The sequence below is a fragment of the Bacteroides nordii genome, from assembly GCF_019930665.1.
Classification (GTDB): domain Bacteria; phylum Bacteroidota; class Bacteroidia; order Bacteroidales; family Bacteroidaceae; genus Bacteroides; species Bacteroides nordii.
This window is the reverse complement of record NZ_CP082886.1, coordinates 115,343-173,013: the sequence shown is the minus strand read 5'-3', so window position 1 is coordinate 173,013 and position 57,671 is coordinate 115,343. Positions and strand designations below refer to the sequence as shown.

Genomic DNA, 57,671 nt, shown 5'->3' with positions numbered 1-57,671 from the left:
TTAATAAAAGCCAGACATTGGTCATACGTAATATTGTAAACCGGATAGGTATCTCCACGCCCGTAAGTACTACTTATATTCGGATAACCTCCCGTCACTACATACCATAGATATTGGGTAACCGGAGTTTTACTCATATAGAAAGTAGAAACAGTCACTTTATGAACCGGTTTCTCGTCCGCATTGGCATTTACATCATAATTAGTGCTTGAAGAAGAAGTGGATTGAGCACCCATGTCGAAAGTTCCCCCTGTTACTTTTGCCATATCCAACGTGGTTGAACCATAAGAAGTCTCTACCGTCAAAGTGGTATAAGGGTTCACTTCTTGCTTGGTAGTAGTAAACGAATTTTCCGCTCCATACGTAGTCCCCTTTTCATTAATGGCGTAGGCACGGACATAATACTTCGTTTCGGGAATCAGCCCGGTGGCTGTTTTAGTGAGCGAGGTAACATTTCCGCAAGACAGCTTCTTATCAGATACAGTAGGGAAGGAACTGGTAGAATAACAAAAACCGGCATCTGCCAACGTTCCGTTTCCAAGCGATGTCACTGTTGCCGTAAAGGCAGCAGAGGTATTGCTGATAATACCGAAAGTAATCCCGGACACGGCAGGAGCAGTTACCTCCAACGTGGTGAAAGTCATATCACTACTATAGGCCGTTCCGGCTTCATTGGTGGCATAGGCACGAACATGATACAGTGTATTCTCGGACAGTCCGGTTACCGTACGCCCGAATGCGGAGTTTGATGCACCATAACTGACTTTATTATCATTTATGGTGGGATTGTCTGACAGTCCATAACAGAAACCACAATCCGAAACTTTACCATCGCCATTGTCTGTTACGGAGCAAGCGAGTGAAACCTTTGAAACGCCTATTTCCGATGCAGTCACCGTTGATAAAGCGGGTAAAGTGATTTCATGAGTAGTAGTAAATGTCACATTGTTCCCATAATAAACCGTCCCGCCGGATGTATTGGCATACGCGCGTACATAATAAGCCGTTTTGGGAGACAGCCCCTCCATTCTGCATGCAAAAGTATTGCCGTTGTCCGAAGAAACAGCTTTATATCCTGATATCGTCGGATTACTGGAAGTACTCCAACAAACACCGCGTTCCGTAACGGTATTTCCACCCAAAGCTGTAATCGTCCCCCCACTTGTAGCAGCCTGATGGGTGATACTCGTCACCTGAGCAGTGGTCAAACTCAAATCACCTAATTTTGTTACAAACGTAACTTCATCTCCATAGGAAGTACCTATCTCATTCGTAGCATAAGCCCGGACATGATAAGTAGTATTAGCAGAGAGATTCGTTAAAGTAGAATTGAAAGCACCGGTACTCTGGGTTTTACCAAGTTGGGTTTTAGCCGATAAATCGATAGTCGGATTAGCAGAAGTGCTCCACACATGTCCATATTGAATCAGTGAAGGCACATTACCCAGATTAATAATATTTCCGGAGAAACCGGCTTGCTCCGTACGTATATCAGAAGCGCTGCCCGTCTCTACTGTCGGTTTAGAGGGAGTGCCGGAAGTGTTCAATCTCATCTCATTACTATAGGAAACGCCCTCTGCATTTTCGGCATAAGCCCGTACATAATAGGCTGTATTGGCCTCTAAGCCGGTAAGGTTGTATGTAAAATCCTTGGGAACGATGCAATCTCCCAAATTACAGATCCCCGGTAAGTCTACAGTAGGTTCCTGCTCCGTACTCCAGCAGAAGCCATGACGGGTAACTTTGGCACTACCTATAGAAACAACAGCCCCTTTTAACTGTGCACTGTTGAAAGTTGGATTATCGATAGATATAAAAGATACGGTAGGTTTGGTTTTAGAAGGAATATTCATTTTAACCGGCACGGAGACCGACTGATCACCTACCTTAAGAGAAAGTTCTCCTGTATAATCTCCTGTAGACAACACTGAACGATTGACAGCAACTGTCACGACTTCTGAATAAGTAAATATCCCTTTTGTCTTATCAGGTACAATCCACTCATTGGAAGGAGTAAGAGAATAAGAAATAGTACCTGTACCCGTATTTGTCAATGTCAATTGCATGGAAGAGGTAATGGAACCAAAATCTAACTCTTCGGGAGATAAACTAACAGCAATGCCGGCTACGGACATTGTCACTTTGACTACAGCACTTCCTCCATTGGAAGTTATGGCAATTGTCTGGGAATAATTCCCCCGGCTCAATTCTGTCCGATCCACAGATACGACTACAGAAGATTGTTCGGTCACCGTAGTGTTTCCGGAGGTGGGAAGACAAGACAGCCACTGGGCGTCTTCACTTATTTGCCATTTCAGAGTGCTCTGCCCGCTATTTATGATATTAAGCGTAAGCGTTGTGGCAGATGGCCCAAAATCAAGACTTCCGGGACTGACCGTCAATACCGGTGAGAGAGGTTTTAATTGTATATCAGCCTGCGTTGTCTCGGCAGCCATCACAGTCACCTCTTTCGTATTACTTTGATAATCATCTTTATTCACCTGAATCTTATACAGACCCGCTTCGATTGCATTGAATTCAAAACGTCCGTCACTACCTGTAGAAGAAGTCTTTCCCAAAGGAGTGAGAGAAACAGATGCACCGGAAAGCGGTTCCCCTGTCTGGCTATCACTCACAATGCCCACTAAATCACCGGTCGTATCGATCACATCTTTTGTACACGATCCAATAGCAACCAAAAGTATTAATACAACAACAGCTCTAAGAATTGCTTTCATCATAATTATATAGTAGTTTAATGCCCAATCATCATCACGTTCCAAGCCTTTAACGGACTTTTTCCGAATTATAGATTTGTTTCACCTCGTCAGCACTCAGCATACGGGTTTTATAAACTCTCAGATTGTCTATAGTCAGCGAAACCGGTGACAGCGACGGCTCATATTGGTTTCCTATCTTTCCTCCAAAGACAAATTTAAGTCCTCTATTGTAGTGTTTCGCATCAGACATCCCTTCCGATTCGGAGAATGGATTATCAGATTCGGTTATCTGATCGGTATAAATACCATCTACATACAAGCGAGTCGTAATTGTTGCATAAGTCGTATCATTAAAATCCGAAACCAATGTCACCATATGCCAAGCATCCCCTAAAGAATTATGTACAAACGAAGTCATCTTTGAGTACTGGTAACAAAGGTTATAATGGGTTACTACAAATTTCAAAAAGCCGTTTTCCATCGCTAAAACAAACATGTTGTCGTTCAGTTCCTTCCGAACCACATGGAATATATGACCGTCACTCAATCCTTTTACCCAAAACGAGATACTCATCTTTTTCTGGTCTACCAACCCGTCCGGAATAGACAGATAAGCAGACTCTTTTGCCGGAATCTTTAAGGCTTTTGTTCCATTATAACTATCGACAAACGAACTTCCAATTCCTATTCCGGTCAGTTCCGTCTCAGTCTGATCCATTATTGCATCTTCAAAGGTATAATAGGCATATAAGCCGTTCGTCACATCTATAACAGGAGGATCGGGCGTGTCACCCCCGGCTTCTTCCGCATTGATTGTCACACGAAACGATTCTCCATCTCCTTCTACCAGAATCGTTGTACTCATGCTACCTATCACTTTGGTACGATCCAAATCGACTTTTACTGTACTACTGTTGCCCATGCTTGTAGTGCCTGTTTTTGGGGTTACTTTTATCCAATCCACATCAATACCGGTGACTGTCCAGTTCACATTCCCTGCGTTACCTATATTTTTAATGTCAAATGTCAATGAAGAATAATCTTTGCCAAAGTTGAGCGTATTCGTATTCAGGGCTATTTTGGACGATTTATTCTCTGCCTCGGCAGTGATCTTCAAGGCAAGTGATTCTTTATCCGCATTGATCAGAATCGTCGCCTCTTTGCTCCCCGTCAATCGTTCACGAAGCAAGTTCACTTGTATGGCATGGCTTTTACCGGCTTCTACGGTTCCGGTAGATGGATTTATTTCCAACCAATTCACATTTTCCAAACCGGAAATATTCCAGTTGAATTTAGCTGTACCACGATTAATGATATCAAAAGAGAGGGAAGTGTTTTTTACTCCGAAGTTTAGTGTAGAGACACTTAACACCAATTTGGCATCTGCCTTTATCGGAGTAAGTGTAATATCACCGCTTATCGTTTTCCCGGTCTCAACATTTATCAGTTTGGTATTATTCGTATACCCCTCCTTTTGAGCCTGTAATTCATACTGACCGGGTTCCAAGCTCTGAAATTCAAATGTCCCGTCGCTGCCGGTCGTCCGCGACAGGCCTCCCGGAGTCAATCTCACCGTTACATTACTTAGTATTTCACCAGTAGAGGTATCCGTGACTTTTCCATAAACCCTCCCGGTTAAATCTACCTCATCTTTAGCGCAAGCTGCAAATAAAAAAACAAATAAAAAAAAACAGCAATACCTCACATTCAATATTCTCATGTCCAAATTATTTATATTTAATAAAACTTTACGATTTCCACTTCCGAATTTTTAAACTGAGGCATCGCCTCACCAATATCAGCACCGATGTATGTAGGATCGCATACCGTGTACTTTTGCCCGTTCACCATCACATAATCCCCCTCTACATTTGAAGTGAACCGCACGGCTGTAGCCAGGTGTTTAGGATAATGCAACAACACAACATCAAGGTGTAGCAACCTGCGCACCAGATTGGAATATAAGATAGCCCGATCTTCACAATCCGAATAGGGGTAGTAAAAAGTTTCGTCTACGAAGAAAGGTCTCTCATATCCAAACTGCTCCTCATCCGTCATATATTCAAAGGCTGTCTGCACAAAGTTTATCAGCATATTCGCTGATTCTGCTTCTGATTTACCGGCAATACCCTCTTTTAGGGTCGGTAGTATATCATCCGACAGTACATCACTCATAGGCGTGTTGGCATACATATCCCATTTGCAACTGGGATAATGACTGTACAGATCCATCAAGTTCTGATCCACTTGTGTTTCCACGCTCAGTTGCGGATAACGCTTAGAAATCAAGCGACGAACCGGACTTAGCTTCTGATCCATCAGTTCAATCTTCTCGCGTATCATTACAGAACAGCTTTGAGATTGCGGAGAGAATTTTTGTGGAAATGTATAGTATCCTTCTGTCCCTTTCGGATCATCAATGGTATAGTATCTCTTTCCGTCTAATTTCAAATAAGAGATTTCATAAACATCCTCCTCTATGGCAAGTAACAACACCAGATGGCTACCTTTACGGGCACATTTTACATCATAACCACTTTGCGCCAATAAAAAGACCCGCATCAAGACTGCTTCATTCGAATAATTTCCTCCGAAAAAGGCATTACACAATGTACCTAACATCTGTACATAAGCATAATCACTTAGATGCATCGCTTCGCGCCAAGCCAAACAATCATCTACTACTTTATCCATACGGCCGTCAGCCAGTATTTTCCATTTTGCACTAATTACATTCTCGTCTACACTACTGAGGGTAAACTTATCCCGTTCTTCCAACCTCACCTTCAAAAGAGTACCATAAAAACGGGTATTAAACGTAGGTACAGGAGTGACAGATGGGCGTAAAGGCTGATCGGGTAGCGGATTTGACGGTGTTCCCGGAAGAGGTGCGGGAGTATCAGGCATAATATTTAGTGGAACCCGCGGTTGAGGTTTGGGTATGGTCACAATTCCTTTTACCGGTAACTTTACCGGTAGTGTATTGTGACCATCATCAAACTTTATGACCGGTTTTAGCGGATCCGGGCAGGGAGGAGCTTCAACACCTCTATAATGTTGATACTCTATCCAACGCTGTGCCAAATAATTTGCAAATTCCTTATTACGCTGGGCACGGTAGTTTTCAAACTCAGTACGCCTTTTCTGTCTATATTGCTCAAACTCTTGACGCCTCTGTTGGACATAACGATCATAATCCGTTGTCTGCTGAGCAAAAACGGATATAGAAAAGGAGAAGGACACAAGAAAAAGTAGTAGTAGTTTGTTGTTCATTCGCTTTCGTTTGTTAGAATTAAATAAGGGGTCAGAACCGATAAGCGAATACCAGTCCGCACCCACCATTATCCATCACAGTAGGCACCAACGAGAAACGGGGTCTACCCGCAGGTTTCACAATGACCCGTTTGGCTCCTTTAGCGGCAATGGCATCTATCAGGTTATAAACATACAATGCCGCAGCCGCTCCAATACAGAAGTTACGCCCATTCTCCCAATTATCTGCTTTTGAACTATAATCCTTGGCAAATTTGGGCTGTTCTTTCATCTTTTTAACATAAGAAGAGCGCAAATTTTCGCAGACAATGATACCACCGATACATACGACTTCACCTCCGAGAATGCAAAGCCCCTTTGTCGTACTGCCTTTATATATCTGCCCCCAACCAGGGATTAATGAACGGGCAAAGCCTTGCATGCCGTAATGTGTAGAAAATGAGACATCATCAAATACAGGAGTCGAAGCCTGGCGGGAAACAGCAAACAGAGCATAATACTCATATCCATTTGTTCCTTCCGGATAAGATATATATTCCCAGTATTCATCAACCAAGCGGGCATAAAAAACATCCGTACGACTATCATTGACATACGTTAAAGCATAGGATTGACGGCTTTGACGCCCTTGCGTTCCCGATATCTCTTTTATATCAGTTTGAGCCTGCCCACTTATTTGATTATACTGTCCTACAAACAGAGATAAGGCACCTAATTGTTGCTTCTTTAAATCCTCAAGTGTCACACCTGAATTTCGGATAATCTTAAAATAATAAGTGTCATTGGAACGACGTTCATTAAGTCCCGCCTCCCCCTTCCTTACCCATTCCGGAGTTTTCTCCGACCGGCTTATCACTCTTGCACAAACTTGAGACACATTGAACAATGTCAATATACAAACAAAAATTAAGTACTTCATCAATTTTCAGGTTTAACATTCTCTTTTACATATTTCCGGATACCTTCACCTAAAGTCATGCCGTCTCCCGCTTTTTTCAAAGCCTCATCAAAAGCTTTATTACGAGCCTTAGATGCACTATTCTCATCAAGTGTATAGCCTACACGCACAACATAATCGTTTCCACTCTTCTTCACAAACTTCATACTCTTCTGCAATAAAGGCATAACGAAACTTGCAACATCCTGCACATAAGCGCCATGAAAAACATCGTATGCTCCCCCTTCTACTTTACCAAAATCTCTCTCCATACCTCCTGTTATTACACTTCCGGCAGCTGTAGCATATTTTATTGCAGCTGCGTTCTGTGCTTGCATTTCCGCAGAGAAAGAACTTGCTCCCTCACCGTCACTAACAATTTCTACAAGGTTAGGATTAGAAATCAGTTTCTGACGGAATGTTGCTATAGACTCATACATAGTAAAAGCCATTGATTCTGTTTTAAACCCATCTGCTGTATATTCTTTCACCATTTGTTCCACTGGATCTCCACCCTTAGGTTGAGACGGAACTACATTTTGAGGTTGTTGAGAATACGGTGTATACTGCTGCGCTTTCTTTGAACTTCCACAAGAGGTCATCAATCCCATCAACCCCAGAGACAGAACTGCAAATAAAATTTTCTTCATAAGTTTCATTATTAATGTTAATAATTAAGTTGAGTTTGCTTGTTAAAATCTTAGGTCAAAGATAGATAAACCATCCATGGTCTACAACCGGCACTTTTCAACATTATTCAATAACAGATCATTATACATAGTTAACAAGGCAAAAAACGAATCTGACAGGTATTATTTTATTTTAACGGGGATTCGATATAACTTTTCTTCGTATGGTTTCCCCTCCTGTTTTGAGTTAGTTGACGAGGGAATAGGTTGACAAAGAGACGAGACCTTTCAACGTGTTAGCCGAAAGAATAATCTTTGGCCAGCGAACACAGCGTAACCCCTTGTTCCCTTACCAACTCGTCTCCTTGTCAACTGATTTTGTGCCAAATGGTGTTTATCATTACCATCAGTATCTTTCTCCGGTATTGATGAAGTTCCGTCTCATAGAGGAACATATGGAGTCTCGGTACGCAACCTTGTTTTACATGTACATGTAAAGCAGTACGACATGCACATGTGGAACAGTACGACATGTACATGTGGAACAGTAAGACATGTACATGTAAAACAAGAAAGTGCAACAAGAAAAGGAATGCTCCTTTCTGAGAAAACCAAAGTACAACACCGGACAAAGATAACGATACCGTTTAGGGGCACTTCCGGCACCGAAAAGATAGGAATATAATCTTAGTTGCCAATTCTGTTTACAAGGAGTATAGTACACAGACGACATAGTGTAGTTTGATTCAAAATCCAGAACAATCCACATTTTACAGATTTCTTCAATAGAACGACTAGAACAGCAACTGACAGGGCAAAAAACACAAATAACAGGAAAAATACAATACACTATTAACTCATATAAATGAAGTTATAAAGAATTTATTTCTTAAATTCGCACTCAAACAAAAAGTCACACCCAGACAAAAGTATCAATAATGCGATAAAAACGAGTGCTAATGAAAGCTATATATACCCAAATGACCTTAGTCATTCTTGCATTTTCCATATTGGCAGGCGCTTGTCAAAAGAACAAAAACACAAACGAGTTGTCCCCTAAAGAACAAGCAGAAATAAAAATGCTGAAACAGGATATTCATGACTCCATCAAAACCTTTAACACAGATTTCGTAAAAGAGGCTATCTTGAAAGGGAAAAAGATGGCAAAAGATAGTGATGATTATTATGACTTCGTTTTATACGATGTAATATTCTATTTTTATATGTCACAACCGGATTCGATGCTCAATAACCTATCCCGAAGTACGAACTACCTGTCCAAGCAACCTGCTACTCCCAGGAGGGACCAGATGTATATAAAATGCCTGCAAACTAAAGCGGCATACTATGCCCAGTTTTATTTAGATCCGGACTCTTTAGTATATTATAGCAAGGAGGCATGTAAAATAGCAGACCGAGAACCGGACATTGAACAACAAATACTATGTTACAGCAATCTGGCAGACGCATACAAGCAAAAAGGAGAATTGGATCGAAGCGCCTACTATTATAGAAAAACAATTTATCTGGCTGATTCCATACAAACTTCCATCGGAAATTACGTCCCCTTGTATGGAGGGTTGGCAACTACCTATACGGCTCTTCGTGATTTTGAGCAAAGCAAAATATGGTTGGACAAGAGTCTGAAAATATGGGACCACATGATGACACATGAACAATTCAACTATCTGAATAACCGGGGAAACGATTATTATTTTCAGGAAGATTATATCAATTGCCTGAATACATTCCTGCAATTGGACACTTTCTTACAGGCACGGCCTGAACTTGAATGGGAAAGGCATTTCTGTAACAGTAACCTGGCAGATGTGTATCTCAAGCTGAAGCAACCGAAAAAGGCTGATAGCTTGTTACATGACAACATCCGCTTCTTTAAAGAAATGCAAAACGAAACCGTGCTCCCCTACTTATATACCCAATTAATGGAATTAACATTACAAAAAAAGAACTATAAACAAGTAGAAGAACTGATTCGGAAATATCCACTTCCCAAAGGAACAAAACCGGAGCATGCTTTGGCGAGATTAGATTTTCTTCAAAGATTCTACACTGAAAGGAAGGATTGGGAAAAGGCTCATCACTATCAAAAGGCATGCATAGAATTAGACGATTCATTACGAAACGACCGGGTAAAAATGAAAACAGCCGACCTTCAAATGCGTTACGAAAGAGATGCAACAGTGCTGAACCAGAAAATATACATCGGACAAAAAGAGACGGAACTCCTGCAAACTTACATTTGGCTGGCCATATCTATTTTTATTCTATTCCTGCTTTTATTACTGCTATATTATCGACGCAAACAAACCAGGCTCAAAGAAGAACAGATGCTCCATCGAATCGTGGAATTACGTATGGAAAACATACGCAACAGGATAACTCCTCATTTCATTTATAATGCATTGAACCATGAATTGCTTGTACAGCAACATGGAAAACCGACTCAACTGCATACATTAGTAAACTTACTCAGGCAAGGACAGACACTTGCCAATGTGTTCTGCACAACATTAAAAAAAGAAATGGATTTTATTCAACTTTATGTCAGCATAGAAGGGGAAGCATTAGGAGAAAATTTCCGTTATGAACCCATTCTGGAAAAAGATATAGAACCGGAACAAGTAATACTACCTTCCATGATGATACAAATTTTTGTGGAAAATGCTATCAAACACGGATTGAAAGATATGCCTGCCGATACTGAAGGAAAAATTGAAAAGAGATTAAGGCTCCATATTTATAGAAAAGAACACTACATTTATATTGATGTCTGCAACAACGGTAAACCTCTGAACTTACAAAATAGGGACCAAAAGACACAAATCGGCCTGCGGGTAGTATCACAAACCATCCAATTGCTGAATGAACGGAATAAGCAACAAATGAGCTACAGTCTTACAAAATGGCGGGATGAAATGAAAGAAACTGGATGCTGTGCCCAACTTATCATCCCTGAAAACTATAACTTTAACATAAACTAAAAGTTACCTATGAGTACCCCAACCAAAGTTATTATCATTGACGACGACAAACCTTCAGTAACTGTTCTTGCTAACGAATTGAAGGTTTATCAGGATGTAGTTGTCGTAGCTACTGCATTCAATAGCTATGACGGCGAACAAGCCATTTTGAAACATAAACCCCAATTGATATTCCTTGACATCGAACTGCCAAGCAGCAATGGTCTGGAATTTCTGGCTGCATTGCATTCCAAAATAGATTGGGAGATGAATATCATATTTTATACATCCTACGAAAAGTATATGTTACAGGCACTTCGCATGCAAGCATTCGACTTTCTATTAAAACCTGTCAACCAAGACGATCTGCTACTGGCAATGAACCGGTATTATTTACATAGAAAGAATACACAACCGTCACCTATACCTTCGATCCATTATCCTACGGACAAACCGCTTCTGATAACAACAATCACCAATGACAAAATTATATTACGTCCGCAAAACATTGGATATTTTCGATATAATTCCGAACGTAAGTTGTGGGAAATCGTATTGGATGACTTCCGGCACGTTATTCTGAAACATAACACAACGGCAGATGTGATATTAAACTATGGAACAGAGTTTATTCAGATACACAAAACATATATCATTAATATAAACTACCTAAACATGATACAGGAAAGCACCTGTATCATGCTATACCCCTTTAATGCAGTTACTGAATTGAAAATCAGCAAAATATACAAAAAGAAGTTGTTTGAAAAATTCTATAATCTATAAAATAATAAGAACCTATTTAAATTTTCCTCTTAAAAATTTTTATCAGCTTCTTTTGGGTTTATTTTTGATCTATTTTCCCATTTTAATTAGCTTCGCTCAAAACCTCTTTAGATTATTTCGTAAAGGTATAGTCGTCAGATAGCCCGCTATCCTTCTCATTAAAATGAAAAAACATCCTCTAAAATAACCCTCAAAAGACTATACGTCAGATTTAATAATAAGAGATATTTTGAGAGAAGCCAATGCTGAGCAAAATTTAAACAGGAACTAAAACGGAAAAGATCCCTAAACTACTTTAACTGAATAACCATCGTGGTATCTTCCTTCCATTCAAAGCGGCATTTCTTATAAGCTGGTGCTCCCATTACGCCTTCGGCATTGTTGCTGAAACCGAACTTCTCCGTCGGACGGCCAAAAGAACCGGTATCCAGTATGCCATTCCCATTCTCATCCTGAAAAAGAGAAATAGCATACGTTCCGGCAGGTAAACCCCGACAAGGAATACTCAACGTAGTATCTATCACCTCCACTTTAAACCCGAAAGCAGGCTTCTTCATGAATGACTCTTCCGAACTATAAATACCGACTAAAAGGTTTCCCTTTACATGTTCAATGCCCTCCACCTTGAGGGTTAATGTCTGAGCACTACCTATTACACTTGCAAAAACTAAAAATAAGAAAATCAGATTTGTTTTCATAATCACATGTATTTAAAAATTAGAAACATCATAAGCAGCTTTCTTACCTAAGGTGATGAAGACACCGAGATAGAAGAAATGATCACTGGAAGCTCGTAACGGGATACCATCTATTCGTCCGAACTCATTCTTACGGCAAAGTATATTGGTGGCCGAAGCATGTATAATTATCTTCTTAGTAGCCAGAAAAGTAACGCCCAAGTCAAGGCTGTTATATGGTTTTGCTTCATCATTCATCAGACCGGGACGATTGGGATTATGATATGGACGCCCACTCGCAATCCCTTCCGTAAGGCCAATAATAGTACGCAGCCTGGGAATAGTATATTTCAATACCAAAGAAGCATTATGGCGGGTGGCATACTGTGGAATAGTCAGTTCACTGTACTCCAAACATTTGCGTTTAGATAGATTGAAGGAATAAGAAAGATAATACTCAAAGTTTTTTAATAAAGAACGATCTTCAAAATAAAGATCAACTCCTTTACTGTTCCCATATCCGTCCGAAGTGAGACCATCGGGAGTAAAAAGTGTAAGACGATTGTACCTTTTGTAATATACCTCTGCTTTATAGAAACGCCCTGCTGCTTCGTACAAAGCTCCTACATTATACTGTTCACAAGCTTCGGAACGCAAAGAAGTCTGTTGCGCCAGATATTTATTATCCGCCGATTGGGTATAACGACCCAACGTAGCTGAGAATGCAATCTCATTCCAGGTATAACGAAGTGCCAGACGGGGAGAATAACTTATCTTCCGGTTCAGAGATGTATACTCGGTTCTGAAAGAGAGTTCGGCTTTCAAATTCTCAAACGGATAAAGAGTAGCTGTAACAAATCCGGCTTCTACCGTTGGAGCAATATTCTTTTGAGCGGCAAGAAGCCCGAAAGAATAGCGAGTTCTATATTGGCGAAGGAAAGATTCCACTCCCATATCCAGTTGCAAAAAAGGGCGCAAGCGTTTAGTCAGCTTTGCTTTCAGATGTAGTTCGCTCTGACGTTCGTTCCAATTGTCATCGCTTACAGCAGCTCCCCCTACTTTCCGATCAAAAAAAGAGTAAGCTACTCCGGCAAACCAGTTCCAACCGGAAGACGTTTTCGTACGGATGGTGGCATTCAAATAGACATTGTCTTCTTTCAGGCGGAACAGACGACAGTCTTCACCGGTATAGTTAGAAAAATCTGTCCGGTCATAGCCGGCGTATATCTTAAAAATTACATTCTCAGCAGGTAGATAACGAAACTGGGTAGCTCCCGAAAACAGTTCATATGGTTTCTCAAAGTTTACCCTTCCCGGATATACTTTATTATAAAGAGCAAGATTCTGATAATCGAGATTCAAAGCAATAGAGCCTTTTCTAAAAGAGCGATTCCCGCCACCACCTATACCAACAGTAGAAGGGCTCATCCCCACTTTATTAATCGGGCTATCATCTTTCGTTTCCAAAGGAAGTACAGCCGATAAGGCTTCACCATACTCTTGTGAATGTCCGCCTGTAGAGAGATTGATGCCACTGAACATAAAGGGGGAATACCGTCCGCGTGCCGGGGTATTTGTACCGGTAGTGGTATAAGGATTGAGAACGTGCATACCGTCTATATAAGTTTGCGTTTCGTCACTGCTTCCACCACGTACCAGCAAACGTCCGCTTTCTCCCTGTATTTGTGTACCCGGAAGGGGCTTCAATGCCTGATACAGATTACCGCTTGCTCCTCCCACAGTTACCAGTTCCACAGGTTGCATATTACTCCAACGACTGTTCATTTGGGGAGTTTTGCTTCCTTTTACTACCACTTCATCCAGTGAAACACTATCCGAAAAAGAAGTAAGAAATATTGTGTCTTTTACTGCTACCTGCGACTGCACATGAACAGAAAAGAGAAACAAAGCTACGATTGAGATAAAAAACAGATCTTTCATTTTTTTGCTTGCTAACGTTTTCACCGGCAAACATAAAGGAAAGAATAGAGGGAAAAAAATATCCGGGACAGACAGCCCGGATATGTGATAAATGACCTATTCGTTGTGACGAATTGCTTTGTTTTGTGACGAACGGCTATGCGTCATTCATGCTCTCTATCAGTGTTTTGATCTCTTTGCTATAAGCACGTGAAACGGGTATTTCCTCTTCACAGCCATCGAGCGAAAGACGATATCCCTGCGAGTTTCCACTCACCCGGGACACTGCGTGTAAGTTGACCAGGAATGCACGATGACACTTAATAATAAAAGGATAAACAGCCGTTGCCTCTTCAGCCTGCTTCATTGTCATACGTAGCAGCTTTCTTACCGGTTCATGACTCTTTCGATAAGTTATCTTCACATAATTACCATCCGCCTCTACAAAAAACAAATCGGATGTGTTCACTTCCAATACTTCTTTGGCGCCACCGGCAAAAAGAATCACAGTATCCTCCTGCTCCACTCTTTCAACATTTGCAGTAGCAGCCGATCTCTGAAGATGCAAATTCATTTCAGTAGCTTCTTTGAGATGGAAGGCCAATAACCGGTTTCGGTTCAGCAAGATAAAAAGTACAGAGGGAAAAAAGCCTATGATCACTGTACAAAGCAGGAAACTGTAAAAAATATCCAGACGAAATCCCCAATTGAATACAATGGCGGAATAAAGCCAGTTTCCAATGGCTATAAAAAAGAAAATATATACCTGACTAAGAATATGTTTCCCAACCGTCCAGCGATCATCCTCATAATACGCCGGAAATAACGCAGGGAACAAATAGACCGGAATACAGAGAAACACTGCTGTCACTGCCATATATCCCAATAAGATACCCAATTTATGATGTTCGATACTGCTTATACCAAACGGCTGTAACAAAGCTAATATTAAAAACACAATAACAGATGAGATCACTGCAATCTTCCAGCGCTGATAAAATACAGGATAAGGACTATTAAGGTAATTAAGCAGTTTTTTCATGCGAATATCTTTTAGCTACTGCAAAGTAAAGCATTTGTTGCCATAACTAAAAAGAATCAGCCAAAAAACAATCGGAGTGCTTTCTGATCACTCCCCAAAGAGTCATGGAATAATAAAAACAAGTTCCGACCGGGGCTATAGTTATTAAAAAAAGAATTATAAATATTCAGAAGAATGAATCAAAAGGCTGAATAAGATCGTTACGGCAATCTTAATGTACTGATTTTCAATAACAACAAAGATATAAAGACAAGGTCTACAAAAATGTACACTTTTAGTATACAAGATAGTACACTCTTGTCATGCAAAAGTGTACAATCTTAGAGTACTGAATTGTACACTCTTGCATACGAAGGTTATATCGTTAAAATTTTACGTTAACAATATTAATTCATAGACAACCTATAATATCATAATAGGAGTTGCATTCAGCCGAATATACTATTTGTAATGATTTATAACGAATCAATAATTAATAGAAGGAATAAAAGGCAGCACTATTGAGTTGAAAACATTTAACATACAACCTTTTTTTACAACATCCTGCATATCAATAAGTTATATACAAACTTTTTTCTCTACGAGGATCGGGTCGAAACTCTACGAGAAACGACCCGATCCTCGTAGAGTTTCGACCCGATCTCCGTAGAGAAACCTAATGAAGATTTATAAAACATGACACACCTATATAAAGAAGAGATAGCAATCAGCCTTTTATTGTAACAAAAAAAAGAAAGATAAATATAACACCTCTCTTACCACACACAGCAACAGAAAATTGTATTTATTGAACAGACTCCTATTTACTCAAAAAGCCCTGTCCACCAAGTTAAGTGGGCAGGGCTTGTATACTTTGAATGAGTTCTTTTACATATTTACTTCACCGGAGTCTGTTCTAATGTAGCCACCAGGAAGTCATAGAATTTTTGTACGGTAGGAATCAGTGCACGTTCGTCCGGAGAGTGCGGTGAACGCAATGTAGGACCAAAGGAGATCATATCCAGTCCCGGAATTATAGCACCAATGATACCACACTCCAATCCGGCATGAATTACTTTCACAGCAGGTTCTACGCCAAACTGTTTCTTATAAGATTCTTTCATTGCATGCAAAATCGGAGAATTTACATTCGGTTGCCAACCGGAATATCCACCTGTCATTGTTACTTTCATTCCGGCCATGGAGAAACAGCATTCAAGACTTGTAGTCAAATACTCTTTCATGCTGTCACTTGAGCTACGAGCAAGAATCTTGATATCTGCCTTACCAGCACCAATACTAATAATAGCCAGGTTAGAAGAAGTTTCTACGGTATCAGGAACGGTAGGAATCATACGGGTTACCCCATTCTGACAGGCAAAGATAGCATCTACCAGATTATCCTGAATCTCTTCCGGAATCTGCCCTGCAGGCATATCTACCCGTTCGGCTTTAAAACTGATAGGAGTTTCGATAGCAGAAAACTCTTCATTGAAAAGATCCTCACAGTATTTTACCAGGCCTAACAACTCTTCTTCATTTTCAGCAGGAATAGTAACAATGGCAGAAGCCTCACGCGGAATAGCATTACGCATATTTCCACCCTCCCAGCAAGACAGGCGAGCTTCGTAAGTAGCAATAGCTTCGCGAACAAAACGTACAAGCAACTTATTGGCATTTGCACGTCCCTGATTGATTTCCAATCCGGAGTGTCCACCGCGTAATCCCTTCAATGTGACTTTGATGGCAATATCGCCCTCTTCGGGTTCCACCTCTTTATATTCAAGCGTAGCTGTAACATCCATACCACCTGCACAGCCGATATAGAGTTCGCCCTCATCTTCCGAGTCAAGATTCAACAGGATTTCTCCGTTCAGCGTTCCCGGTTTTAGTCCGAAAGCACCATACATCCCAGTCTCTTCATCCTTTGTGATAAGAGCTTCCAATGGGCCATGTTTCAAATCTTTAGCTTCCAGAACAGCCATGATAGCAGCCACACCCAGTCCATTATCGGCACCTAACGTAGTACCTTTGGCTTTCACCCAGTCACCGTCTATATAAGTTTCAATAGGATCTTTTTCAAAATCATGTATTGTATCATTATTCTTCTGGGGCACCATGTCCATATGAGCCTGTAAAATTACTCCTTTGCGGTTTTCCATACCCGGAGTAGCAGGTTTGCGGATAATAACATTACCAACTTCGTCTACAAATGATTCCAGTCCCAGGCTGTTTCCGAAATTAAGAAGAAACTCAGTTATTCTTTCCATATGTCCCGACGGACGCGGAATCTGAGTTAATGAATAAAAATGCTTCCACACATTCTGTGGAGCTAAAGAGAGGATTGTACTCATAACGAATTAATTTTAGGTTCTTATTTTCGTTGTCTATGAGTTAGTGGTAAAGCCACTAAACCATATATTCCCAACAAAACTACTAAAAAGGTTTGAATTCCGTGTACAATCAAGGCAAATATTCCTGCATCGGTTGCATTTACTCCGTAAAGCATCATCATCGAGATAACAGCAAAATGCCAGGGCCCGGCTCCGTTGGGAGTAGGAACGATCACAGCAAATGTACCCCCTACAAACATAACAAGTGCGGCAAGAATGCCTAAATGGGCGGTAAACCCAAAACAATAGAATGTGAGGTAAAAGTGAAAAAAATAACAAACCCAAATAAGGATCGTATACAAAATGAAAAGAGGAATATTTTTCACATTCTTCAAAGACATCACTCCTTCCCAAACGTTAAGGACAACTCCTTTTACTTTTTCAAAGAAAGACAACGCTCGCATCAAATAGTAAAGAAGCACTATTACTCCAATGATGCAAAACAAAACGATATAGAACCATACGGATGTCAACAAGTGAACAATGGAAGGAATCTTAGTCCCGGTTTCCTCAAAGAAAGTGAGAAAAACAGGCATCTGTAATAAGAATGTGATACCGGCAATAAAAACAATGCAAATAGTATCAATCAGCCGTTCAGTAACTACCGTACCCAAAGATTTTGCAAACGATACATCATCATATTTGGCAAGAACACCACAACGGGACACTTCTCCTACCCGAGGTAATATAAGATTGGTAGCATAGGAAATGAAAATAGCATTTACACAGTCGCTCGTTTTCGGAAAAGCTCCTAAAGGTTCCAATGTCTGTTTCCAGCGCCAACCGCGAAAGACGTGACTGAATACGCCAAACGCTAATGAAAAAAGCATCCACCACCAGTTTACGCCATGCCGCAGCACATCACCCGCCTTTGCAAAATCGAAGTCACGATAGACCCAGTACAAGATAAAGCCTCCCAAAACTAATGGTAAAATAAGTTTCAGAGCCTTTTTTATTAGTTTCTTCATTCTTAATTCTTTATTCTTCAAGTAAAAGAATTACCTTTGTCGACTGCAAAAGTAACTATTTAGTTGATAAATGAAATTAGTAAAGCCTAAAAAGTTTCTCGGACAGCATTTCCTGAAAGACCTTAAAGTGGCACAGGATATTGCCGACACTGTTGATACGTTTCCTACACTTCCTATTCTGGAAGTTGGACCGGGAATGGGTGTGCTCACACAGTTCCTCGTAAAAAAGGAACGCCCGGTGAAAGTAGTAGAGGTAGATTATGAATCGGTAGCCTATCTGCGCGAAGCTTATCCGTCATTAGAAGACTGTATTATAGAAGACGACTTTCTCAAAATGAATCTGCAACGTGTCTTTAATGGCAATCAGTTCGTGTTAACCGGAAATTATCCTTATAACATATCCAGTCAGATTTTTTTCAAGATGCTCGAAAATAAAGATCTGATACCTTGTTGTACCGGTATGATTCAGAAAGAAGTAGCCGAACGTATTGCAGCAGGGCCGGGAAGCAAGACTTATGGTATTCTCAGCGTATTGATACAAGCATGGTATCGGGTGGAATATCTCTTTACGGTCAGCGAGCATGTCTTCAATCCGCCCCCAAAAGTAAAAAGCGCCGTAATACGTATGACACGTAATGAAACAATTGAACTGGGATGTGACGAGAAGTTGTTCAAACAAGTAGTAAAAACCACTTTTAATCAACGTAGAAAAACATTACGCAATTCTATTAAACCGATATTAGGCAAAGAATGCCCGCTGACGGAAGATGTTTTATTCAATAAACGGCCGGAGCAACTATCGGTACAGCAGTTTATCGACTTGACTAACAGTGTAGAAGAAGCTCTAAAGAGTCACAAGGAAAAGATCGATGCTGACAATATGGAATAAAATAAATAAAGATACATTGGAAAAAGGAAGAATAGGAATCTTATTTTTTATCCTATTCCTTCCTTGCCTGTCCAGCCTGTTCATGTCTGTCGATATACAAAAAGAATTCAGCGACAGGATTGGCTATCTACTTTTATATACACTTGTATTATTGCTTCCTCTTTCTTTTTTGAAGAGCAAATTCTATTTCCTCTTTGAAGGTGTTTTCCTGTTATTTGCCCCGATCGAGATAATGCACCTGAAACTGTTAGGAATGCCGGTTTCGTCCCCATTCATAACCTCTATGCTTCAGACAGACTTCAAAGAGAGTATGGAAGTTCTGTCTTCTTTCAAATTAGAAATTATCATAATGCTGTTAGTATGGGGGATTTACTTTATACAAGTATCTAAAATTCCAAACCGCTACTTAGGAGCTAAGTGGTTTCGCATTGCTTTAATTCCCCTTTTCATCATCTGGAATGTTACTCTGTTTGCAAACACATTCCTATCATCCCCTTCCGGCAGCACTTTTTCGGGACGTTTGGTAGTCAGTTCGTACCGGGTTGTGCACCAGTATTATAAAATCTTTCCCGTGAACTTGTTTCTATCTTATACCAAGCACCTGAAAGACAACTCGGAAGTCAAGGCCATGAATGAAAGATTAAAGTCGTTTAAATTTGGTGTACAAAGCCTGACTCCACCCAATGAAAAAGAAATATATATTCTGGTTATCGGAGAATCTGCTCGTGCAGACCATTTCTCTATAAATGGTTATGAAAGAAAAACAACTCCACTACTTGAGCAAACAGAGAATCTGGTTAGCTTTGGAGATGTACTTTCTACAGCCAATATTACGGTCAGGGCACTTCCATTATTGCTAAGCCGTGCCACTCCGGAATCACCGGAGATAGCATATCAGGAAAAAACACTTCCGGAAGCGTTTAAAGAGTGTGGTTTTTCTACAGCGTGGATTGCCAACCAATCTTTCAATGATCCTTATGTTCTTCGGATAGCTCATAACTCTGACTACCATCACTTTGAATTGGTAGACTACGGTGCCGACAATAATTATGATGAAAAATTATTGCCCAAACTGGATAAAGTACTTGCCGGCAACAAGCAAAAGCAATTTATTGTAATTCATACATTGGGCAATCATTTCAAATACAACTACCGGCATCCCGAAAACTTTGAAAAGTTCAAACCGGCAATGCCTAAGGATTTTAGTTACAATGAGATTGGTAAAGACAAAAGAGCAATTGTCACTAACTCATACGACAACTCGGTTTTGTATACCGATTTTATACTATCTGAAATTATAAAAAGGGTGCAGCAACAATCATGCATAGCTGCTGTCAGTTACATTTCCGATCATGCAGAAAATCTGTATGATGACGGCACCGAAGAATTGATGCACAGCAGCTCAAATCCGAGTCGGAATGAAGTACACGTACCATTTATCGTATGGCTTTCTGACTCCTATAGGAAACAGTTTCCGGAAATATATGATATATTGAACAGCCATAAAGACAGTCCAATCAGCTCCAACAACTTGTTTCACACGATGCTGAAGATTAGCAATATCACCTATCCGGATGAAAAGCCTGATCTCAGCATTGCATCCGAAGAGTTTCAGGGAGACAGTATCAGAGAAGTATTAACGCCCAATGGGAAAATAGTATATCTTCATTAAATATCAGATATAAGTAAGATGAACGAGGAATACATAGACAACGTTAAACAACTTATTGAGCAGAAAGACGCCAATAAGGTTAAGGAATTTCTTATCAACCTTCATCCGGCTGATATAGCCGAGTTGTGTAATGACCTCAACCCGGAAGAAGCCCGTTTTGTCTACCGGTTGCTCGATAATGAAACCGCTGCCGACGTATTGGTGGAAATGGACGAGGACGTTCGTAAAGAATTCCTTGAAATTCTACCTTCCGAGACAATCGCCAAACGCTTCGTCGATTACATGGATACGGATGATGCCGTAGACCTGATGCGAGAACTCGATGAAGAAAAACAGGAAGAGGTTCTTTCACATATCGAAGACATCGAACAGGCAGGCGACATCGTTGACCTTTTGAAGTATGACGAAGATACTGCCGGTGGTTTGATGGGAACCGAAATGGTACTCGTCAACGAAAACTGGAGTATGCCGGAGTGCCTGAAAGAGATGCGCCAACAAGCAGAAGAACTGGATGAGATCTACTACGTATATGTAATAGACGATGACGAGCGACTACGTGGTATTTTCCCTTTGAAGAAGATGATCACTTCACCTTCCGTATCAAAAGTGAAACACGTGATGCAAAAAGATCCGATCTCCGTACATGTAGACACACCAATCGACGAAGTTGCCCAAATCATTGAAAAATATGACCTTGTAGCTATCCCGGTATTAGATAGCATCGGACGACTCGTCGGACAGATCACCGTTGACGACGTAATGGATGAAGTACGTGAACAATCGGAACGTGATTATCAGTTAGCTTCCGGACTTTCACAAGACGTAGAAACGGACGATAACGTTCTTCGTCAAACCACTGCACGTCTCCCCTGGCTACTTATCGGTATGTTGGGTGGTATTGGCAATTCCATGATATTAGGAAACTTCGATGCAACCTTTGCCGCTCATCCTGAAATGGCTCTCTATATCCCACTGATCGGAGGTACGGGAGGAAATGTCGGAACACAATCTTCAGCACTCGTCGTACAGGGGTTGGCGAACAGTTCTCTCGATACTAAAAACACTTTCAAGCAAGTTACCAAAGAGGCAATAGTAGCATTAATCAATGCAACAATTATTTCTTTATTAGTATATACATATAATTTTATTCGTTTTGGCGCCATGGCAACCGTTACCTATTCTGTATCTATCAGTTTATTTGCAGTAGTGATGTTTGCTTCTATTTTTGGCACTTTAGTCCCGATGACGCTTGAAAAGCTTAAAATAGACCCTGCCATTGCCACAGGACCGTTTATTGCCATTACGAATGACATTATCGGTATGATGCTTTATATGGGAATTACTGTTTTATTGTCCTAAATGAAAGATAAATAAAAAAAAATCAGGCAAAAAAGTATGAAGTAATCGTTTTATTTCATTAATTTGTGACCTAATGTAATAAAGAGGAGTTAAATCCCCATTTCCTAAAACGAATATACAATGATGGACTCTCATGACACTAACCAACCTTTGAATCCAGGGGAGTTAGAAGAAGAAAAGAAAACAGTTGAGGTTTCTGAAACTATAACAGAAACTCCGGCCGAAGAAACAAATGCTGAAAAACAACCCGAAACAGCTCCTCGGCTGGTAACAAAAGAGGAAGTACTTGTGCGAATGAAAGAACTTGCTCAAGATGCAGAAAATGCCAACAAGCAAGAATTGGACAGTTTAAAGCAATCTTTTTATAAGATACATAATGCCGAACAGGAAGCGGCCAGGAAGCTATTTGTTGAAAATGGCGGTTCAGAAGAAGACTACGTACCACAGAGTGATGCGATAGAAGAAGAGTTCAAAAATGTGATGGCTGTTATCAAAGAAAAAAGAAGTGCTCAGATTGCCGAGCTGGAAAAGCAGAAAGAAGAAAATCTGCAAATCAAGCTTTCAATCATAGAGGAACTCAAAGAATTGGTAGAATCGCCGGATGACGCTAACAAATCATATACAGAATTCAAGAAACTACAACAGCAGTGGAATGAAACCAAATTGGTTCCCCAGGCTAAAGTAAATGAACTCTGGAAGAACTATCAGTTATATGTAGAAAAATTCTATGACATACTGAAGCTCAACAACGAATTCCGCGAATATGACTTCAAGAAAAATCTTGAAATAAAGAATCGTCTTATCGAAGCAGCTGAAAAGCTCGCAGATGAAGAAGATGTTGTTTCGGCTTTCCATCAACTACAGAAGTTACACCAGGAATTCCGTGATACAGGTCCTGTAGCAAAAGAACTTCGTGATGAGGTATGGAACCGTTTCAAAACAGCATCTACGGTGGTCAATCGTCGTCACCAACAGCACTTCGAAGCTTTGAAAGAGGCTGAACAACATAATCTGGATCAGAAAACGGTGATTTGCGAAATCGTAGAAGCTATCACCTACGACGAATTGAAAACATTCTCAGCCTGGGAAAATAAGACCCAGGAAGTTATTGCCCTGCAAAACAAATGGAAAACAATCGGTTTTGCACCGCAAAAGATGAATGTAAAAATATTCGAACGTTTCCGTCATGCTTGCGACGACTTCTTCAAGAAAAAAGGAGAGTTCTTCAAAGCATTGAAAGAGGGGATGAACGAAAATCTGGAAAAGAAAAAAGCATTGTGTGAAAAAGCAGAAGCATTGAAAGACAGCACAGACTGGAAAGCAACAGCCGACGCATTGACCAAATTGCAGAAAGAGTGGAAAACGATCGGACCGGTTTCAAAAAAATACTCAGATGTGGTATGGAAACGTTTCATTTCTGCTTGTGACTATTTCTTTGAACAGAAAAATAAGGCAACTTCTTCACAACGTTCCGTCGAAATAGAGAATATGGAGAAGAAGAAAGACATCATCAGCCAACTAACTGCCATTGACGAGTCTATGGACACGGAAGAAGCGAGTAAACAGGTTCGCGAATTGATGAAAGACTGGAGCGCCATAGGACATGTGCCATTCAAGGAAAAAGATAAGCTGTACAAACAATACCATACTCTGATTGATCATCTGTTTGAACGTTTTAATATAAGCGCTTCAAATAAGAAACTAAGTAATTTCAAATCTAATATCAGCAACATTCAAGGAGGAGGACCACAGACTCTATACAGAGAACGCGAAAAATTGGTTCGCGCATACGAAAATATGAAAAGTGAACTCCAAACTTATGAAAACAATCTTGGCTTCCTGACATCTGCTTCTAAAAAAGGAAATAGCCTGTTAACGGAACTCAACAGAAAAGTGGACAAGTTAAAAGCTGACTTAGAATTGGTTTTGCAGAAAATTAAAGTAATTGACGAATCAATTAAAGAAGAAGAATAAACCAAAACAGTAAAGATATAAAAAATAAAGGGAGTGCATCAAAAGAATATAAATGATTGCACTCCCTTTATTTTCCATATAGGTTTTAGCTTATAAAAAAAGCGCAAAACATCTCCAGGACATTTCACGCTTTCTTGTTTGTTGGGCTATCTGGAACAAAACCGTCTCATCTTTACCCACTATAATACAATACTTTACAGTCGTTTACTATATTCGATGTCACCGAATTAGCCACCGAATTCAGCAAAAACGCCTCTAATCATTCTCATCAATGAACTCTTGTTTATGAAACAAAGATACAATATTATTTTAAACAAACAGACAAAAACAGGTAATAATTGTATTTAATATTATATCTTTGCGTAATTAACAAATAATAATATATGCAAAAACACATTATTCCATTAATCGCGGTAGTGTTAGGATTGGTATCCTGTCAGCCCGATATAGTTGAGACTGAAAAGCCGGAAGAACCGAGAATAGAAACGCCAGTAGAAGAAGAACCGGAGGATACGGAGGAAGAACCGACGGTAGACCCGGATATTAATGACTGGAAACCGGGTTCGAGTGGGTCGACTGATCTCGTAGAAAAACCTTAGTAAAGATTGAAAAAGAGCTTCCCGATTTTCGGGAAGCTCTTTCTTGCATGAGAGAAGGGAATTAAAGGTGTCCAATCAATAATTCGTATCCTATAATCAGAATTTTACCCTCTCTAAATTTCGTATCATCTCGCTGTATTTAGTTTGTATCATCTCTTTTTGACGCTCACTTGCTTTGACCAGTCCGCTTTTATACTTACGCATCAATGAAGGATTGATACCGACATAAGAGGCAAACTCAGACGCATTGATAAACGGAAAACTCAGAAAAAAGCCAGATAAGTCGTATCGATATTCGATTGTATATCCGTCCTGGTACCAGATGGGATATGCTCCGTTGCGCTCATGATAATAAGAGGCCTGTTCTTCAACAACTGCGTTGAAGTCTGCTTTCGCTTCTTCTTCTGTCAGTCCATAACCTACCAATCCGGCCAGATCGGCATAGATGCCGTATCCCCCATCGGAAGCCTTTTCGATTGTAGCAACAATTGTTTTCATATTCAAGTACTTATTTGAGTGATAAATGACCAATTAATACCACTCCCCGAAGGGAGTGGCGAACTTTTACAAGTTCTCTTTTTTTTCTTTCTTTTGCTTCAAACCGGCGTCTTTCATCATTTTGTTCAGAGTTCCGGTTGGGACCTCTTGCGCTTCATGACGGGCGACAGGAATGAAGTAATCGAAATCGGGATGAACATACTTATAATGTTTTTTCCCTTTGCTGAGAGTCCAGCCTGCGGCTTCTATCAGCTTGTAAAATTCTGAGTACTTCATAATGTAAAAGATCGATTTATTAATTGGACATGACAAAGGTAACGATTCTGTTCCACATATAAAAGATTAGTAACGAAAATGTTCCTTCTTGTTAGCATTATTTAATAGATGAATCGAAAAGGATTAAAGACTGATAGCAGATCTCTCCGGAAGCAACTCTCGAGCTGAGCGAATCTGATAGCAGATTGTTGAACCGGGAATAAGATCTTGATGGAAAGTTGCTATCATATTTTTGTGACCAGGTTCGCCGGCTGCCGTGAAAGTGATAGCACTTCTGCCGGATATCATATTAATCAGGAAGAGATCCTGCCAGGTGGGTGATAGCAGAATGATAGCAGCATTGCATCTGAGTGTCTACCGCTGTGCCCGTGCCGCCCGTCTCGCGAGCCGTCTCCTTCGTCGCCGACTTCGCCAGCCGTGCCGCCCTCGGGCAGTGCGGTTTCCATGCTTCCGGTTCCTCCGAGCTACGGTCTGCGGTTGTTGTCTACGGTTACGCTACGTGCCGCTTCCATGCCCTTTCCGTAGCTGCTTGTTTGACGGGCAAAGAAGCCGCCCTCTGCCGGCTCCGACTGTCTACGGTTCGCGGTTGCTATCGTTCGTCCTGGTACTGATCCTGTCCCAGTCTGTCGGTATCGCTGCCCAGCGTTCGTCCTTCTACCCGTGCGCCCTTCGCCGTCCTTCGGGCGCGTTGCAGACGTGGTGTTTCATCGGTATTCCTTTTTTCTCTGCACGACTGCAGAAAAAAGAGAGAGGAGCTTAGTATTAAACATAATAAGCATTGTTGCCCGGCATCGGAGCTGCTATTCGTGCAAAATGATTATTATATTTAATACCGCCATCTCCTACCGCCCCGCTCCCTACGGTCGGCAAAGGGGCTGAAAGTGGGTGGCAACGCTTCATCCCTCGTGCAGTGCGGCTGTCTGTCTAAGTTCCAAACGCCGGACCGGGCTACGGTTCCGATCGCGCTGCCATGCCGTCCGGCACAAGCCCGGGGTCGCGGGCGGTAGCCCGATACCTTTCTCTGTCGCTCGCGCTACGCCTGCCCTTGCGGACCGCGCCCTGCGGCGCACCGACCCGGATGACAGCCGTACCGGCTGCACGGCGAGACGGCTGCGCCGTCCGCTTCGCGAAGCGGGACAAAGCCACGCCGAAAAATATCACAGGTAAAAAACCGCTATCGACCTTTTGAGAGATAGCGGTTTTTTATTATTAACATTAACTGTTTGGGGAGGGAGAATTATAAATCATTCAGAAAAGCAGCCATTGTGAATCTTTTCTGTTTCTTTTTTGATAATGAATGGTATGAGCAGCTATATGAAAACCTTATATGGCATACTGCTTTAGCGAAATAAGAAGAAATTATATACCTGAGTTCGTATTGTCTTTCAGCCTGAACACACGAACAGAGTACATCGTACTTAATATCTTCCCGGTACCTGACAAAATACCGATGCATGCGCTTCCCTTTACGGACATACAGTATTAAGCGAAATCTTCTTGTCTCATCGCTTGTTTCATAAGTATGATAGGATATGACGGTGTATATATCTCCCATAAACATACAACAAAGTAATGACGGGAAAAAGTACGGTCCCGCTGACCCGTTGCATTACATATTGTTCTCCAGAGGACGAAAAATACAGTGGGTGCATTAACACTCCAACACGGGGGACGGAACCGTATATCAGGAAGCCACGAGTATATCAAAATATACTCGTAGCCCAAAAGACGAGTACTCCCATCCTCTGAAAACAAACAATTGTAATGCGTCACAAAGGTGAGAATAATATCTGACACTATCAATATTAAATGCAATTTTTATCCTAAAACACCTACTTTTGCCGCAATGTTCAATGTTATAACTGCCCACACCCTGCATAGCGAACCCATTTTTTTCCTTTTTCTTGAAACATTTCCCGGAAGAAGAACACAGACCGGCAAGGAATTTCAGAAGAAAATACCGCACGAGGAACGAGCTCAGGAGATTTTCTTCTGAAATAGCGCAGCGTTCCTTGATGGCCTGAGAGCTTCTGCCGATCTTTGTGAAAGAAAAGAGGAAAATACACGAGGGTATTATTATATATAGATACGAAATCCTCTCAAAAAGCAGAAAAACGGAAGAATATCCCCAAAAACCGTCCCGGAAAAACGTTCCGGTCGTTTTTTAAAAAGGTACGGAGCGGAAAAAGAAAACGTCCGTACCTAATTTTAAAAGGTACGGACGTTTTACACGCGTTAGAAGCCTTGTAGGCACGGTTTATACAGATGGGTCTTCGCCCTCGCCTTCTCCTCCGGTTCCGCCTTCTTCAGGAACAGGAATTAGAGAAGTTTTTGTGAAAGAAACCGCCTTACACATATCTTTCAACTCCTTGCAGGGCGTGAAGATAATGCGTGCTTTCGTGATTTTAGCGGCATTGAATTCTTTTTCGGTAGCAGTGCCCTGACTGGTTGCCGACATGCGGAATGAACCAAGATCGGCCAAGCGAACAATCTGACCATTGGACAAACGCTGGATCATAATGGTTGTAAAGGCATCAAGCACAGCCTTTGCGTCCGAACCGGTCACCGTACAACGGTCGGCTACTGCGCGGGTCATCGATTTGAAATCCTCTTCACCGTTCGATTGGATTTGCGCGTAAAATTTTGCCGGCTCATCCTTCTTGAGCGGGTTTTTGCGCGGAATAACAGAATACTTTACTGGCATAATAGTAAGGTTTGTGGGTTAATAATGACACAAATATAAGTACGTGCGCGTGAGCGCTCCAGGGGTGTATGCGGTTGGGTGAATATCGATATGAATATGTGTGTTTACAACAAGAAAAAAGGCTGCAACGCCTATCGCTGCAGCCCTTAAAGGTGGTTCTACTTACTTGCCGGAGCATCTCCTTTGCCGTTGCCATTACCCAACCAGGTAATGAATTTGCAAACGAGCTTTAAAACTCCCAACGTAGCTTTCCAGAATGGTTTCATACTATCCTCCTTTTTTAAATGTCCGGCAAAGAAAGGTATTTAGTGATTAGTGATTAGTGATAAGCGATTAGTGCTTGTGTTTTCGTACGCTTACTTATCACTAATCACTCATCACTAATTCCCGGTATTCGGCTGAGGCATCGAAGCAGGGGCATATTTTAATCCATTCTTGTGGCTCTATGATGCCGTTTCCGTTTAGGTCGGGGCTGAGATCACGGTGTCCCACAACGGCACTGATAGTTGCATATTCAGCCATTAAGCGACGGATAAGAATAAGGAGGGATTCTTTCTGGACGGGAGTACGTGTATCATCCGGTTTCCCATCCGCGTCCAATCCACCTTCGTAAGCAATGCCGATACTGCCGGCATTGAAGCCTTTGGCGTGTGCGCCGATTAGAGTAACGTCGCGCATGGGGTGTATTGTTCCGTCTTTTGTGATGTAATAATGATAGCCGCAACCGGTGAAGCCGCGTCGGCGGTGTTCAGCGTCCAGGACGGCAGGTGTTAGCGTGCTTGTGCAGCGCGAGGCGGTGCAATGCACCACAATCAGAGTGATTTTTCTCATAAAATTACACTTAGAAAGGTGAGCCGAAAGCGGTTACAATAATATCGCGTTGGCGGGGTGTTAAGATGCGTTGAGTCCGTTGATATCCGGTTGCTTCAAGATCGGCCACGACTTCCGCAGAGGTGAGTATCCATTGTTTGAGCCGTATCGATGCTGATGCGGGTGCGATGTTCGGGAAGTAGAGCACTGCGAACTCTTTGAAGCCATAGCAGCGGTTTTCAAGGTGCGGTGTTTTCGTTTTTTCCATGAGATAAGATTTGAGATTGATAGCATGAGTTTGATTTTCAAGCATAAAGATACGGATTATATGGTAGGGTTGTACTCGTAATATGATTATATATAGTTATAAGGTATTCTTTTTGATCTACCCCCCTCCGCCCCCTTGGGGGGTACGCTTGTCGGTGGGCGTGGTCGCCCCCCTTACCGCAGGGCGCTCCCCCACCGAAGAGGGTTCGGGCTGTAGCGGTGTGAGCGTATTAATTACTTCTTTCTGTTCAATTTTGAATTGTTTTTATATATTTGTATAATTATTAATTAATAGTTTTTTCATGGAAAATAGTTGGTCGCTTATTATTAGCTTAATAGCATTGGTATTTAGTTTCTTTAGCTTGTTTATTGTACACTCTTTAAATAAAAAAAGAGATTTAATTAATAAAAAAAAAGAGATGAGAATTAAATATCTCATTACTGCTTGGCAGCTTTTAGAAAGTGCCTCAAACAGACATGATGCCTCATTAATCAATAATTTAGAAAAAGCTATTGCTGACATACAACTATTTGGATCGTTAAAGCAAATACAGCTTTCAAAAGAGTTTGTTTCAGATATGAAGACTAACAGAACAGCCGATACTTCAAAATTACTCAATGAATTGCGAAATGATCTTAGAAAAGAATTAGACCTTGATACAGTACAATTATCAGATTTTGCTTCTCTTAGAATATTCAATAAATAGTTCATCCCTTCATTAATTTTGAGAATTATCACTTATCTCTTTTAGTTTGCTCTCGACATTAATGTCGGAAGCAAAAGTTTGTTTATTACTTTCTTGGCGTGGCTTCGCCGCGCTTCGCGAAGCGGGCGGCGTAGCCGTCCCGCCGTGCAGTTGGGCACTGGTTGCAGTCCGGCACGGCGTCAGCGATGAAATGAGGTATCGGGCTGTGCCCGCGACCCCGGGCTTGTGCCGGACGGCATGGCAGCGCGGTCGGAACCGTAGCCCGGTCCGGCGTTTGGAACTTAGACAGACAGCCGCACTGCCCGAGAGATGCAGCGCTGTAGCTCCGAACGGGGTAACTTCTAAGCCCCTTCGGAAACCGTAGCCCGGCGGCAGGGGGCAGAGGGCTATAATGCGCTGTTATGTTTAATGCAGCGCGGGAACACTTGGACCGCGACCATTGAAACATAATTGCTCATTATAGTTCCCTCTGAACCCGTTACGGTCCGTCAATTGCCGTATATCACCCACCGCTGCAGCAACATCACGTCTGCAACGCGCCCGAAGGACGGCGAAGGGCGCTTCAGATAACAGAGCGAACGCCGGGCAGCGATACCGACAGACTGGGACAGGAACAGTACCAGGACGAACGATAGCAACCGCGAACCGTAGACAGTCGGAGCCGGCAGAGGGCGGCTTCTTTGCCCGTCAAACAAGCAGCTACGGAAAGGGCATGGAAGCGGCACGGAGCGTAACCGTAGACAACAACCGCAGACCGTAGCCCTTCGGAACCGGAAGCATGGAAACCGCACTGCCCGAGGGCGGCACGGCTGGCGAAGTCGGCGACGAAGGAGACGGCTCGCGAGACGGGCGGCACGGGCTGAGCGGTAGACACTCAGATGCAACGCTGCTATCACCCACCTGACAGGATCTCTTCCTGATCAATGCGATATCCGATAGAATTGCTATCACTTTCACGGCAGCCGGCGAACCTGGCCACAACAATCTGCTATCAGATTCGCTCAGCTCGAGAGTTGCTTCCGGAGAGATCTGCTATCAGTCCTCCCTGATGAACTTCATCACCACCTTTAGCGCTTCCTTCAGTTCCCTGATCTCCCACTCCTGTTCCTGGTACTTCCGTTCCTTCTCCTGCCACTCCTTTGCCTGTTGCTTGTAGTGTGCACAGAATCGAGGGTACTCCCGAATCACGTACTTGATTGCCTCACTCCCGGTCTGCTTACCTACCTGCTGTTTCACGATCTCCAGCTGGGCCGCTTCATCGGCATATAGCCTGAGTGTCAGTGTACTTGCTTTTTCTCTCATTCCGTTTTTTTGTTATGGCCGTTCCCGGTCTGTTTATTCATCGATTCGGCCAGCCGGCAGGCTTCCGGATACGTCGCTGCCCGCTGTCCGTAGCGTTCAATTACCACGCCCATCACCCTGACAGTGTGGGCCACGCACCATCCTACACGCATTCGGCGCGGATAGTACACCACGTTTGTCTCACTCATAATTCGCTGTATTATTGTTAATTACATTCGTGATAAATCATTCCGTCACTAACGGTTATTATAATTGTAACTTACCGGAAGTGAACACTTTACGTTACGATGCCGCCGCCTTCTTCACCACTTCGCCCATCGCGCCCCGCAGCCTCGACAAAAGAAATAGCCGCGGAAATTTAATTTTTTTGCTCGTCCGGATTTCATTCAAAATCCCCCACACAGGGTTATCTATCTCCCCGTGCCGTGACAGCCGGAGCACCTCCTCCAACTCAACTTGTGATAGTCCGAATGACTTTAACGCCTCCAGCAGCCCGTGCGGGTTGCGCGGTTTATCCGATGGCGGTGGCGGCGCAGCTGCCTGTGCCGGGCATATCCCGTTTCTATCCAATCCAACAGAGCGAAGCAATTTTTTCGCCTCCTCCTCCGAGAGTTCTCCGGAACGTACCGGGGGGATAGAGGGGGTATTTTCTTTCTTTTTCTTTTCTTTGTCGTTTTTTTCAGGAATATTTCCAGAGTATTCCGGAGTATTCTGGAATGTTTCCGGAAGATTCTGGAAAACAGTTTCCGGCATTGGTGCATTTTGTCCCGTTCCGGCAGCGGGTTGCACTTCTGCCGAGAACAACGGCATCGGCTCCGGCTGTTTCATCTCCTGTTGCGGTTCTACCAGTATAATATCCATCGGGATATATGCTTTCTTCTTCGACACCTTGCAGATATCAAGGTAGCGCGACTGGATGGCGCGTGCCGTCAGTATGCACTGGTTCTTCCAGATCAGCGTATTGAACAGGCATATCTCCGCACAATAATCAATAATCTCCTTAACACGTGCTTCCGAGAGCCCCCAGTAGTCTGCACAATCAAAGAGTTGATCCTCCGTCCAGCGGATGTAACAGCCCTCGACACGATATATCTCATTGAGCGCATATTGGTAGACGGCATAGCCGTCACACCCGTAACGCTTTTTCAGCCGCTTGATCTTGATATCCTGATAGCGGTCTGTTTCCGCTTTATAATAAGAGAATCCGTTTTTACTCATAATGGTATTAGTTCATTGGTTAATCTTCGTCACTTTCGGTGAGCTTCTTCATACAGGCCTCAATCTCTTCACGCTTATAGAGATACGTTTTCCCGAGCCGGTAACAAGGGAGCTCTCCAGACCGTCTCAGGTTCTTCAGTGTTGAGTCGCTGATGGAGAACAGTTTCATCACATCCGCAGACCGTAGATATTCTTTTTCTACTTCTACTTCCGCCAGTTTCAGCAGCGCCGTCGGCGCTTGCATTTCAATCAATCTTTTGGTTTTCATCTTTATTGCTTTTTTATTTGATAATTTGTTCAATTCTGTATTGATTTGAATGATTCCTTTACTCGTTTCAATGCTTCTATCAAATTATCGACCTGTTCTTCTGTAAAGAAGTCCACATACGCTTCTGTACAATCTTCGAATGGTTCATCTTCGGTATCGTATATTTGCATTTGAGCACTGGACGGGAACATAATGTTCTCTGATTTTGTATAGCCCAATAGTGCTATATGTTTGGCAAAGCCAACACGTACTATTTCTTTTACTTCTTTACTCATACCTTATTTAATTATAAATTAAATTCTATATTTGTCGAATAACTTTTTAAGTTCTTCCTCAAATTCAGCCTCTTGTTCTCTAGATATATAAATCAGAGTTTTGTCATTAACCTTGATTTTTGCTTCATATTCGTCTATTTCTTCCAAAACGAATTCAACACCAATGTTTTCATAAATTGTTCTTGCCATTTTTACTCCTTTCTATATTGTTTTGAGGGTTATTCTTGTTTTGTTACTTCATATCCCTTTTTTCTGAGATACGCTGCTATATACTCATCATCTCCGACATCATTAAGGACATCGAATAGATAGCCACTTACATACTTAGCAACTGCATCAGCATTTGCATAATCAATATTCTGCGAAACAAACTTCGCTTTCTCTGTTCTTCCTAAACCTCTAAAGGCTTCTTCAATTTTGCTATCCTTCATTCGTTTACGGCTTTAGGGGTTGTTGACTCTTTCTTCTTATACATATCTTTCAATGCGGCCATATCATCCATTATTTTTGTATCTACCACCTTTGCGTATATCTGCGTGGTGGTAAGATTGGTGTGTCCCAACATCTTAGATACGCTTTCAATAGGTACACCATTGGCTAACGTAATGGTCGTTGCGAATGTGTGCCTTGCCATGTGAAATGTTATCGTTTTATCTATTCCGGCTTCCCTGGCTATCGTTTTGAGGTAACGATTAACGACCTGATTGGGAGGAATCGGGAAAATCCGCCCATTCTTTCTGTGATTATTATAGGCTTCATACCTTGTTAATATAGTATGCGCGGGTTCTAATAAAGGAAGAGATACCCGGGTATCTGTTTTCTGTCGGTTAAAGTTCAGCCACAAACTCTTATCAATTCCAATACTAATATTATCATTTGTAAGATTGCAGATATCGGCATAGCAGATACCGGTATAGACCGCAAACAGGAAAATATCCCTCACAATGCCATAATTAGGCTTTAACGTCACCTCTTCGATAGCTTTTATTTCTTTTTTAGACAAAAAGCCCTTTTCTACCTTATTTTTCTTAGCATGTAGCGCAGTAACCGGATTCTTATTAATCCATTCATTTTCCAGCGCAATACCCATTACTTTTTTAAAGCGTTGTATGTGTTTCAGCGCACCATTAACAGTACAAAGACGTACATCGTCTTGCCTCTTGAATCCTTGCAAGTAAGCAAAGAATTCATAAACGAACGCCTTATCAATTGCATTGATATCAAAATCGGAGACGTGAAATTTTATACGGACGAAATTAAGCAGATGTTGCTTCGTGATAGCGTAACCTACAAACGTGATAGCGCGTAGGTTCTTTTTCTCCATGACAGCATGGTAATCGAAGAGTGTTTTAATAGTGGAATACTCATTATCCTGCGCGCGGAACATAAGCCGAAAATTCTCAATATTGAGCGTGTAGTTCTTTTGCCGTATTTTTGCTACAGTTTCTTCGATGACTACTTTAATATCCTCAATAGCTCGATTTGCCCCTTTGTCAGTCGCTGTTTTTCCAAGCGACTTTTGGGCGGCTGATGACCAGCTTTCAGGATTCAGATTAAAATTCGTAGGAATTTCGTATCTTTGGCCGTTGATTGTGACCCGGCAAAAGAGTGGTGACAGATTTCCGATGCCTCTCCCCTTCCTAATCCAGAAGAGCACGGAAAAAGTTTGCTTCTTATTCATCTGTTATTGGTTTTAGATGAATTCATTAAAAAAAGAATGAGAAGAAGCGATACTTGTCACCGCAAATGTCACCGAATCGCTGTTATCTTTTTTCGGTTACATTACTATCGGATACAAAAAAAGCCGCTAAAAATGCAATTTTAGCGGCTTTTTATCTGTAATTAACTGTAGTGTTGTTGGGCTATCTGGACTCGAACCAGAAATGACAGGACCAGAATCTGTAGTGTTACCATTACACCATAGCCCAATACTTATTTTTCAACGATCGACTCCGTTGTTTCTCGTTTGCGGGTGCAAAGATACAAAGAATTTGGGAATTTCAAACATTTCACATATTTTTTTTGCAAAAAATCAATGATGTCCTCCCTATTTTTAAAGATACATCCCTAAAAAACACAAAAAAAGAAGAGTTTTACGACATAACTTTCTTTGATACAAGAATTCAGCGTATATTTGTAACCTATATTATGTTAATATAGCAAGAAACAAAGACAAGAGCTTCCTTGTTATAAAGAGAAGTAAAAGCATTGATTATTAAATTTCAACCGATAAATGAACGAGACGAAAATATTAATTGAAAAAATAACAGAAGGAATTCAAGAGAAAAAAGGTAAAAACATCGTTATAGCCGACCTGACAAATATTGGCGATACAATATGCAAATATTTAGTAATTTGTCAAGGTAACTCACCCAGCCAAATAACAGCCATCGTTGATTCAATCAAAGATTTCACCCGGAAAGGCACAGACATTAAACCATTTGCAATAGATGGTCTGCGAAATGCCGAATGGGTAGCTATGGATTATTCAGATGTGCTGGTACACGTATTCCTGCCCGAAACCAGATATTTCTATAATCTGGAAAATCTTTGGGCGGATGCCAAGTTAACAACGATCCCCGACATTGACTAATTTTTCAATATGGAAGATAAAAACAAGAAACCCAATAAAGTAAATATGCCCAAGTTCAATCTGAACTGGATGTACATGATTATAGCCCTAATGCTCCTGGGCCTTTGGTGGAGTAATCAGGGAGGTACTATAAGCAAACAGATTCCTTACGACGAATTCCAACAGTACGTTCGTGAAGGGTATGTGAGTAAAGTAGTAGGATATGACGACAGTTCGGTTGAAGTATTTATCAAACCGCAGTTTGTGGGCAAGGTATTCAAACAAGATTCAACCCGCGTTGGCAAAAACCCAATGATTACCACTGAAGCTCCCACACGTGAGAGTCTTGGTAATTTCATTGATGCCCAAAAACAAGAAGGCCATTTTGATGGTTCCATAAGCTACGATAAAAAGAACAACATATTTGGTTCTATTCTGATAAACTTCTTGCCGATCATCTTCCTCATCGGACTGTGGATATTCTTCATGCGTCGAATGAGTGGTGGAGCAAGCGGAGGCAGCGGTGGAGTATTCAATGTAGGAAAGTCCAAAGCACAACTTTTTGAAAAAGGTGGTGCTATTAAAATCACATTTAAAGATGTGGCAGGACTTGCCGAGGCCAAACAAGAAGTGGAAGAGATTGTAGAATTCCTGAAACAACCACAGAAATATACGGACCTTGGTGGTAAGATTCCTAAAGGTGCGTTGTTGGTAGGTCCTCCGGGAACAGGTAAAACCCTGCTTGCCAAAGCGGTGGCCGGTGAAGCGAATGTACCGTTTTTCTCTCTGGCAGGTTCAGACTTTGTTGAAATGTTTGTTGGTGTAGGTGCTTCCCGAGTTCGCGACCTCTTTCGCCAGGCAAAAGAGAAAGCTCCCTGTATCATTTTTATTGATGAAATTGATGCAGTAGGACGTGCCCGTGGTAAAAACCCGGCAATGGGAGGAAATGATGAACGCGAAAATACATTGAACCAGCTCTTGACAGAAATGGATGGTTTCGGTTCTAACAGTGGCGTTATTATCCTTGCCGCTACCAATCGTGTAGACGTATTGGATAAAGCCCTTTTGCGTGCCGGACGTTTCGACCGTCAAATCCATGTAGACCTGCCCGACTTAAATGAACGTAAAGAAGTATTTGGTGTACACCTGCGTCCTATTAAAATAGATGATAGTGTAGATGTAGATTTACTGGCTCGCCAGACACCTGGATTCTCAGGAGCAGACATAGCCAATGTATGTAATGAAGCTGCCTTGATTGCAGCCCGCCATGGAAAGAGCTTTGTTGGTAAACAAGATTTTCTGGATGCAGTAGACCGTATCATTGGTGGTCTGGAAAAGAAAACCAAAATAACAACCGAAGCTGAACGCCGTTCCATTGCGCTGCACGAAGCAGGTCATGCAGCCATTTCCTGGCTACTTGAATATGCCAATCCATTGATAAAGGTAACCATTGTACCGCGTGGTCGTGCATTAGGCGCTGCCTGGTATTTACCGGAAGAACGTCAAATCACCACCAAAGAGCAAATGCTTGATGAAATGTGTGCCACTTTAGGTGGACGTGCCGCAGAAGATTTATTCCTTGGAAGAATCTCAACCGGAGCAATGAACGACTTAGAACGCGTCACCAAACAATCATACGGTATGATTGCTTATCTTGGTATGAGCGACAGACTGCCTAATCTGTGTTACTATAACAATGATGAATATTCTTTCAATCGTCCTTATAGTGAAAAGACAGCTGAATTAATTGACGAGGAAGTAAAAAAGATGGTCAACGAACAATACGAACGGGCTAAACAGATTCTATCCGAACATAAAGACGGACATAATCAATTGGCTCAATTGTTAATAGACAAAGAAGTTATCTTTGCGGAGGATGTAGAACGTATCTTTGGTAAACGTCCATGGGCATCACGCTCTGAAGAAATCATGGCAGCTAAAGAAAGTAAAGACGCTGCAGATGCAGAGAAAGCTCTTGAAAAGAAAATGAACGAAGAGAAGGAAGCCAAAAAGGAAGCTGAAGCCTCAGCAGAAACACCGGTTACCGAATTACAAAATTAAAATCTAAACACGTTGAAAAACAATTTTATACAAAGAGCGATCACAGGGGTACTATTTGTAGCCATATTGGTAGGATGCATTCTCTATCACCCATTCAGTTTCGGAGCACTTTTTATAGTAATCAGTGCTCTAACAATACGGGAATTTGGTAGCCTGGTCAATCATATAGAAGGTGTCAGCGTCAATAAGAACATTATCATGTTGGGCGGAGCTTATCTGTTTCTGGCTATAATGGGATTCTGCATTGATGCATCAGACTCTAAAATATTCCTTCCTTATTTACTTTTGCTTCTCTACATGATGATTAGCGAACTGTATCTGAAGAAGGAAAGCCCTGTGCTCAATTGGGCTTTCTCTATGTTGAGTCAACTATACATTGCATTACCCTTCGCTTTATTGAGTGCATTGGCTTTTCACAATAATCCGGAAGATTCCTCTGTAAGCTACAACCGGATATTGCCGTTATCTATTTTCGTCTTCATCTGGTTGAGTGACACAGGAGCTTATTGTGTAGGTTCATTAATAGGAAAGCATCGTCTTTTTGAACGTATCTCCCCTAAAAAATCGTGGGAAGGTTCTATTGGAGGAGGCATGGTATCAATAGCTTCGTCTTTTGTATTTGCTCATTTCTTCCCGATTATGAGCGTAGCAGAATGGGCGGGACTCGCATTGGTAGTAGTAGTTTTTGGTACCTGGGGGGATCTTACAGAATCATTATTAAAACGCCAACTTCACATCAAAGACTCCGGGTCTATTCTTCCTGGACATGGTGGTATGTTAGACCGGTTTGATAGTGCATTGATGGCGATACCTCCAGCAGTAGTTTATCTGTACGCATTGACATGGATTTAAAAAAGATTCATATACAGAAACGGGCCTGTCTCCAACAGCAAAGACAGGCCCGTTTTAATTGAAAGCCCGGCAAAACACTATTCCGTCTTACCTGCTTCCAGTGTGTTATAAACAAGGTTTAGAGCTATTTTGGGGACAGACGTCGTTTCTTTCACGTTAAATGTCAACTCAATTTTGCCATTTACGGATGAGTTCAGTTTCAACTTCAACCCCTTCTTTCCTTCAAAGTCCAGAGAATTCAGATTAAATGAAACGGGTTCATAACCAAACCAACCGGACAGATCGTTATGCGTATTATAACGATATTCTAAATGGATATATCCATCATCTTCTGCTTCCTCTATCGTATTACGCACCAGACTAACCCGGTGTGGCCCATAAACAGGTCTGTTCTGTTCGAATATAAGATTCAGATATCCATTAGCAATCCAGATATCACCTTTAAGAATAGAGACCGGATCATTGCCTATCTCTTCTTCATTCTCTGAGGTTAAGTCTTCCACCTGCTTCGTTGTAACAGGAAATAGGTTCTCAACCTTAATAGCCATATCATACTCCCCATAGTTATCATACAAAGGATTGAAAACAACAAGCATACGTTTACCGTCTACCGGTTTAAATCCATAAACATTTGTTGCAGCCGGCCAAAGACTCCCATAATTATCGGACTCAAAATAATACGTATCACCACTCACTACACGAACTGTAGCCCAACTCCCTCCACGTTGTCCGATAGAATATCCATCACTCTCATCACATGATTGCAAAGTAGGAATTAATACCAATAACAACACTAAGAAAAAACAATTCAACTTTTTCATATATGTATTCCTTTCTTTTTTGTTTCTATCAGATAAATAAAAAAGCCGGGCATTTACTGCACCGGCTTTAGATTTATTATCAAAAGATAGCTTATTTTTTAAGCAATTTCATCATTTCACGAGCAGCATGCCGGGGAGCTCCAGCTGGACCAAGACGTTGAGCCATTAATTCATATTCATCCAACATTTTCCGGCGGTACTCCTTATTAAACAAAAGTCGTTCCAACTCTATTTTCATATTCTCAACCGTCATTGTATCAGCAACAAGTTCCTTTACAACTTCACGATCGGCTATCAAATTAACAAGAGAAATAAACTTTACTTTCAGAATATGCTTACGCAAAAAAGACACAAACTTGCCACATGCCAAATAATAACATACAACTTGAGGAATCCGGAAAAGTGCTGTTTCCAATGTTGCTGTACCAGAGGTAACCAGGGCTACATCAGAGTGTTGCAAAAGCCGGTAAGTCTGATTGAAAATAATCTTCACTTGCACATCGCCTACATATTGCTGATAATATTCAGGAGTAATAGAAGGGGCTCCCGCCAGCACCAACTGATAATCAGGAAAAGCAGAAGCTGCTTTTAACATACCGGGAAGATTGTCTTTTATCTCTTGCTTCCGACTTCCGGCAAGAAGAGCAATAACCGGTTTATCCTCCAGATTATTGTCGCGAATAAAATCTCCAAAACTCTCCGAATGAGAATGACAAAAAGCAGTCACCTCATCCACCGTAGGATTGCCAACATAATGTATCGGATAGCCGTGCTTCTTTTCAAAAAACTCAACTTCAAAGGGAAGAATGGAAAAAAGCTCGTCAACATCACGTTTAATGTTCTTTATCCGATATTCCTTCCAAGCCCATATCTTTGGCGAAATATAATAATAGACAGGTATTTGAGTATGAGAGTGAATAAACTTTGCAATATTCAGATTGAAACCTGGATAATCTACCAGAATAACAACATCCGGATTCCAGGATACTATATCTTCTTTACAACACCTCATATTGGCAAAGATAGTGCGCAAATGCAACAATACAGGAATAAATCCCATATAAGCTAATTCTTTATAATGCTTCACCATCGTCCCTCCAACAGCAGCCATCAAGTCACCGCCAAAGAAACGAAAATCGGCCTGCGGATCCTCTTCTTTCAATGCAGCCATCAGATGAGAGGCATGCAGATCACCGGAAGCTTCGCCAACAATGAGATAATATTTCATTATTCAAACCATTTATTCAGTTCGTTCATAAACTCATAATCCGTCACATCCACTTTGGTCGGAGTAATGGCAACGTAACCATTAGCAAGTGCCCAATGATCATTCTTCTCATTCTCCGGTTCATCATCTGTAAACTCTCCTATCAGCCAGAAATAATTGCTATCTCCTTTTCGGGGACAAGCTTCCCATTCATTGGTCCATCGCCCCTTAGCCTGTTCACAGACTTTAATTCCCTTAATATCCTTTGTATCAGGGAAATTTACATTCAGACAAGTTAATAAAGGTAATCCTTTTTCTAATACCTGAGAAGCTATTTGACGGATATACGGGCCTGCTGACTCAAAATCGGCTCCGGGATCATGACTGCAAAGAGAAAAGCCAATAGAAGGAATCCCATTCAGACACCCCTCAATTACAATTCCCATCGTACCGGAGTAATGGACATTCGTTGCCGAATTATCACCATGATTAACACCTCCTACCACCAAATCGGGTTTCCGATCAAGTACTGTATTCCAAGCCAGTTTAATACAATCAGCCGGTGTACCCGAACATTTGTATACGGTCAATCCCACCTCTTTACGAACTAACTGATAATGTACAGGTTGAGTCACGGTAATAGCACATCCACTACCCGAACGGGCAGTATCGGGCGCCATAACTACAATTTCGCCTAACGGACGAAGAAACTTTATAAGTTCACTTATGCCTTTTGCCATGACACCATCATCATTAGAGATGAGTATCAAAGGTCGCTTATTTTCCATAATAATCTCCTTAGTCTTTATAATTCAGTACAAAAGTAGCAAAAAGAACGTTTATCACCAACTCTCCCCTTTTTTAAACCTTCATCCAGACTTTGAAGATATTTAGTTATATGTATTCTGAGAAGGTACAGGAGTTATTATTTACTTTCCCGCATAATCATTTGCAGGCGTTTACAAATCTTAATCTTCTGCAAGTGAGTAAAAAAGCAACCCGTTATTTAATATAAATATGTATATTTGCAGGCCAGGAAAAGGAATACATAAAGATTTCATTGTTCAGTTATTAACAAAACAGATGACTTATCAACAGAATCAGCAAAGTTTCTCTTTTTTCGTAGGTGCTCTGAGTTATTATCACTTATTTCGCAGCCGATAAAATTAGATAATATGGGAAAAATAATTGCTTTGGCCAATCAAAAAGGCGGTGTAGGTAAAACAACGACTACGATCAATCTCGCAGCCTCACTCGCTACACTCGAAAAAAAAGTACTGGTGGTTGACGCAGACCCACAGGCAAATGCTTCATCTGGTCTGGGAGTTGATATTAAGCAATCAGAGTGTACAATCTATGAATGTATTATAGATAGAGCTGATGTACAGGATGCTATCCATGACACAGAAATTGAATCACTGAAAGTCATCTCTTCACATATCAATCTGGTAGGAGCAGAAATAGAGATGCTAAATCTGAAGAACCGCGAAAAGATATTGAAAGAAGTGTTAACTCCTCTGAAGGAAGAATATGATTATATATTAATAGACTGTTCGCCTTCGCTGGGGCTCATCACTATTAACGCACTGACCGCTGCTGATTCTGTAATCATCCCTGTGCAGGCTGAATACTTCGCTCTCGAAGGAATCAGTAAATTATTGAATACCATTAAAATTATAAAATCCAAACTTAACCCGGCACTGGAAATAGAAGGATTCTTACTGACAATGTATGACTCACGCCTGCGTCAGGCCAATCAGATATACGATGAGGTAAAACGCCATTTTCAGGAATTGGTATTTAAGACTGTAATACAGCGTAATGTCAAACTAAGCGAAGCTCCCAGTTACGGTATACCAACCATCTTATATGATGCAGAATCAACCGGAGCCAAAAATCATATGGCATTAGCACAAGAAATTATCAACAGAAATAGTAAATAAACGAGGTATATGGCAACACAAAGAAGAAATGCATTAGGCCGCGGGTTAGACGCTCTGCTTTCAATGGATGAAGTAAAGACCGAAGGTTCTTCGTCTATTAATGAGATAGAGTTGTCACAAATCTCTGTTAATCCGAATCAGCCACGTCGGGAATTCGACGAAACGGCATTGCAGGAACTGGCAGATTCTATCTCTGAAATCGGTATTATCCAACCTATCACATTGCGTAAGCTTACGGAGGATGAATATCAGATTATAGCTGGAGAACGCCGTTACAGAGCCTCACTTAAAGCGGGGTTAAAAACAATCCCAGCCTATATCCGCACAGCCGATGATGAAAACGTAATGGAAATGGCGCTGATTGAAAATATTCAGCGTGAAGATCTTAACGCAGTAGAAATAGCCCTTGCCTATCAACATTTGCTGGAACAATATGAATTGACGCAGGAACGTCTCAGCGAACGAGTAGGTAAGAAACGTACTACTATTGCCAACTATTTGCGCTTGTTGAAGTTACCGGCACCAATTCAGATGGCATTGCAAAACAAACAAATTGATATGGGACATGCCCGCGCATTAATTACGTTGGGAGACCCTAAACTGCAAGTAAAAATATTCGAAGAGATATTGGAGCACGATTACTCCGTACGCAAAGTAGAAGAGATTGTAAAATCACTGAGCGAAGGAGAAACCGTAAAAAGCGGAACACGCAAAATCACACCAAAGCGTTCCAAACTACCGGAAGAATTCAACATGCTAAAGCAACATCTTTCGGGATTTTTCAATACCAAGGTACAGTTGACCTGTTCTGAGAAAGGAAAAGGTAAAATCAGCATCCCCTTCAACAACGAAGAAGATCTGGAACGTATCATGGAAATCTTCGACACGTTAAAGAAGTAAATGACAAGGAAATATAAGATATACAAACCATATATCATCACCCTGCTTCTCTGTTTTCTACAGGTAGCAGGGATTGATGTGTATGCACAAGAACCTGTCAAGGTTACAACACACGACTCCGTAACAGTACGTGAAGCTCCTAAAGCACGTGCGCGCCGGCATCGTGAGACCAATAGTCCGGCAGAGAAAGATTCTTTGGGCACAAACAGAGCTCTGCTCAGTAGAGATAGTATCACTGCACTTAAAATAGACAGTACCCAAATGCAGGCGGTAGCTCCTATAGTAGCTGACAGCTTGGATAAGGCCAATAAGAAAAATCTCAAAGAGATAGAGACAGCTGTAGTCCTGCCCCAACCCAAAGATACTGTGCCTCCTGCCATTCCAGAGAAAATCTGGACTCCTAATCCGACAAAGGCCACCTGGCTGGCAATCGTTTTCCCGGGAGGAGGACAAATTTACAATCGTAAGTTCTGGAAACTTCCCATTATTTATGGAGGATTTGCCGGATGTGCTTATGCACTAAGCTGGAACGGGAAGATGTATAAAGATTACTCGCAAGCTTATCTGGATATAATGGATAGTGACCCTACAACTAATAGTCATCTTGACATTTTACCTCCTACAGGTTATTCAGACAGCCAGGCCAAAGAAGTTTTACGAAAACGTAAAGATATGTTCCGTCGCTATCGAGATCTTAGTATATTCGCTTTTATCGGTGTATATCTGATCTCTGTAATCGACGCTTATGTTGATGCAGAATTATCGAATTTTGATATTACCCCGGATTTAAGTCTGCGGGTTGAGCCAACAATTATTAACGACCAATTCCGCCCGATGAATAAATCGGTAGGTGTACAATGTAGCTTTAGGTTTTAAAAACAACTGAAGATCAACAACTAAGAATGAAAAAACTAAAAAACTATTACCCCTTTATTCTCTTTTTCCTGTTAGCAAGCACACAGGTAAAAGCACAAAGTGTAGACGTAATTATCAAAGAAAACGGAACCGAGCGCCAGGAAAGTATCGACCTTCCGAAAAGTATGACTTATCCGCTTGACAGTCTGCTTAATGACTGGAAAGCTAAAAACTATATCGATTTAGGCAAAGATTGCAGTACTTCTGAAGTGAATCCACTGTTCAGTGACTCTGTCTATATCGACCGTCTTTCGCGCATCCCCGCTATCATGGAAATGCCGTATAATGAAATTGTACGCAAATTTATTGATATGTATGCAGGACGTCTGCGCAATCAGGTCTCTTTTATGTTGAGTGCCTGTAATTTTTACATGCCTATTTTTGAAGAAGCACTCGATGCCTACAACCTCCCACTGGAACTCAAATATCTGCCTATCATTGAATCAGCTTTAAATCCTTCTGCCGTATCCCGTGCAGGAGCTTCTGGGCTGTGGCAATTTATGCTGGCTACAGGTAAGATGTATGGGCTTGACTCAAATAGTCTTGTGGACGAACGCCGTGACCCGATTAAGGCAACCTGGGCGGCAGCACGTTATCTGAAAGAGCTATACGCCATATATGGCGACTGGAACCTTGTTATTGCAGCTTACAACTGCGGCCCGGGAACAATTAACAAGGCCATACGCCGCGCAAACGGTAAAACGGATTATTGGGATATATACAATCTCCTGCCCAAAGAAACCCGCGGATATGTACCGGCTTTTATTGCAGCCAACTATGTAATGACCTACTACTGCGATCATAATATTTGCCCGATGGAAACAAATATTCCTGCCAGTACAGATACGGTTCAAGTAAATAAGAATCTGCACTTTGAACAGATCGCAGACATCTGTGGAGTTAATATCGACCAGATAAAAAGTCTTAATCCCCAATATAAAAAGAACATAATCCCGGGAGATAGCAAATCCTACACGCTTCGCCTGCCACAAAGCCACATTAGTATATTTATCGATCAGCAAGATACAATTTATGCTCACCGGGCTGATGAGTTATTCAGAAACCGGAAAACGATTGCTATCAATGATAATACTCCGCCGAGCAATACAAGGGCCAAAGCTTCTGTTGGAAAAGGAACGCCAACCTACCACAAAATAAAAAGCGGGGAAACACTGGGAACCATTGCAGCAAAATATGGAGTTCGCATAAAAGATATCCAAAGCTGGAACGGATTACGAAATACCAAGATTGCAGCAGGAAAACAACTGAAAATATACAAATAAATACATCTTTGCTTGCATCGAGTTGAAAATTGCTTATTTTTGCAGAAAGCAATGAAAAGATGACATTTATGGATACTAATATACCCCCAAAAGAACTGGCAGAAGAAGAGATGATCGATCAAGCGTTCCAGGAACTACTGAACGATTATCTTGCAACCAAGCATCGCAAACGTGTTGAGATTATAACAAAAGCATTCAATTTCGCCAATCAGGCACATAAAGGTATTAAACGCCGTTCCGGTGAACCTTATATTATGCACCCGATAGCTGTTGCTAAAATTGTATGTAACGAGATAGGCTTGGGTTCAACTTCTATCTGCGCAGCCTTACTTCATGATGTCGTAGAGGATACAGATTATACAGTAGAAGACATTGAGAACATCTTTGGTCCTAAGATTGCACAAATCGTAGATGGACTGACCAAAATATCCGGTGGGATATTTGGTGATCGTGCATCGGCTCAGGCGGAAAACTTTAAGAAGTTATTGCTCACCATGTCAGACGATATTCGTGTAATTCTGATTAAGATTGCCGACCGTCTGCATAATATGCGTACACTGGGTTCCATGTTGCCCAACAAGCAATATAAAATTGCAGGAGAAACGCTTTACATCTATGCCCCTTTGGCCAATCGTCTGGGATTGTATAAGATAAAAACAGAACTGGAGAACCTCAGCTTCAAGTATGAACATCCTGAAGAATATTTGGAAATTGAAGAAAAGCTGAATGCCACTGCCGCAGAACGAGACAAGGTATTCAATGATTTTACTGCACCTATCCGAGAGCAACTGGATAAGATGGGATTAAAATATCGCATATTGGCACGCGTCAAATCCATTTATTCTATCTGGAATAAGATGCAAACCAAGCATGTTCCTTTTGAAGAAATATACGATCTGCTTGCTGTACGTATAATCTTTGAACCCAGAAATCCGGAAGAAGAGCTAAATGACTGTTTTGATATATATGTATCTATCTCCAAAATATATAAACCTCATCCAGACCGCCTGCGCGACTGGGTTAGTCATCCTAAAGCCAATGGATATCAGGCACTGCATGTTACCCTGATGGGTAACAACGGACAATGGATCGAAGTCCAGATTCGTAGTGAACGCATGAATGACGTTGCAGAACAAGGATTTGCCGCCCATTGGAAATACAAAGAAGGAGGCGGTAGTGAAGACGAGGGAGAACTTGAGAAGTGGTTGAAAACCATCAAAGAAATCCTGGATGATCCTCAACCGGATGCTATTGACTTCCTGGATACAATCAAACTCAACCTGTTTGCCTCCGAAATATTTGTGTTCACACCAAAAGGTGAACTCAAAACCATGCCTCAGAATTCCACAGCACTGGATTTTGCTTTCTCATTACATACAGACATCGGCAGTCACTGTATCGGTGCAAAAGTAAATCACAAGCTGGTCCCTCTGAGCCACAAACTGCAAAGTGGTGACCAGGTAGAAATTCTGACTTCCAAATCACAACGTGTACAACCCCAATGGGAGGTATTTGCCACCACGGCGCGAGCTCGTGCCAAAATAGCTGCCATTCTGCGTAAGGAACGGAAAATTAACCAGAAAGAAGGAGAAGAGCTTCTTAACGAGTTTCTTAAAAAAGAGGAAATCCGTCCGGATAATGTGATCATCGCGAAGTTGTCCAAGTTGCATAACATGAAGAATGAAGAAGAACTATTTATAGCCATAGGGAACAAAAGTATTATTTTAGGAGATGCCGACAAGAATGAATTAAAAGAAAAGCAAAGCAGTAACTGGAAAAAATACCTGACCTTCTCCTTTGGAGGAGGAAATAAAGAAAAACAACCGGAAGAAAAAGAGGTACAGGAAAAAGAAGCTATTAATCCGAAACAGATATTAAAGCTTACCGAAGAAGCACTACAAAAACAGTATATCATAGCAGAATGTTGTCATCCTATTCCGGGAGACGATGTTTTGGGTTATATAGATGAAAATGACCGCGTCATCATCCATAAGCGCCAATGTCCGGTAGCAGCCAAATTGAAAAGCAGTTATGGTAACCGTATTATTGCCACCGTATGGGACACACATAAAGTACTCTCTTTCCTTGTGTATATTTATATCAAAGGCATAGATAGTATGGGACTCTTAAACGAAATCACTCAAGTCATATCACGACAACTTAACGTAAACATTCGTAAGTTGGATATAGAAACCAATGATGGTATCTTTGAAGGGAAAGTACAACTCTATGTGCACGATGTAGATGATGTTAAAGCAATCTGTGATAACCTGCGAAAGATTCAGAATATTAAATCTGTAACGCGTGTAGAGAATTAAAAAGATTAAAGATCAAATGAATAAGCTAAAGAGCCGGACGGCGATTATCGTTCGTCCAGTTCTTTTTTTATAGACAGTAATTCTTCTCTGATATCCTTCAAGCGATTGACTATTTCGAAGTTGCGAATGGTGGCCTCTCCATTATCTTTCAACTTTTGGCGCGCACCAGGCAGAGTCATTCCTTTCTCCTTTACCAAATGATAAATCAAGGCAATAGTATCCACATCTTCCTTACGATACTGACGTACCCCCCGCCCACTTGTCTTAGGCGCAATCTGAGGAAATTCTTTCTCCCAGAAACGAAGCAAAGACTGATTTACATCAAACATCTCTGCAACCTCAGCTATCGAATAATATAACTTAAAATTCTTATCTGTATTAATGCCCATCTTTAGTCAAATACTTTACCGTGGTTAGCAGCCAATTGAATCATCCTATCATAATCTTCTGCACTCAAATCCATAAAATAATAGTTCACCGGATTCATCACCTGCCCTTTAAAATGTACTTCATAATGCAAGTGAGGTCCCGTACTTTTACCAGTACTGCCTACTCCGGCAATAACTTCACCACGCACTACCTTTTTTCCAAGCTTTGTTCTGTATTCTCTAAGATGTGCATAGCGTGTACGATATCCAAAGCCATGGTCTATTTCAATCGTATTACCATATCCTGTCTCCCAACCCATCTTGACAACCACTCCATCTCCGGTAGCATACACATCCGTCCCGGGATTGGCAGAGAAATCCATACCGGCATGAAACTTAGCAGTACCATAAATAGGGTCAATACGTGTCCCGTATCCGGAAGCCGTCTTCTTTAAGTCCTTATTCGAAATTGGCTGAATGGCTGGCATGCATCTAAGCATTTCATCTTGATTTTTACACATTGCCACTACATCATCAAATGATTTAGACTGAATATATAGCTGTTTAGTAAGTAAATCCAATTTCTGAGTAGTGTTCACTACCAATTTAGAATTTACCAGATCCATCAGCTCTTCATAACGATTAGTGCCACCATATCCCGCTTTACGGATAGCCGGAGACACCGGATCAGCTTGTAAAATAACACGATACAAATTATCATCACGCTGCTGTACATCCTGCAATACTCCCAATGCATCATCCAATCGGCGGGAAAGCACATTGTATTGTGCCAGTAAACGGCTGTTTTCCATCCTCAATTCTTTCTCGGAAGGAGAACCGAATATGAGCAATAGTACAATAAAACTACCGGCTCCCAGCCCCATACCGATAAAAAGACGACGGAGAATACTCAATGCCCGTTGCCGGACAGTAGGATAAATTCGGTCATAGGTCTGCGTTCGCGGATTATAGATGTAGTAAACTTTGCGCATCTTAGGAAATATTTCGATAGTTAATGGGGCAAAAATAATAAAAACAAGCTATCTTTGCACTGTTTTTTAAGTTTTTATATTTTTGAGTTCTTTACTTTTTAAGTTATTAAGACCTTCAAAGAACTCTTTCCATACATTCTGTATAAACTAAAAAACTTGAAGTCTGAAAAACTAACAAAGCTAAAAAGATATATGTTGACTGCAAAAGAAACCAGAGATTCATTCAAGAATTTCTTTGAGTCGAAAGGACATCAGATCGTTCCATCGGCTCCCATGGTGATTAAAGATGATCCGACCCTCATGTTTACCAATGCGGGGATGAATCAGTTTAAAGATATTATTTTGGGTAACCACCCGGCAAAATACCACAGAGTTGCGGACTCACAGAAATGCCTTCGCGTAAGCGGAAAGCACAATGATCTTGAAGAAGTGGGACATGATACATACCATCACACCATGTTCGAGATGTTGGGTAATTGGTCATTTGGTGATTATTTCAAGAAAGAAGCCATTAGTTGGGCATGGGAATATTTGGTAGATGTATTGAAACTGAATCCGGAATATTTATATGCTACAGTATTTGAAGGTAGCCCCGAAGAAGGACTGGAACGAGACAATGAAGCCGCTTCTTACTGGGAACAATTCCTTCCGAAAGACCACATTATTAACGGCAACAAGCATGATAATTTCTGGGAAATGGGTGACACCGGCCCTTGCGGTCCTTGTTCAGAGATTCACATAGATCTTCGTCCGGCAGAAGAACGTGCTAAGATTTCCGGTCGTGACCTTGTTAATCATGACCATCCCCAAGTGATCGAGATATGGAACCTTGTGTTTATGCAATATAATCGCAAAGCCGATGGTAGCCTCGAAGCACTTCCTGCCAAAGTTATCGACACAGGTATGGGCTTTGAACGTCTCTGCATGGCATTGCAAGGTAAAACCTCCAACTATGATACAGACGTATTCCAACCAATGATCAAAGCTATTGCACAGATGGCTGGCGTTGAATATGGAAAAGATAAACAACAAGATGTGGCAATGCGTGTTATTGCGGACCACATCCGTACTATAGCCTTTTCTATTACAGATGGCCAATTGCCGTCAAATGCAAAAGCCGGTTATGTAATCCGCCGTATTCTACGTCGTGCTGTTCGTTACGGATATACTTTCCTCGGACAAAAACAGGCGTTTATGTACAAACTCCTTCCGGTATTAATCGAAAATATGGGTGAGGCTTATCCGGAATTGATCGCGCAAAAAGGATTAATTGAAAAAGTTATCAAGGAAGAAGAAGAAGCCTTCCTGCGTACTTTGGAAACAGGTATCCGCCTGCTTGACAAGACTATGGCCGATGCCAAAGCAAGCGGAAAGACAGAAATCAGCGGAAAAGATGCTTTTACTCTATACGATACATTCGGATTCCCTCTTGACCTTACAGAATTAATTCTCCGTGAGAATAACATGACTGTTAATATCGAAGAATTTGATGCCGAAATGCAACAGCAAAAACAACGTGCCCGCAATGCTGCCGCTGTAGAGACAGGTGACTGGATTATCCTGAAAGAAGGAACCAGTGAGTTCGTTGGTTATGATTATACTGAATATGAAGTATCAATTCTCCGTTATCGCCAGATCAAACAAAAAAATCAGACCCTCTATCAGATCGTACTTGACAGTACTCCTTTCTATGCCGAAAGTGGTGGTCAGGTAGGTGACACCGGCGTATTGGTAAGTGAATTTGAGACGATAGAGATTATTGATACTAAAAAGGAAAACAACCTGCCCATCCATTTCACCAAGAAACTACCGGAACATCTGGAAGCTCCTATGATGGCATGCGTAGACACAGATAAACGTGCTGCCTGTGCAGCCAATCACTCTGCTACCCATTTGCTGGACGAAGCACTACGCGAAGTATTAGGTGAACATGTAGAACAAAAAGGATCATTGGTAACACCGGAATCTCTACGTTTTGACTTCTCTCATTTCCAAAAAGTAACAGATGAAGAAATGCGCCGGGTAGAACACCTTGTGAATGCCAAAATACGTGCTAATATTCCTCTCAAAGAATATCGTAATATTCCCATTGAAGAAGCGAAAGAATTAGGTGCTATCGCTTTATTCGGAGAGAAGTACGGTGACAGAGTTCGTGTTATCCAGTTCGGATCATCGATCGAATTTTGTGGTGGTATACATGTTGCCGCTACCGGAAGCATCGGCATGATAAAGATCATTTCTGAAAGTTCTGTTGCTGCTGGTGTACGCCGTATTGAAGCTTACACAGGTGCAAGAGCGGAAGAAATGCTGGATACCATACAAGACACCCTGAATGATCTTAGAGCTCTTTTCAACAATACTCCCGACTTGGGCATCGCAATCCGCAAGTACATTGATGAAAATGCCGGATTAAAGAAGCAGTTGGAAGACTTTATGAAAGAAAAAGAGGCCTCAGTGAAAGAACGCCTATTAAAAAACATACAAGAGATCAATGGCTTCAAAGTTATCAAGTTCTGTGCTCCCATACCTGCTGAAACAGTGAAAAACATTGCTTTCCAGCTCCGTGGAGAGATTACAGAAAACCTATTCTTCGTAGCCGGTACTCTTGATCACGAAAAACCAATGCTTACAGTTATGATCAGTGATAACCTTGTTGCCAGCGGATTGAAAGCCGGAAACCTGGTGAAAGAAGCAGCTAAACTGATTCAAGGTGGCGGCGGCGGACAACCTCACTTTGCAACTGCCGGCGGTAAAAATCCGGATGGATTAAATGCGGCAGTAGAAAAAGTGTTGGAATTAGCTGGAATTTAAATTCTAAAAATCGAATAAAAAGTAAGGGGTGTACCAACAAATTGAATGGTACACCCCTCTTTTTTCTCTTTATATCCTCCAAACAAGCAAAATCCTCTATTTATTAACTACAAAGTTCTAACTTTATATCACTTATTCATCTTATATTTTTTAAATTTGTGCTTTGAAACGATGTTAATCACTAACACCTATTGTATGAAAGCACTCTACACACCTCTCCTCCTTGTATTAATTCTCACAGCTTGCACTTCTTCCCAGGAAAGAGCATCTACAGACTACACCCAATATGTTAACCCTTTCATTGGTACTGATTTCACCGGCAACACCTATCCTGGAGCACAGGCTCCGTTTGGTATGGTTCAACTCAGCCCGGATAACGGACTTCCCGGATGGGACCGCATATCGGGATACTTCTATCCGGACAGTACCATTGCCGGTTTCAGTCACACTCACTTATCAGGCACAGGTGCCGGTGATCTGTATGATATCTTTTTTATGCCTGTCACCTTGCCTTATAAAGAAGCAGAAGCTCCATTGGGAATACACTCCAAATTCTCTCATGACGATGAATCGGCAACAGCCGGGTATTATCGGGTGTTACTGAAAGACTATAACATCCATGTAGAGCTTACTGCTACCGAACGTTGCGGTATTCAGCGCTATACCTTTCCCGAAGCCAGAGCCGCTATCTTCCTCAATCTGAAAAAAGCGATGAACTGGGACTTTACCAATGATACCCAGGTTGAAATAGTGGACTCTGTCACGATACAAGGTTATCGTTTTTCCGACGGATGGGCACGTGACCAACATATTTATTTCCGTACCCGTTTTTCAAAGCCTTTCACATCTGTACAAATAGACACTACTGCTATTATAAAAGATGGAGATCATATTGGAACAGCCACTATAGCTCGTTTTGACTTTGACACACAAAAAGATGAACAAATCATCGTCAGCACAGCAATTTCCGGTGTAAGTACGGAAGGGGCAGCTAAAAACCTGTTGGCAGAAGTGCCCGATGACAACTTTGACAAATACCGCAATCTTACCCGCGATAACTGGAACAGGCAACTTTCTAAAATTGAGATAGTAAGTAATAACACCGATGATAAAGTAAACTTCTATACAGCACTTTATCATTCGATGATTGCTCCTACTATTTACAGTGATGTAGACGGGACTTATTACGGCCCGGATAAAAAGACTCACAAGACCGACGGATGGGTAAATTACAGTACCTTTTCCTTATGGGACACTTTCCGCGCAGCACATCCTCTTTTTACTTATACCGAACCGGAACGCGCTAACGACATGGTAAAATCTTTTATTACTTTCTACGAGCAAAACAAACGCCTACCGGTATGGAATTTCTATGGAAGTGAAACAGATATGATGATCGGTTATCATGCCGTGCCCGTTATCGTTGATGCTTATTTGAAAGGAATAACAGATGTGGACCCCGAAAAAGCATTGGAGGCCTGTATAGCTACTGCCAACATTGATAACTATCGGGGTATTGGGATGTATAAAAAATTGGGCTATGTCCCCTATAATATTGCAGACAGCTACAATGCAGAAAACTGGTCTTTATCTAAAACACTGGAATATGCATATGATGACTACTGTATTGCTAAAATGGCAGAAAAGATGGGTAAAAAGGAGATCGCTGACGAATTCTACAAACGTTCTCTAAACTATAAAAACTTGTATAATCCTGCAACTTCTTTCATGCAACCTAAAGACGATAAAGGAAACTTTATCAAAAATTTCTCACCAGACGAATATACCCCACATATCTGCGAGAGTAACGGATGGCAATACTTCTGGTCTGTACAACAGGATATCGACGGACTTATCGCCCTTACCGGTGGTAAAGAGCGTTTTGCTCAAAAGCTGGATAGCATGTTCACATATCATCCTTCAGCAGATGATGAACTACCTATATTCAGCACCGGTATGATAGGTCAGTATGCACATGGCAACGAACCCAGCCATCACGTTATTTATCTGTATAATGCTGTAGAACAGCCCTGGAAAACTCAACAATACGCAGCCAAAGTGATGCATGAGCTTTATCAGAACTCTCCTGCCGGACTTTGTGGAAACGAAGACTGTGGGCAAATGTCCGCCTGGTATGTGTTCAGTGCAATGGGATTTTATCCGGTAGACCCTGTTTCCGGAAAATACGAAATTGGTACCCCTCTTTTTCCGGAAATGCAGATGCACCTGTCAAACGGTAATACATTTACGGTACTCGCTCCCACTGTCAGTAAAGAGAATATATATATACAAGCTGTCAAATTTGACGGTAAACCTTATAGCAAAAGTTACATCACCCACGAACAGATCATGGAGGGTGCAACTCTTGAATTTGAGATGGGCAATACCCCCGGCCCGGTATGGTATAAGTAACCTAAAAAAACTATGAATGAAGGACGATTTTGATATCACTTACAAAGCTCTTTTTCGTAAGTACTATCCCAATCTGCTCTTCTACGCTACACGTCTGGTAGGTGAAGAGGAAGCAGAAGATGTAGTACAAGATGTCTTTGTAGAACTTTGGAAACGCAGAGATTCCATGGAGATAGGGGAACAAATACAAGCATTCCTCTATCGGGCTGTATATACCCGTTCGCTCAATGTATTAAAACATCGAAACATTGAAAGCGGATACATTGCAATAGTAGAAGAAATTAACCAGAAACGTGTTGAATTCTATCAACCGGATAATAACGAGGTAATCCGGCGAATAGAAGACCGTGAATTGAGAAAAGAAATTTATGATGCAATTAATGAACTCCCTGACAAATGCAAAGAGGTATTCAAGCTGAGCTATTTGCACGATATGAAAAACAGGGAAATAGCAGATGCAATGGGCGTCTCGCTACGTACAATAGAAGCACACATGTACAAAGCACTAAAATATCTACGTGGACGCCTGGATCATCTAATATTCTTATTCATCTTATTTTTTCTAAGATAAGTAAGTGTTTTTATTGATTGAGTTGTTCCTATTTATATAATGAAAGAAAAAATGAATAATCTCAGCGAAGAAGTAATAGCTAAGTTCCTAATGGGAAAATGTACCGAAGAGGAACTTATTCAGGTTAATCTCTGGATAAAAGAATCAGATGAGAATGCACGTAAGCTATTCCGGATGGAAGAAATATACCATCTGGGCCGAGAAAACCATGCTTCTGACAAAAGGAAGATGGATCTGGCTGAAAAGAAATTATATAAGAGACTGACCGAGGAAGAGAGAAAACAAAACAAGGTATTACGAATTCAGCACTGGATGAAATATGCAGCTATTATCACCCTTATCCTACTAACTGGTACGGGAGCAGGCTACTGGATTTACAACAGTGATCAGAGTAGCAATCTGGTTATAGTTACAGCATCCGATGGAAATGTAGAAGAAATACAACTACCGGATGGTACAAAAGTATGGCTGAATCAATCGGCCACATTAAAGTATCCCCGGACATTCTCTGCAAAGGAACGAAATATCTACCTGGAAGGTGAAGCTTACTTTGAAGTAACCAAGAATCGGGCAAAACCATTTATTGTACAAAGTGAGGCCATGAGAGTCAGAGTATTGGGAACCACTTTCAATTTCAAATGCAACAAAGCATGTACATCAGCCGAAGCAACATTGATTGAAGGTGAAATTGAAGTAAAAGGAAATAATGACGAAGGAATGGTTATTCTTTCTCCGGGACAGAAAGCCGAACTAAACAGAGCTACAAAGCGGTTAATAGTAAAACAGGTAGACAGCAAACTGGATGCAGTATGGCATGACAATCTGATACCTTTTGAGAAAGCAGATATTTACGGTATTGTAAAAACGCTGGAACGTTTCTATGACGTAAAAATCATTCTGGCTCCCGATATAAAAATAGACAATACCTACTCGGGTGTATTAAAAAGGAAAGACAGCATAGAGTCTGTCTTAAACTCATTAAAGAATTCAATTCCAATTGACTATAAGATTGTAGGGAACAATATATTTATATCAGCTCAAAGTAAATAGAAAAAATCAATTATTATCTTTGCCCTAATTTTAATATACATCATAAAACACTAAATTCATAGTATTATGAAGAGACTTATTTTATTAATCTGTGCTATAAGTAGCACACTCTTTATTCAAGCAAAAGACTGGACACAATATGTCAATCCGCTGATGGGGACTCAGTCCAGCTATGAACTGTCAACCGGGAATACTTATCCTGCCATATCCCGGCCTTGGGGAATGAACTTCTGGACTCCTCAAACCGGTAAGATGGGCAACGGATGGCAGTACGTTTATACAGCCAATAAAATTCGTGGTTTCAAACAAACTCATCAACCCAGTCCATGGATTAACGACTATGGCCAGTTTTCTATCATGCCCGTTGTTGGTAAGCCGGAGTTTGATGAAGAAAAACGTGCCAGTTGGTTTTCACATAAGGGAGAAGTAGCCCGTCCGCACTATTATAAAGTATACCTTGCCGAACATGACGTTGTTACTGAGATGACTCCAACGGAGCGTGCGGTTCTTTTCCGCTTCACCTTCCCGGAGAATGAACACTCCTATATTGTTGTAGATGCTTTCGACAAAGGTTCACACATAAAAGTATTACCTGAACAAAACAAAGTTATTGGTTATACAACCCGTAACAGTGGTGGTGTTCCTCAGAATTTCAAAAATTATTTCGTTATCGAATTCGATAAACCCTTCACATACAAGGCTACCTTTGCCAATCAATCTCTAAACGAAAATGTACTTGAACAAACGGCAGACCACACAGGAGCTGTCATTGGTTTCAAAACCCAAAAAGGAGAAATTGTGCACGCCCGTATAGCTTCTTCATTTATCAGTCCGGAGCAAGCGATGTTAAATCTGCAAGAGCTCGGTAATGACAGCTTCAATGCACTTGTGCAAAAGGGTAAAGATGCCTGGAACGAAGTCTTAGGTAAAATAGAAGTAGAAGGTGGAGATCTGGACCAATACCGCACATTCTATTCATGCCTCTACCGTTCACTTCTTTTCCCACGTAAATTCTACGAGCTGGATGCCAATGGTAATCCTGTTCATTACAGCCCATACAACGGCGAAGTACTACCGGGCTATATGTATACGGATACTGGTTTTTGGGATACATTCCGTTGCCTGTTTCCTTTTCTTAATCTGATGTATCCATCCATGAATAAAGAGATGCAGGAAGGTCTCATCAACACATATAAAGAAAGCGGTTTCTTCCCCGAATGGGCAAGTCCGGGACACAGGGGTTGCATGATTGGAAACAATTCCGCTTCGGTACTTGTAGATGCATATATGAAAGGTGTAAAGGTAGATGATGTAAAAACATTGTATGAAGGACTCATCCACGGCACCGGGAATGTTCATCCTCAAATATCGTCCACAGGCCGCCTGGGACACGAATATTATAATAAATTAGGATATGTACCCTACGATGTAAAGATCAATGAGAACACGGCCCGTACACTGGAATATGCATA

Annotated in this window: 47 protein-coding genes, 1 tRNA gene and 1 pseudogene (2 of these 49 running past the window's edge); 21 read left to right on the top strand and 28 right to left on the bottom strand. The window is 41.4% G+C overall.

Annotated features, from left to right (window positions below; all coding sequences use genetic code 11):
* The 5 genes in view from K8P02_RS00635 to K8P02_RS00615 are tightly spaced (at most 46 nt apart) and all read right to left on the bottom strand, a layout consistent with a single transcriptional unit that may run on beyond the window.
* Positions 1 to 2,741, bottom strand: the 5' portion of a protein-coding gene (locus tag K8P02_RS00635) for an SUMF1/EgtB/PvdO family nonheme iron enzyme (RefSeq protein ID WP_223381879.1). Its footprint begins 421 nt before the window's first position; 2,741 of the gene's 3,162 nt are visible here — the first part of the coding sequence; its start codon is at positions 2,739 to 2,741; its stop codon lies off the left edge, out of view.
* Positions 2,742 to 2,787: 46 nt separating this feature from the next.
* On the bottom strand, positions 2,788 to 4,440 hold the full coding sequence (locus tag K8P02_RS00630; protein ID WP_223381867.1) for a carboxypeptidase regulatory-like domain-containing protein: 1,653 nt from the start codon (positions 4,438 to 4,440) through the stop codon (positions 2,788 to 2,790).
* Between the two features lie 17 nt (positions 4,441 to 4,457).
* Positions 4,458 to 5,993: a hypothetical protein gene (locus K8P02_RS00625; RefSeq protein ID WP_155921472.1), complete on the bottom strand. Its 1,536-nt coding sequence runs from the start codon at positions 5,991 to 5,993 to the stop codon at positions 4,458 to 4,460.
* A gap of 31 nt (positions 5,994 to 6,024) precedes the next feature.
* Complete coding sequence (locus tag K8P02_RS00620; RefSeq protein ID WP_223381865.1) at positions 6,025 to 6,912, bottom strand: DUF5683 domain-containing protein; 888 nt, start codon at positions 6,910 to 6,912, stop codon at positions 6,025 to 6,027.
* Positions 6,912 to 7,580: a hypothetical protein gene (locus K8P02_RS00615; protein ID WP_155921471.1), complete on the bottom strand. Its 669-nt coding sequence runs from the start codon at positions 7,578 to 7,580 to the stop codon at positions 6,912 to 6,914. The genes K8P02_RS00620 and K8P02_RS00615 overlap by 1 nt, the downstream gene beginning before the upstream one ends.
* 938 nt (positions 7,581 to 8,518) lie before the next feature.
* Here K8P02_RS00615 and K8P02_RS00610 point away from each other — a divergent pair.
* Both K8P02_RS00610 and K8P02_RS00605 read left to right on the top strand, forming a co-directional pair.
* Positions 8,519 to 10,561, top strand: a complete 2,043-nt coding sequence (locus tag K8P02_RS00610; protein WP_223381863.1) for a histidine kinase — start codon at positions 8,519 to 8,521, stop codon at positions 10,559 to 10,561.
* A gap of 9 nt (positions 10,562 to 10,570) precedes the next feature.
* The gene (locus K8P02_RS00605; protein WP_025867842.1) at positions 10,571 to 11,326 is read left to right on the top strand and encodes a LytR/AlgR family response regulator transcription factor; all 756 of its coding nucleotides are present in this window, start codon (positions 10,571 to 10,573) and stop codon (positions 11,324 to 11,326) included.
* Between the two features lie 290 nt (positions 11,327 to 11,616).
* Here the strand turns inward: K8P02_RS00605 and K8P02_RS00600 are convergent, their stop codons facing one another.
* From K8P02_RS00600 to K8P02_RS00580, 5 genes and pseudogenes are all read right to left on the bottom strand, one after another.
* Complete coding sequence (locus K8P02_RS00600) at positions 11,617 to 12,024, bottom strand: DUF2141 domain-containing protein (RefSeq protein WP_025867841.1); 408 nt, start codon at positions 12,022 to 12,024, stop codon at positions 11,617 to 11,619.
* A 12-nt stretch (positions 12,025 to 12,036) separates the two neighbouring features.
* A pseudogene (locus K8P02_RS00595) lies at positions 12,037 to 13,978 on the bottom strand (TonB-dependent receptor plug domain-containing protein).
* Between the two features lie 102 nt (positions 13,979 to 14,080).
* The gene (locus tag K8P02_RS00590; protein ID WP_025867840.1) at positions 14,081 to 14,965 is read right to left on the bottom strand and encodes a LytR/AlgR family response regulator transcription factor; all 885 of its coding nucleotides are present in this window, start codon (positions 14,963 to 14,965) and stop codon (positions 14,081 to 14,083) included.
* Positions 14,966 to 15,840: 875 nt separating this feature from the next.
* Entirely contained in the window at positions 15,841 to 17,298 is a 1,458-nt protein-coding gene (locus tag K8P02_RS00585) for an aminoacyl-histidine dipeptidase (RefSeq protein WP_025868278.1), read from the bottom strand.
* 20 nt (positions 17,299 to 17,318) lie between these two features.
* Positions 17,319 to 18,305, bottom strand: coding sequence for a lysylphosphatidylglycerol synthase transmembrane domain-containing protein (locus K8P02_RS00580; protein WP_025868279.1), 987 nt, complete (start codon positions 18,303 to 18,305; stop codon positions 17,319 to 17,321).
* A gap of 70 nt (positions 18,306 to 18,375) precedes the next feature.
* On the opposite strand from K8P02_RS00580, the gene rsmA reads away from it, so the two are divergent.
* From rsmA to K8P02_RS00555, 5 genes are all read left to right on the top strand, one after another.
* A complete protein-coding gene (gene rsmA, locus K8P02_RS00575) occupies positions 18,376 to 19,194 on the top strand; it encodes a 16S rRNA (adenine(1518)-N(6)/adenine(1519)-N(6))-dimethyltransferase RsmA (RefSeq protein WP_025868280.1) in 819 nt (272 codons plus the stop codon).
* Positions 19,175 to 20,866: a phosphoethanolamine transferase gene (locus K8P02_RS00570; RefSeq protein ID WP_025868281.1), complete on the top strand. Its 1,692-nt coding sequence runs from the start codon at positions 19,175 to 19,177 to the stop codon at positions 20,864 to 20,866. The genes rsmA and K8P02_RS00570 overlap by 20 nt, the downstream gene beginning before the upstream one ends.
* An 18-nt stretch (positions 20,867 to 20,884) precedes the next feature.
* On the top strand, positions 20,885 to 22,225 hold the full coding sequence (mgtE, locus tag K8P02_RS00565) for a magnesium transporter (protein ID WP_002559298.1): 1,341 nt from the start codon (positions 20,885 to 20,887) through the stop codon (positions 22,223 to 22,225).
* A gap of 120 nt (positions 22,226 to 22,345) precedes the next feature.
* The gene (locus K8P02_RS00560) at positions 22,346 to 24,199 is read left to right on the top strand and encodes a DUF349 domain-containing protein (RefSeq protein WP_025868282.1); all 1,854 of its coding nucleotides are present in this window, start codon (positions 22,346 to 22,348) and stop codon (positions 24,197 to 24,199) included.
* Positions 24,200 to 24,582: 383 nt separating this feature from the next.
* Positions 24,583 to 24,798, top strand: coding sequence for a hypothetical protein (locus K8P02_RS00555; protein ID WP_155921493.1), 216 nt, complete (start codon positions 24,583 to 24,585; stop codon positions 24,796 to 24,798).
* Positions 24,799 to 24,894: 96 nt separating this feature from the next.
* On the opposite strand, the gene K8P02_RS00550 is transcribed toward K8P02_RS00555, so the two are convergent.
* From K8P02_RS00550 to K8P02_RS00530, 5 genes are all read right to left on the bottom strand, one after another.
* Positions 24,895 to 25,296 (bottom strand): hypothetical protein, encoded by a 402-nt coding sequence (locus K8P02_RS00550; protein WP_025868284.1) that lies wholly within the window; start codon positions 25,294 to 25,296, stop codon positions 24,895 to 24,897.
* Positions 25,297 to 25,362: 66 nt separating this feature from the next.
* Positions 25,363 to 25,572 carry a type II toxin-antitoxin system HicA family toxin gene (locus tag K8P02_RS00545; protein ID WP_025868285.1) on the bottom strand — a complete coding sequence of 70 codons (210 nt, stop codon included), beginning with the start codon at positions 25,570 to 25,572 and terminating at the stop codon, positions 25,363 to 25,365.
* Positions 25,573 to 27,829: 2,257 nt separating this feature from the next.
* Positions 27,830 to 28,276 carry an HU family DNA-binding protein gene (locus K8P02_RS00540; protein WP_025868336.1) on the bottom strand — a complete coding sequence of 149 codons (447 nt, stop codon included), beginning with the start codon at positions 28,274 to 28,276 and terminating at the stop codon, positions 27,830 to 27,832.
* Between the two features lie 366 nt (positions 28,277 to 28,642).
* On the bottom strand, positions 28,643 to 29,107 hold the full coding sequence (locus K8P02_RS00535; RefSeq protein WP_025868337.1) for an N-acetylmuramoyl-L-alanine amidase: 465 nt from the start codon (positions 29,105 to 29,107) through the stop codon (positions 28,643 to 28,645).
* Between the two features lie 10 nt (positions 29,108 to 29,117).
* Positions 29,118 to 29,399, bottom strand: a complete 282-nt coding sequence (locus K8P02_RS00530; RefSeq protein ID WP_025868338.1) for a DUF4248 domain-containing protein — start codon at positions 29,397 to 29,399, stop codon at positions 29,118 to 29,120.
* Positions 29,400 to 29,655: 256 nt separating this feature from the next.
* Between K8P02_RS00530 and K8P02_RS00525 the strand changes: the two genes are divergently transcribed.
* Positions 29,656 to 30,060: a hypothetical protein gene (locus tag K8P02_RS00525; protein ID WP_025868339.1), complete on the top strand. Its 405-nt coding sequence runs from the start codon at positions 29,656 to 29,658 to the stop codon at positions 30,058 to 30,060.
* 1,035 nt (positions 30,061 to 31,095) lie between these two features.
* On the opposite strand, the gene K8P02_RS00520 is transcribed toward K8P02_RS00525, so the two are convergent.
* From K8P02_RS00520 to K8P02_RS00485, 8 genes are all read right to left on the bottom strand, one after another.
* The gene (locus K8P02_RS00520) at positions 31,096 to 31,362 is read right to left on the bottom strand and encodes a hypothetical protein (protein WP_025867565.1); all 267 of its coding nucleotides are present in this window, start codon (positions 31,360 to 31,362) and stop codon (positions 31,096 to 31,098) included.
* 282 nt (positions 31,363 to 31,644) lie between these two features.
* Positions 31,645 to 32,580 (bottom strand): DUF4373 domain-containing protein, encoded by a 936-nt coding sequence (locus K8P02_RS00515; protein ID WP_025867563.1) that lies wholly within the window; start codon positions 32,578 to 32,580, stop codon positions 31,645 to 31,647.
* Between the two features lie 19 nt (positions 32,581 to 32,599).
* Complete coding sequence (locus K8P02_RS00510) at positions 32,600 to 32,848, bottom strand: helix-turn-helix domain-containing protein (protein WP_155921462.1); 249 nt, start codon at positions 32,846 to 32,848, stop codon at positions 32,600 to 32,602.
* Between the two features lie 29 nt (positions 32,849 to 32,877).
* A complete protein-coding gene (locus K8P02_RS00505) occupies positions 32,878 to 33,123 on the bottom strand; it encodes a hypothetical protein (RefSeq protein WP_025867561.1) in 246 nt (81 codons plus the stop codon).
* A gap of 18 nt (positions 33,124 to 33,141) precedes the next feature.
* A complete protein-coding gene (locus K8P02_RS00500) occupies positions 33,142 to 33,312 on the bottom strand; it encodes a hypothetical protein (RefSeq protein ID WP_008647653.1) in 171 nt (56 codons plus the stop codon).
* Positions 33,313 to 33,341: 29 nt separating this feature from the next.
* On the bottom strand, positions 33,342 to 33,554 hold the full coding sequence (locus K8P02_RS00495; protein WP_223381861.1) for a hypothetical protein: 213 nt from the start codon (positions 33,552 to 33,554) through the stop codon (positions 33,342 to 33,344).
* Complete coding sequence (locus K8P02_RS00490; protein ID WP_025867559.1) at positions 33,551 to 34,804, bottom strand: site-specific integrase; 1,254 nt, start codon at positions 34,802 to 34,804, stop codon at positions 33,551 to 33,553. Before K8P02_RS00490 ends, K8P02_RS00495 begins: the two co-directional genes overlap by 4 nt.
* Positions 34,805 to 34,980: 176 nt before the next feature.
* Positions 34,981 to 35,051, bottom strand: a tRNA-Gln gene (locus tag K8P02_RS00485).
* 305 nt (positions 35,052 to 35,356) lie between these two features.
* On the opposite strand from K8P02_RS00485, the gene rsfS reads away from it, so the two are divergent.
* Genes rsfS through K8P02_RS00470 form a run of 3 tightly spaced genes read left to right on the top strand, consistent with a single transcriptional unit; the run spans position 35,357 to position 38,608 of the window.
* Positions 35,357 to 35,716, top strand: a complete 360-nt coding sequence (gene rsfS / locus K8P02_RS00480; RefSeq protein ID WP_002559296.1) for a ribosome silencing factor — start codon at positions 35,357 to 35,359, stop codon at positions 35,714 to 35,716.
* Positions 35,717 to 35,725: 9 nt separating this feature from the next.
* Positions 35,726 to 37,756: an ATP-dependent zinc metalloprotease FtsH gene (gene ftsH, locus K8P02_RS00475; protein ID WP_002559295.1), complete on the top strand. Its 2,031-nt coding sequence runs from the start codon at positions 35,726 to 35,728 to the stop codon at positions 37,754 to 37,756.
* A gap of 12 nt (positions 37,757 to 37,768) precedes the next feature.
* Complete coding sequence (locus K8P02_RS00470) at positions 37,769 to 38,608, top strand: phosphatidate cytidylyltransferase (RefSeq protein ID WP_195349393.1); 840 nt, start codon at positions 37,769 to 37,771, stop codon at positions 38,606 to 38,608.
* Positions 38,609 to 38,685: 77 nt separating this feature from the next.
* Here K8P02_RS00470 and K8P02_RS00465 read toward each other — a convergent pair whose 3' ends face one another.
* The 3 genes from K8P02_RS00465 to surE all read right to left on the bottom strand — a co-directional run bounded on the left by K8P02_RS00465 (position 38,686) and on the right by surE (position 41,424).
* Entirely contained in the window at positions 38,686 to 39,429 is a 744-nt protein-coding gene (locus K8P02_RS00465) for a NigD1/NigD2 family lipoprotein (protein ID WP_025867558.1), read from the bottom strand.
* A gap of 91 nt (positions 39,430 to 39,520) precedes the next feature.
* Positions 39,521 to 40,657: a lipid-A-disaccharide synthase gene (gene lpxB / locus K8P02_RS00460; protein WP_002559292.1), complete on the bottom strand. Its 1,137-nt coding sequence runs from the start codon at positions 40,655 to 40,657 to the stop codon at positions 39,521 to 39,523.
* Entirely contained in the window at positions 40,657 to 41,424 is a 768-nt protein-coding gene (gene surE / locus K8P02_RS00455) for a 5'/3'-nucleotidase SurE (RefSeq protein WP_002559291.1), read from the bottom strand. The genes lpxB and surE overlap by 1 nt, the downstream gene beginning before the upstream one ends.
* 387 nt (positions 41,425 to 41,811) lie before the next feature.
* On the opposite strand from surE, the gene K8P02_RS00450 reads away from it, so the two are divergent.
* From K8P02_RS00450 to K8P02_RS00430, 5 genes are all read left to right on the top strand, one after another.
* Positions 41,812 to 42,579 carry a ParA family protein gene (locus K8P02_RS00450; RefSeq protein WP_002559290.1) on the top strand — a complete coding sequence of 256 codons (768 nt, stop codon included), beginning with the start codon at positions 41,812 to 41,814 and terminating at the stop codon, positions 42,577 to 42,579.
* A gap of 9 nt (positions 42,580 to 42,588) precedes the next feature.
* Positions 42,589 to 43,479: a ParB/RepB/Spo0J family partition protein gene (locus K8P02_RS00445; RefSeq protein WP_002559289.1), complete on the top strand. Its 891-nt coding sequence runs from the start codon at positions 42,589 to 42,591 to the stop codon at positions 43,477 to 43,479.
* On the top strand, positions 43,480 to 44,355 hold the full coding sequence (locus tag K8P02_RS00440; RefSeq protein WP_002559288.1) for a DUF5683 domain-containing protein: 876 nt from the start codon (positions 43,480 to 43,482) through the stop codon (positions 44,353 to 44,355). It abuts the gene before it with no gap.
* 26 nt (positions 44,356 to 44,381) lie between these two features.
* The gene (locus K8P02_RS00435) at positions 44,382 to 45,677 is read left to right on the top strand and encodes a lytic transglycosylase domain-containing protein (protein WP_002559287.1); all 1,296 of its coding nucleotides are present in this window, start codon (positions 44,382 to 44,384) and stop codon (positions 45,675 to 45,677) included.
* Positions 45,678 to 45,745: 68 nt separating this feature from the next.
* Positions 45,746 to 47,995 (top strand): RelA/SpoT family protein, encoded by a 2,250-nt coding sequence (locus K8P02_RS00430; protein ID WP_007484056.1) that lies wholly within the window; start codon positions 45,746 to 45,748, stop codon positions 47,993 to 47,995.
* Between the two features lie 44 nt (positions 47,996 to 48,039).
* Here K8P02_RS00430 and K8P02_RS00425 read toward each other — a convergent pair whose 3' ends face one another.
* Positions 48,040 to 48,384, bottom strand: coding sequence for a MerR family transcriptional regulator (locus K8P02_RS00425; RefSeq protein ID WP_002559285.1), 345 nt, complete (start codon positions 48,382 to 48,384; stop codon positions 48,040 to 48,042).
* A gap of 2 nt (positions 48,385 to 48,386) precedes the next feature.
* Positions 48,387 to 49,355, bottom strand: coding sequence for a M23 family metallopeptidase (locus K8P02_RS00420; RefSeq protein WP_002559284.1), 969 nt, complete (start codon positions 49,353 to 49,355; stop codon positions 48,387 to 48,389).
* Between the two features lie 192 nt (positions 49,356 to 49,547).
* Here K8P02_RS00420 and alaS point away from each other — a divergent pair, with 192 nt between their 5' ends.
* From alaS to K8P02_RS00395, 5 genes are all read left to right on the top strand, one after another.
* Positions 49,548 to 52,166, top strand: a complete 2,619-nt coding sequence (gene alaS, locus K8P02_RS00415) for an alanine--tRNA ligase (RefSeq protein WP_025867557.1) — start codon at positions 49,548 to 49,550, stop codon at positions 52,164 to 52,166.
* Between the two features lie 195 nt (positions 52,167 to 52,361).
* Complete coding sequence (locus K8P02_RS00410) at positions 52,362 to 54,578, top strand: GH92 family glycosyl hydrolase (RefSeq protein ID WP_223381859.1); 2,217 nt, start codon at positions 52,362 to 52,364, stop codon at positions 54,576 to 54,578.
* A 16-nt stretch (positions 54,579 to 54,594) separates the two neighbouring features.
* On the top strand, positions 54,595 to 55,149 hold the full coding sequence (locus K8P02_RS00405; protein ID WP_002559281.1) for an RNA polymerase sigma-70 factor: 555 nt from the start codon (positions 54,595 to 54,597) through the stop codon (positions 55,147 to 55,149).
* A gap of 51 nt (positions 55,150 to 55,200) precedes the next feature.
* Positions 55,201 to 56,199 (top strand): FecR family protein, encoded by a 999-nt coding sequence (locus tag K8P02_RS00400; protein WP_007484053.1) that lies wholly within the window; start codon positions 55,201 to 55,203, stop codon positions 56,197 to 56,199.
* A gap of 66 nt (positions 56,200 to 56,265) precedes the next feature.
* Positions 56,266 to 57,671, top strand: the 5' portion of a protein-coding gene (locus K8P02_RS00395; RefSeq protein WP_122200850.1) for a GH92 family glycosyl hydrolase. The gene runs 871 nt beyond the window's last position; 1,406 of the gene's 2,277 nt are visible here — the first part of the coding sequence; it begins with the start codon at positions 56,266 to 56,268; the stop codon falls past the right edge of the window.

Coding starts and splice junctions, on each gene's coding strand:
- K8P02_RS00410 (WP_223381859.1), top strand. CDS start 52,362: ATGAAAGCACTCTACACACCTCTCCTCCTTGTATTAATTCTCACAGCT.
- K8P02_RS00550 (WP_025868284.1), bottom strand. CDS start 25,296: ATGAAAACAATTGTTGCTACAATCGAAAAGGCTTCCGATGGGGGATAC.
- K8P02_RS00430 (WP_007484056.1), top strand. CDS start 45,746: ATGGATACTAATATACCCCCAAAAGAACTGGCAGAAGAAGAGATGATC.
- K8P02_RS00620 (WP_223381865.1), bottom strand. CDS start 6,912: ATGAAGTACTTAATTTTTGTTTGTATATTGACATTGTTCAATGTGTCT.
- K8P02_RS00435 (WP_002559287.1), top strand. CDS start 44,382: ATGAAAAAACTAAAAAACTATTACCCCTTTATTCTCTTTTTCCTGTTA.
- K8P02_RS00600 (WP_025867841.1), bottom strand. CDS start 12,024: ATGAAAACAAATCTGATTTTCTTATTTTTAGTTTTTGCAAGTGTAATA.
- K8P02_RS00545 (WP_025868285.1), bottom strand. CDS start 25,572: ATGAAGTACTCAGAATTTTACAAGCTGATAGAAGCCGCAGGCTGGACT.
- K8P02_RS00540 (WP_025868336.1), bottom strand. CDS start 28,276: ATGCCAGTAAAGTATTCTGTTATTCCGCGCAAAAACCCGCTCAAGAAG.
- alaS (WP_025867557.1), top strand. CDS start 49,548: ATGTTGACTGCAAAAGAAACCAGAGATTCATTCAAGAATTTCTTTGAG.
- K8P02_RS00510 (WP_155921462.1), bottom strand. CDS start 32,848: ATGAAAACCAAAAGATTGATTGAAATGCAAGCGCCGACGGCGCTGCTG.
- K8P02_RS00525 (WP_025868339.1), top strand. CDS start 29,656: ATGGAAAATAGTTGGTCGCTTATTATTAGCTTAATAGCATTGGTATTT.
- K8P02_RS00590 (WP_025867840.1), bottom strand. CDS start 14,965: ATGAAAAAACTGCTTAATTACCTTAATAGTCCTTATCCTGTATTTTAT.
- K8P02_RS00425 (WP_002559285.1), bottom strand. CDS start 48,384: ATGGGCATTAATACAGATAAGAATTTTAAGTTATATTATTCGATAGCT.
- K8P02_RS00535 (WP_025868337.1), bottom strand. CDS start 29,107: ATGAGAAAAATCACTCTGATTGTGGTGCATTGCACCGCCTCGCGCTGC.
- K8P02_RS00610 (WP_223381863.1), top strand. CDS start 8,519: ATGAAAGCTATATATACCCAAATGACCTTAGTCATTCTTGCATTTTCC.
- K8P02_RS00615 (WP_155921471.1), bottom strand. CDS start 7,580: ATGAAGAAAATTTTATTTGCAGTTCTGTCTCTGGGGTTGATGGGATTG.
- K8P02_RS00530 (WP_025868338.1), bottom strand. CDS start 29,399: ATGCTTGAAAATCAAACTCATGCTATCAATCTCAAATCTTATCTCATG.
- K8P02_RS00490 (WP_025867559.1), bottom strand. CDS start 34,804: ATGAATAAGAAGCAAACTTTTTCCGTGCTCTTCTGGATTAGGAAGGGG.
- K8P02_RS00445 (WP_002559289.1), top strand. CDS start 42,589: ATGGCAACACAAAGAAGAAATGCATTAGGCCGCGGGTTAGACGCTCTG.
- K8P02_RS00405 (WP_002559281.1), top strand. CDS start 54,595: ATGAAGGACGATTTTGATATCACTTACAAAGCTCTTTTTCGTAAGTAC.
- K8P02_RS00560 (WP_025868282.1), top strand. CDS start 22,346: ATGATGGACTCTCATGACACTAACCAACCTTTGAATCCAGGGGAGTTA.
- K8P02_RS00580 (WP_025868279.1), bottom strand. CDS start 18,305: ATGAAGAAACTAATAAAAAAGGCTCTGAAACTTATTTTACCATTAGTT.
- K8P02_RS00605 (WP_025867842.1), top strand. CDS start 10,571: ATGAGTACCCCAACCAAAGTTATTATCATTGACGACGACAAACCTTCA.
- surE (WP_002559291.1), bottom strand. CDS start 41,424: ATGGAAAATAAGCGACCTTTGATACTCATCTCTAATGATGATGGTGTC.
- K8P02_RS00465 (WP_025867558.1), bottom strand. CDS start 39,429: ATGAAAAAGTTGAATTGTTTTTTCTTAGTGTTGTTATTGGTATTAATT.
- rsfS (WP_002559296.1), top strand. CDS start 35,357: ATGAACGAGACGAAAATATTAATTGAAAAAATAACAGAAGGAATTCAA.
- K8P02_RS00500 (WP_008647653.1), bottom strand. CDS start 33,312: ATGGCAAGAACAATTTATGAAAACATTGGTGTTGAATTCGTTTTGGAA.
- K8P02_RS00450 (WP_002559290.1), top strand. CDS start 41,812: ATGGGAAAAATAATTGCTTTGGCCAATCAAAAAGGCGGTGTAGGTAAA.
- K8P02_RS00570 (WP_025868281.1), top strand. CDS start 19,175: ATGCTGACAATATGGAATAAAATAAATAAAGATACATTGGAAAAAGGA.
- K8P02_RS00400 (WP_007484053.1), top strand. CDS start 55,201: ATGAATAATCTCAGCGAAGAAGTAATAGCTAAGTTCCTAATGGGAAAA.
- K8P02_RS00555 (WP_155921493.1), top strand. CDS start 24,583: ATGCAAAAACACATTATTCCATTAATCGCGGTAGTGTTAGGATTGGTA.
- K8P02_RS00630 (WP_223381867.1), bottom strand. CDS start 4,440: ATGAGAATATTGAATGTGAGGTATTGCTGTTTTTTTTTATTTGTTTTT.
- K8P02_RS00520 (WP_025867565.1), bottom strand. CDS start 31,362: ATGAGAGAAAAAGCAAGTACACTGACACTCAGGCTATATGCCGATGAA.
- K8P02_RS00505 (WP_025867561.1), bottom strand. CDS start 33,123: ATGAGTAAAGAAGTAAAAGAAATAGTACGTGTTGGCTTTGCCAAACAT.
- K8P02_RS00585 (WP_025868278.1), bottom strand. CDS start 17,298: ATGAGTACAATCCTCTCTTTAGCTCCACAGAATGTGTGGAAGCATTTT.
- ftsH (WP_002559295.1), top strand. CDS start 35,726: ATGGAAGATAAAAACAAGAAACCCAATAAAGTAAATATGCCCAAGTTC.
- K8P02_RS00420 (WP_002559284.1), bottom strand. CDS start 49,355: ATGCGCAAAGTTTACTACATCTATAATCCGCGAACGCAGACCTATGAC.
- K8P02_RS00495 (WP_223381861.1), bottom strand. CDS start 33,554: ATGAAGGATAGCAAAATTGAAGAAGCCTTTAGAGGTTTAGGAAGAACA.
- K8P02_RS00440 (WP_002559288.1), top strand. CDS start 43,480: ATGACAAGGAAATATAAGATATACAAACCATATATCATCACCCTGCTT.
- mgtE (WP_002559298.1), top strand. CDS start 20,885: ATGAACGAGGAATACATAGACAACGTTAAACAACTTATTGAGCAGAAA.
- rsmA (WP_025868280.1), top strand. CDS start 18,376: ATGAAATTAGTAAAGCCTAAAAAGTTTCTCGGACAGCATTTCCTGAAA.
- K8P02_RS00515 (WP_025867563.1), bottom strand. CDS start 32,580: ATGAGTAAAAACGGATTCTCTTATTATAAAGCGGAAACAGACCGCTAT.
- K8P02_RS00625 (WP_155921472.1), bottom strand. CDS start 5,993: ATGAACAACAAACTACTACTACTTTTTCTTGTGTCCTTCTCCTTTTCT.
- lpxB (WP_002559292.1), bottom strand. CDS start 40,657: ATGAAATATTATCTCATTGTTGGCGAAGCTTCCGGTGATCTGCATGCC.